47 protein-coding genes and 16 tRNA genes are annotated in these 53,760 nt (G+C 51.3%); 48 read left to right on the top strand and 15 right to left on the bottom strand.

Annotated elements, in window-relative coordinates:
- Position 1: 1 nt before the first annotated feature.
- The 16 genes from BLW29_RS19940 (at position 2) to BLW29_RS19865 (ending at position 1,428) form a co-directional block, all read left to right on the top strand.
- Positions 2-92 (top strand) — tRNA-Ser (locus BLW29_RS19940).
- A gap of 5 nt (positions 93-97) precedes the next feature.
- Positions 98-172 (top strand) — tRNA-Glu (locus BLW29_RS19935).
- Between the two features lie 14 nt (positions 173-186).
- Positions 187-262 (top strand) — tRNA-Val (locus BLW29_RS19930).
- Positions 263-283: 21 nt separating this feature from the next.
- A tRNA-Met gene (locus BLW29_RS19925) sits at positions 284-360 on the top strand.
- A gap of 10 nt (positions 361-370) precedes the next feature.
- A tRNA-Asp gene (locus tag BLW29_RS19920) sits at positions 371-447 on the top strand.
- A gap of 14 nt (positions 448-461) precedes the next feature.
- Positions 462-537, top strand: a tRNA-Phe gene (locus tag BLW29_RS19915).
- 23 nt (positions 538-560) lie between these two features.
- A tRNA-Thr gene (locus tag BLW29_RS19910) sits at positions 561-636 on the top strand.
- Between the two features lie 6 nt (positions 637-642).
- Positions 643-726 (top strand) — tRNA-Tyr (locus BLW29_RS19905).
- Between the two features lie 10 nt (positions 727-736).
- Positions 737-812: transfer RNA gene (locus BLW29_RS19900), tRNA-His, on the top strand.
- Positions 813-841: 29 nt separating this feature from the next.
- Positions 842-916: transfer RNA gene (locus tag BLW29_RS19895), tRNA-Gln, on the top strand.
- Positions 917-920: 4 nt separating this feature from the next.
- A tRNA-Lys gene (locus BLW29_RS19890) sits at positions 921-993 on the top strand.
- Between the two features lie 14 nt (positions 994-1,007).
- Positions 1,008-1,094 (top strand) — tRNA-Leu (locus tag BLW29_RS19885).
- Positions 1,095-1,101: 7 nt separating this feature from the next.
- Positions 1,102-1,176, top strand: a tRNA-Gly gene (locus BLW29_RS19880).
- A 4-nt stretch (positions 1,177-1,180) separates the two neighbouring features.
- Positions 1,181-1,251: transfer RNA gene (locus BLW29_RS19875), tRNA-Cys, on the top strand.
- Positions 1,252-1,273: 22 nt separating this feature from the next.
- Positions 1,274-1,350: transfer RNA gene (locus BLW29_RS19870), tRNA-Pro, on the top strand.
- A gap of 7 nt (positions 1,351-1,357) precedes the next feature.
- Positions 1,358-1,428 (top strand) — tRNA-Gly (locus tag BLW29_RS19865).
- Positions 1,429-1,501: 73 nt separating this feature from the next.
- Here BLW29_RS19865 and BLW29_RS19860 read toward each other — a convergent pair.
- A complete protein-coding gene (locus BLW29_RS19860; RefSeq protein ID WP_090982832.1) occupies positions 1,502-1,897 on the bottom strand; it encodes a VOC family protein in 396 nt (131 codons plus the stop codon).
- Positions 1,898-2,019: 122 nt separating this feature from the next.
- The gene (locus BLW29_RS19855; protein WP_090982784.1) at positions 2,020-2,208 is read right to left on the bottom strand and encodes a hypothetical protein; all 189 of its coding nucleotides are present in this window, start codon (positions 2,206-2,208) and stop codon (positions 2,020-2,022) included.
- 165 nt (positions 2,209-2,373) lie between these two features.
- Here BLW29_RS19855 and BLW29_RS19850 point away from each other — a divergent pair, with 165 nt between their 5' ends.
- From BLW29_RS19850 to BLW29_RS19840, 3 genes are all read left to right on the top strand, one after another.
- Positions 2,374-3,216: a serine/threonine protein kinase gene (locus tag BLW29_RS19850; protein WP_090982782.1), complete on the top strand. Its 843-nt coding sequence runs from the start codon at positions 2,374-2,376 to the stop codon at positions 3,214-3,216.
- Between the two features lie 99 nt (positions 3,217-3,315).
- Positions 3,316-4,449 (top strand): YecA family protein, encoded by a 1,134-nt coding sequence (locus BLW29_RS19845; protein ID WP_090982780.1) that lies wholly within the window; start codon positions 3,316-3,318, stop codon positions 4,447-4,449.
- Positions 4,450-4,452: 3 nt separating this feature from the next.
- Positions 4,453-5,106: a M48 family metallopeptidase gene (locus tag BLW29_RS19840; RefSeq protein ID WP_090982778.1), complete on the top strand. Its 654-nt coding sequence runs from the start codon at positions 4,453-4,455 to the stop codon at positions 5,104-5,106.
- 113 nt (positions 5,107-5,219) lie between these two features.
- Here BLW29_RS19840 and BLW29_RS19835 read toward each other — a convergent pair whose 3' ends face one another.
- Positions 5,220-9,140, bottom strand: coding sequence for an endo-1,4-beta-xylanase (locus BLW29_RS19835; RefSeq protein ID WP_090982776.1), 3,921 nt, complete (start codon positions 9,138-9,140; stop codon positions 5,220-5,222).
- A gap of 219 nt (positions 9,141-9,359) precedes the next feature.
- On the opposite strand from BLW29_RS19835, the gene BLW29_RS19830 reads away from it, so the two are divergent.
- The 16 genes from BLW29_RS19830 (at position 9,360) to BLW29_RS19755 (ending at position 25,988) form a co-directional block, all read left to right on the top strand.
- Positions 9,360-10,058 carry a PspA/IM30 family protein gene (locus tag BLW29_RS19830; RefSeq protein WP_177186718.1) on the top strand — a complete coding sequence of 233 codons (699 nt, stop codon included), beginning with the start codon at positions 9,360-9,362 and terminating at the stop codon, positions 10,056-10,058.
- A 5-nt stretch (positions 10,059-10,063) separates the two neighbouring features.
- Positions 10,064-11,101 carry a TFIIB-type zinc ribbon-containing protein gene (locus BLW29_RS19825; RefSeq protein WP_256208736.1) on the top strand — a complete coding sequence of 346 codons (1,038 nt, stop codon included), beginning with the start codon at positions 10,064-10,066 and terminating at the stop codon, positions 11,099-11,101.
- Positions 11,098-11,910: a TPM domain-containing protein gene (locus BLW29_RS19820; RefSeq protein WP_090982772.1), complete on the top strand. Its 813-nt coding sequence runs from the start codon at positions 11,098-11,100 to the stop codon at positions 11,908-11,910. The genes BLW29_RS19825 and BLW29_RS19820 overlap by 4 nt, the downstream gene beginning before the upstream one ends.
- 39 nt (positions 11,911-11,949) lie before the next feature.
- The gene (locus BLW29_RS19815) at positions 11,950-12,951 is read left to right on the top strand and encodes an SPFH domain-containing protein (protein ID WP_090982771.1); all 1,002 of its coding nucleotides are present in this window, start codon (positions 11,950-11,952) and stop codon (positions 12,949-12,951) included.
- A gap of 277 nt (positions 12,952-13,228) precedes the next feature.
- Positions 13,229-14,536, top strand: a complete 1,308-nt coding sequence (locus tag BLW29_RS19810) for an ABC transporter substrate-binding protein (protein ID WP_090982769.1) — start codon at positions 13,229-13,231, stop codon at positions 14,534-14,536.
- A gap of 97 nt (positions 14,537-14,633) precedes the next feature.
- Positions 14,634-15,563, top strand: coding sequence for a carbohydrate ABC transporter permease (locus BLW29_RS19805; RefSeq protein ID WP_090982768.1), 930 nt, complete (start codon positions 14,634-14,636; stop codon positions 15,561-15,563).
- Between the two features lies 1 nt (position 15,564).
- The gene (locus BLW29_RS19800; RefSeq protein WP_090982766.1) at positions 15,565-16,392 is read left to right on the top strand and encodes a carbohydrate ABC transporter permease; all 828 of its coding nucleotides are present in this window, start codon (positions 15,565-15,567) and stop codon (positions 16,390-16,392) included.
- Positions 16,393-16,429: 37 nt separating this feature from the next.
- A complete protein-coding gene (locus BLW29_RS19795; protein WP_090982764.1) occupies positions 16,430-17,605 on the top strand; it encodes a trans-sulfuration enzyme family protein in 1,176 nt (391 codons plus the stop codon).
- Positions 17,606-17,656: 51 nt separating this feature from the next.
- Entirely contained in the window at positions 17,657-18,334 is a 678-nt protein-coding gene (locus tag BLW29_RS19790) for a FadR/GntR family transcriptional regulator (protein ID WP_256208735.1), read from the top strand.
- 166 nt (positions 18,335-18,500) lie between these two features.
- Entirely contained in the window at positions 18,501-19,610 is a 1,110-nt protein-coding gene (locus BLW29_RS19785) for a glycosyltransferase family 2 protein (protein ID WP_090982763.1), read from the top strand.
- Entirely contained in the window at positions 19,607-20,215 is a 609-nt protein-coding gene (locus BLW29_RS19780) for a glycerol-3-phosphate acyltransferase (RefSeq protein ID WP_256208734.1), read from the top strand. Before BLW29_RS19785 ends, BLW29_RS19780 begins: the two co-directional genes overlap by 4 nt.
- Positions 20,216-20,323: 108 nt before the next feature.
- Entirely contained in the window at positions 20,324-20,551 is a 228-nt protein-coding gene (locus tag BLW29_RS19775; protein ID WP_090982761.1) for a helix-turn-helix domain-containing protein, read from the top strand.
- A 182-nt stretch (positions 20,552-20,733) separates the two neighbouring features.
- Positions 20,734-20,970, top strand: coding sequence for a cold-shock protein (locus BLW29_RS19770; protein ID WP_090982759.1), 237 nt, complete (start codon positions 20,734-20,736; stop codon positions 20,968-20,970).
- 154 nt (positions 20,971-21,124) lie between these two features.
- Positions 21,125-23,128, top strand: a complete 2,004-nt coding sequence (locus BLW29_RS19765; RefSeq protein ID WP_090982757.1) for a glutaminase family protein — start codon at positions 21,125-21,127, stop codon at positions 23,126-23,128.
- 109 nt (positions 23,129-23,237) lie between these two features.
- Positions 23,238-24,083 carry an SDR family oxidoreductase gene (locus tag BLW29_RS19760; protein ID WP_090982755.1) on the top strand — a complete coding sequence of 282 codons (846 nt, stop codon included), beginning with the start codon at positions 23,238-23,240 and terminating at the stop codon, positions 24,081-24,083.
- 147 nt (positions 24,084-24,230) lie between these two features.
- Complete coding sequence (locus tag BLW29_RS19755) at positions 24,231-25,988, top strand: methyl-accepting chemotaxis protein (RefSeq protein WP_090982753.1); 1,758 nt, start codon at positions 24,231-24,233, stop codon at positions 25,986-25,988.
- 372 nt (positions 25,989-26,360) lie between these two features.
- Here BLW29_RS19755 and BLW29_RS19750 read toward each other — a convergent pair whose 3' ends face one another.
- The gene (locus BLW29_RS19750) at positions 26,361-26,975 is read right to left on the bottom strand and encodes a TetR/AcrR family transcriptional regulator (RefSeq protein ID WP_090982751.1); all 615 of its coding nucleotides are present in this window, start codon (positions 26,973-26,975) and stop codon (positions 26,361-26,363) included.
- Between the two features lie 180 nt (positions 26,976-27,155).
- Between BLW29_RS19750 and kynU the strand changes: the two genes are divergently transcribed.
- From kynU to kynB, 3 genes are read left to right on the top strand one after another with little or no spacing between them, the layout of a single operon-like run.
- The gene (kynU, locus tag BLW29_RS19745; RefSeq protein WP_090982749.1) at positions 27,156-28,442 is read left to right on the top strand and encodes a kynureninase; all 1,287 of its coding nucleotides are present in this window, start codon (positions 27,156-27,158) and stop codon (positions 28,440-28,442) included.
- 25 nt (positions 28,443-28,467) lie between these two features.
- Positions 28,468-29,319 carry a tryptophan 2,3-dioxygenase gene (kynA, locus tag BLW29_RS19740; RefSeq protein ID WP_090982747.1) on the top strand — a complete coding sequence of 284 codons (852 nt, stop codon included), beginning with the start codon at positions 28,468-28,470 and terminating at the stop codon, positions 29,317-29,319.
- A gap of 50 nt (positions 29,320-29,369) precedes the next feature.
- Complete coding sequence (gene kynB / locus BLW29_RS19735; protein WP_090982745.1) at positions 29,370-29,990, top strand: arylformamidase; 621 nt, start codon at positions 29,370-29,372, stop codon at positions 29,988-29,990.
- Between the two features lie 96 nt (positions 29,991-30,086).
- Here the strand turns inward: kynB and BLW29_RS19730 are convergent, their stop codons facing one another.
- From BLW29_RS19730 to BLW29_RS19720, 3 genes are all read right to left on the bottom strand, one after another.
- A complete protein-coding gene (locus BLW29_RS19730) occupies positions 30,087-31,124 on the bottom strand; it encodes a CapA family protein (protein ID WP_090982744.1) in 1,038 nt (345 codons plus the stop codon).
- 185 nt (positions 31,125-31,309) lie between these two features.
- Complete coding sequence (locus BLW29_RS19725; RefSeq protein WP_090982742.1) at positions 31,310-32,302, bottom strand: Gfo/Idh/MocA family protein; 993 nt, start codon at positions 32,300-32,302, stop codon at positions 31,310-31,312.
- Position 32,303: 1 nt separating this feature from the next.
- The gene (locus tag BLW29_RS19720; protein ID WP_090982740.1) at positions 32,304-33,305 is read right to left on the bottom strand and encodes a Gfo/Idh/MocA family protein; all 1,002 of its coding nucleotides are present in this window, start codon (positions 33,303-33,305) and stop codon (positions 32,304-32,306) included.
- Between the two features lie 179 nt (positions 33,306-33,484).
- Between BLW29_RS19720 and BLW29_RS19715 the strand changes: the two genes are divergently transcribed.
- Entirely contained in the window at positions 33,485-33,880 is a 396-nt protein-coding gene (locus tag BLW29_RS19715; protein ID WP_090982738.1) for a hypothetical protein, read from the top strand.
- A 61-nt stretch (positions 33,881-33,941) separates the two neighbouring features.
- Here BLW29_RS19715 and BLW29_RS19710 read toward each other — a convergent pair whose 3' ends face one another.
- Positions 33,942-34,388, bottom strand: coding sequence for a DUF4395 domain-containing protein (locus BLW29_RS19710; protein ID WP_090982736.1), 447 nt, complete (start codon positions 34,386-34,388; stop codon positions 33,942-33,944).
- A 156-nt stretch (positions 34,389-34,544) separates the two neighbouring features.
- On the opposite strand from BLW29_RS19710, the gene BLW29_RS19705 reads away from it, so the two are divergent.
- The 3 genes from BLW29_RS19705 (at position 34,545) to BLW29_RS19695 (ending at position 37,567) form a co-directional block, all read left to right on the top strand.
- Positions 34,545-35,036 (top strand): HPP family protein, encoded by a 492-nt coding sequence (locus BLW29_RS19705; RefSeq protein ID WP_177186717.1) that lies wholly within the window; start codon positions 34,545-34,547, stop codon positions 35,034-35,036.
- A gap of 130 nt (positions 35,037-35,166) precedes the next feature.
- Positions 35,167-36,021 (top strand): patatin-like phospholipase family protein, encoded by an 855-nt coding sequence (locus BLW29_RS19700; RefSeq protein ID WP_090982732.1) that lies wholly within the window; start codon positions 35,167-35,169, stop codon positions 36,019-36,021.
- Positions 36,022-36,172: 151 nt separating this feature from the next.
- Entirely contained in the window at positions 36,173-37,567 is a 1,395-nt protein-coding gene (locus BLW29_RS19695) for an MATE family efflux transporter (RefSeq protein ID WP_371264754.1), read from the top strand.
- A gap of 91 nt (positions 37,568-37,658) precedes the next feature.
- Here BLW29_RS19695 and BLW29_RS19690 read toward each other — a convergent pair whose 3' ends face one another.
- A complete protein-coding gene (locus BLW29_RS19690; RefSeq protein ID WP_090982730.1) occupies positions 37,659-38,576 on the bottom strand; it encodes an aldo/keto reductase in 918 nt (305 codons plus the stop codon).
- An 83-nt stretch (positions 38,577-38,659) separates the two neighbouring features.
- Positions 38,660-39,499 (bottom strand): AraC family transcriptional regulator, encoded by an 840-nt coding sequence (locus tag BLW29_RS19685; protein ID WP_090982728.1) that lies wholly within the window; start codon positions 39,497-39,499, stop codon positions 38,660-38,662.
- A 114-nt stretch (positions 39,500-39,613) separates the two neighbouring features.
- On the opposite strand from BLW29_RS19685, the gene BLW29_RS19680 reads away from it, so the two are divergent.
- Entirely contained in the window at positions 39,614-40,432 is an 819-nt protein-coding gene (locus tag BLW29_RS19680; RefSeq protein ID WP_090982727.1) for a phytanoyl-CoA dioxygenase family protein, read from the top strand.
- Positions 40,433-40,500: 68 nt separating this feature from the next.
- On the opposite strand, the gene BLW29_RS32150 is transcribed toward BLW29_RS19680, so the two are convergent.
- From BLW29_RS32150 to BLW29_RS19660, 4 genes are all read right to left on the bottom strand, one after another.
- Positions 40,501-40,767, bottom strand: a complete 267-nt coding sequence (locus BLW29_RS32150; RefSeq protein ID WP_218147116.1) for an ArsR/SmtB family transcription factor — start codon at positions 40,765-40,767, stop codon at positions 40,501-40,503.
- 429 nt (positions 40,768-41,196) lie between these two features.
- On the bottom strand, positions 41,197-41,730 hold the full coding sequence (locus BLW29_RS19670; protein WP_090982725.1) for a hypothetical protein: 534 nt from the start codon (positions 41,728-41,730) through the stop codon (positions 41,197-41,199).
- Positions 41,731-41,751: 21 nt separating this feature from the next.
- Positions 41,752-42,456 carry a response regulator transcription factor gene (locus BLW29_RS19665; RefSeq protein ID WP_090982723.1) on the bottom strand — a complete coding sequence of 235 codons (705 nt, stop codon included), beginning with the start codon at positions 42,454-42,456 and terminating at the stop codon, positions 41,752-41,754.
- A complete protein-coding gene (locus tag BLW29_RS19660; protein ID WP_256208733.1) occupies positions 42,453-43,991 on the bottom strand; it encodes a sensor histidine kinase in 1,539 nt (512 codons plus the stop codon). The genes BLW29_RS19665 and BLW29_RS19660 overlap by 4 nt, the downstream gene beginning before the upstream one ends.
- A 184-nt stretch (positions 43,992-44,175) precedes the next feature.
- Between BLW29_RS19660 and BLW29_RS19655 the strand changes: the two genes are divergently transcribed.
- The 5 genes from BLW29_RS19655 to BLW29_RS19635 all read left to right on the top strand — a co-directional run bounded on the left by BLW29_RS19655 (position 44,176) and on the right by BLW29_RS19635 (position 53,188).
- Positions 44,176-45,156, top strand: coding sequence for an ornithine cyclodeaminase family protein (locus BLW29_RS19655; protein WP_090982721.1), 981 nt, complete (start codon positions 44,176-44,178; stop codon positions 45,154-45,156).
- A gap of 15 nt (positions 45,157-45,171) precedes the next feature.
- Entirely contained in the window at positions 45,172-46,335 is a 1,164-nt protein-coding gene (locus tag BLW29_RS19650) for a dipeptidase (protein ID WP_090982719.1), read from the top strand.
- A gap of 17 nt (positions 46,336-46,352) precedes the next feature.
- Positions 46,353-48,476, top strand: a complete 2,124-nt coding sequence (locus BLW29_RS19645) for a CocE/NonD family hydrolase (protein WP_177186716.1) — start codon at positions 46,353-46,355, stop codon at positions 48,474-48,476.
- Positions 48,477-48,743: 267 nt separating this feature from the next.
- Positions 48,744-51,518 carry a bifunctional diguanylate cyclase/phosphodiesterase gene (locus BLW29_RS19640; RefSeq protein WP_090982715.1) on the top strand — a complete coding sequence of 925 codons (2,775 nt, stop codon included), beginning with the start codon at positions 48,744-48,746 and terminating at the stop codon, positions 51,516-51,518.
- A 20-nt stretch (positions 51,519-51,538) separates the two neighbouring features.
- On the top strand, positions 51,539-53,188 hold the full coding sequence (locus tag BLW29_RS19635; protein ID WP_090982713.1) for a thiamine pyrophosphate-binding protein: 1,650 nt from the start codon (positions 51,539-51,541) through the stop codon (positions 53,186-53,188).
- A gap of 8 nt (positions 53,189-53,196) precedes the next feature.
- Here the strand turns inward: BLW29_RS19635 and BLW29_RS19630 are convergent, their stop codons facing one another.
- On the bottom strand, positions 53,197-53,760 hold the full coding sequence (locus BLW29_RS19630; protein ID WP_090982711.1) for a hypothetical protein: 564 nt from the start codon (positions 53,758-53,760) through the stop codon (positions 53,197-53,199).

The raw sequence follows: 53,760 nt of genomic DNA, 5'->3' as shown, positions 1-53,760 counted from the left end.
TGGAGAGCTGTCCGAGTGGTCGAAGGAGCACGATTGGAAATCGTGTAGGCGCTAACCGCGTCTCGAGAGTTCGAATCTCTCGCTCTCCGCCAGATAGGGCCCGTTGGTCAAGTGGTTAAGACACCTCCCTTTCACGGAGGTAACAGGGGTTCGAGTCCCCTACGGGTCACCATTATTCATTTCCCTGGAGGCTTAGCTCAGCTGGGAGAGCATCTGCCTTACAAGCAGAGGGTCGGCGGTTCGATCCCGTCAGCCTCCACCATATATGTTTTACTTGTACTATCGCGGGGTGGAGCAGCTCGGTAGCTCGTCGGGCTCATAACCCGAAGGCCGCAGGTTCAAATCCTGCCCCCGCAACCAATTTTACTGCGGAGCCGTGGTGTAGTGGCCCAACATGCCTGCCTGTCACGCAGGAGACCGCGGGTTCGAATCCCGTCGGCTCCGCCATTTCTTCAAAGTTCGGCTCGGTAGCTCAGTCGGTAGAGCAGAGGACTGAAAATCCTCGTGTCGGCGGTTCGATTCCGTCCCGAGCCACCATTTTCAAAATTGTAAGTTCTTATGCCGGTGTAGCTCAGTTGGTAGAGCAACTGACTTGTAATCAGTAGGTCGTGGGTTCGACTCCTATCGCCGGCACCATTTTTTGGAGGATTAGCGAAGTGGCCAAACGCGGGAGACTGTAAATCTCTTCCTCACGGTTCGGTGGTTCGAATCCATCATCCTCCACCATATTTTTACGGCGGTCGTGGCGAAGTGGTTAACGCACCGGTTTGTGGATCCGGCATTCGTGGGTTCAATTCCCATCGGTCGCCCCATTTTATTAACCAAATGAAATGCTTCATGTTGGGGATTAGCCAAGCGGTAAGGCAACGGACTTTGACTCCGTCATCCCTAGGTTCGAATCCTAGATCCCCAGCCATTACGAGTCATTAGCTCAGTTGGTAGAGCACCTGACTTTTAATCAGGGTGTCGTAGGTTCGAATCCTACATGACTCACTTTATCTTGTTACGCGGTCATGGCGGAATTGGCAGACGCGCTAGATTCAGGTTCTAGTGTCAGCAATGACGTGGAGGTTCGAGTCCTCTTGACCGCACCAACCATCTGCGGAAGTGGCTCAGCGGTAGAGCATCGCCTTGCCAAGGCGAGGGTCGCGGGTTCGATTCCCGTCTTCCGCTCCATCATGGCGCCATAGCCAAGTGGTAAGGCAGAGCTCTGCAAAAGCTTCACCCCCAGTTCGAATCTGGGTGGCGCCTTGAAAGTTTGTTTCATGAATCACGGGATGTAGCTCAGCTTGGTAGAGCACCTGGTTTGGGACCAGGGGGTCGCATGTTCAAATCGTGTCATCCCGACCATTTTTCTGCGGGTGTAGTTCAATGGTAGAACTTTAGCCTTCCAAGCTAATAGCGTGGGTTCGATTCCCATCACCCGCTTTCCTTCATCTAAAAAAGCCTTATATCCGTTGGGATATAAGGCTTTTTTGTCTTTTTCGATCAAATGTAAGTACTATTTGGCATTTACGTCCGGTTGATGGAGCCCAATAATATTGCCTTCGGTATCGATGTAATATCCCTGCCACGCCATGCCGGGCAGCGCGTATTTCGGTAACGCGACCGTGCCGCCGTTCGCTAGGATTTTGGCTTCCGTCGCGTCGTAGTCTCCGGTTCCCATTGTGCAGGCAAAACCATTCACAGGCTGCCCCGGTTGCGGAGCAGCGCCATGGCGCTGCATCAAAGCACCGTTAATTCCCATTGCATCCGCATCACCTGTCACAGCTCCAAAGTAGGGCATGCCGGCGTAGCTGCTGTAATCCTCAAATGTCCAGCCGAATACTTCTCCATAAAACTTCTTAGCGCGGTCCATGTCATCGACATGAATTTCGAAATGTATGACTCTTCCCATGATAACCTCCATTGTTTTGGCTTCCTTACATGATTCTTGTAATAGGGTTTCCTTTCCTACCTGATCCATAACAAATAACAAAATAAAAATAAACCCGACCAAGGATGATCGGGTTCCGGTAGTTAGCTGCTATAGCTGCCATGTTTCTTCTTATAATGCCCATGGCCATAATTGGAGTGATGCGACGAGTAATGGTTGCCTTTCTTATAATCGCTGCTGCTGTGATTCTGGTGACCGTAGTATCCGTGTGAACCGTGATGCTTGCGGCCGAGCAAGGAGTTGAAGAGGCGGTTCAATAGATGTCTTAACATACGCGTTGGACCTCCTATATCAAAATCGAGTGGAAGCGCTTTAGACTTGTAGAATAATACGCAGCTTGATGAATCAGGTTTCGTTATAAATCGCCCAATTACAATTCGATTATAAGAAACCGAGCACCTTGTACAGCCGTAAGTGAAAGCAGGGGAGTGATACGGATGTTAGGTGCATGGTGGCGGGAAAGGCGGCTCAATTGGCTGGATTATCCGCTCCGGGAAGGCGCGGTATGGGCGGGCAGGTATCGCATCGAACAGTTGCTAGGTATGGGGAGCTACGGTCAAGCTTATCGCTGCACGGATCTGAGAAGCGGAGCTAGTGTCCTAATGAAGCGAGGTAAGCCGAGCAAGCGAAGCTTGGCCCGGAAGATGCTTAAGCGTGAGAGCGAGACTCTTCGTGAACTCCATCATCCGCAAATTCCACAGTGGCTGGATTATGCCGCCCACGGCAGAGAAATGGTGCTCGTGATGGAGCTGATTGTAGGGTATAGCTTGGAGCATGCTGTACTGGGGACGGAGAGAAGATACAGCCAGCAGGAAGCATTGCGCCTCATTCGTCTATTGCTGCGGCCGCTGCGGTATATGCATGAAGCCGGCTATATTCACCGGGATGTGCGTATCCCTAATGTTCTGGTTAGCGGTGATAAGCTGGTTATCATCGACGTTGGGTTAGCTTGCCGAATAGGCGAAGAGTCTGCCTACGATAAGGATGAGCCAATCGGATTCGCGGACAGCTGGGGAGCCGTGAAGCACCGGATGCGCGTTCCTGAACCGGCAAGCGACTTGTATGGTCTAGGACATCTCTTCTTGTTTCTCATGTACGCAGGTTACTTGCCGCATGAAGGACAGGAGGAGCTGGGCTGGGAGGAAGAATTGGAGCTTGATCCAGTCGTACAAGACTTTGTGCGAGGGTTGCTGGAGAACAGATGGCAGACGGCGGAAGGATGCGAGCTGGAGCTTGAGCGGACATTCAAGGTGTTGGAAGGGCTAGAATGCAAGGAATAAATAGTTGAAGAAATTGCTTAATCCTACCATTCGCTTCAATTGAGAGCCCGGTTAGGGTACAATCTATATATATTGGTTGAAATGTAAAGGGGTTTAGGTATGGATTTACAAAAAGAAATGCTGCAGTTGAATGTGAATAATGCGATTAAAGGTACGGTTAAGACCAGCTTGCAGGACATCCTTGGACAGCTGACCAAGGATCGGTTGAATTTCATCGCTGCCAACTGCGCGCTAGCGGGGCGCTCCAAACTGAAGAAGCAGGAGCTCGTAGACGCGCTTTGCGATCGGATTACGAATATGGCACAAGTACGGTCAGCCTTCCTTACGGCTGAGCCGCAGGAGTGGGAGCTTGTGAGCCGCCTTCTTAAAGTACCGCATATTCAGGATAATACGATTTACGCTGATGCTTACTTGTTTTTGATGGATAAAGGGTTGGTGTTCAGCTTCCTGGAAGGGGACGAGCTGTTCTTTGTGATGCCGGAGGAAGTCAAAGCCGCATATAAGAAGCTGGACAAGAAGTCTTTCCAAGAGGAACGTCATGTTAACCAACTGGTGCTTCGATATATGGAAGCTGCGGCTAACTTGTATGGCATCTGTCCTCTGGATAAGCTGATTGCGATTATTAACGAACAGAACGATGTTGGCTTGACGGAGGAGAAGCTCCATGCCATTCGTTTATCTGTTTCCGATAAGGTACTGACTTGGGATATTCAGCGCGGTTTTCTGTTTAGCGATAGTCTCGATGGCGAAGACTTGGACGATTATGAAGCGTTCTTGGAGAGCGTGAAGGATAAGCCGTACTACATTCCTCCCCAAGAAGAGCTGCTGCTTTATTCGAATATCGATTATTTCGAGAAGACGCCTGAGCTGGAGGCTTTGAAGAGCTACATCATGCAGGCTCTAGGCAAAACAGAGAAGCAGGCGGAGGCGCTAGTGGATGATATCCAGCTCGCTTGTGCGATGGAAGAGCCGCTCAGCGTCATTATGGAAGAGTTTGATCAGCGCAAGATCCGTTTGAACAAGAATCAGCTCAAGGATGTTGCGCCGTTAATTATTAATGTGCATAACAATACGAGAATGTGGTCGAATCGCGGTTTTACGCCTAATGAGCTGAGACCGAAGACAGTGGAGAACGCGAACGTGATCCAGTTTCCGGCGGCATCTTCGAAAATCGGAAGAAATGAACCATGTCCATGCGGCAGCGGGAAAAAACATAAAAAGTGCTGTCTGTAGGTTATGGAGATTCAACTCGAACAGCGAACCATTGATGTGCATGTCGCCTATGGGGCTGGGAAGAAGCTATCGATCCAGATCGAGCCTTCGGGTTTTATTACGGTGAAGGCGCCTAACGGCACCAGCGACGAGATGATCATACGTGCAGTGAAACAGCATGAGAAGGGGATTGCTGCACAGCTCGATCGGATCGAGAAGTCCCGTGAAGCGCTGACGTTGAAAGAATATCAAGAACAGGGCAAGTTCCTCCACCTGGGGAAGTACTGCTTGTTGAGCGACTTAATTGATACAACGGCGCAGAATGAAGAAGAGCTTCGGCAGCGGTTGAAGAAGTTTTATTTTGCCAGCTGCAAGAAGATTGTTCTGGAACGCATTGCGGCCTATCAGAAACAACTGAAGGTCGCGCCAAAGTCGATCGAGATCGTAGAGTCCAGCACCAAATGGGGAAGCTGCAGCTCGAAGAAACAGCTTACGTTTAACTATCGTCTGGCCATGGCCCCGATCGAGGTCATTGACTATGTCATTATTCATGAGCTGTGCCACCTGTCGCATATGAATCATGACCGGTCGTTCTGGAGACTTGTAGGAAGTGTCATGCCGGACTACAAGGAGAAGGAAGCGTATCTGGCGCGGTATGGACAGGCGATGACGCTTTAGGATTTCACTTGCCGTGATTGGAGGCTAGAAACCGAAGCTGTAGCTAAGGCAAGTTTCTCGACATTGAAAACCCACATCCTAATGGATGTGGGTTTTACTTTTGGCGGGGGTTCTTACAGCTTCCAAATACGGTACAGAATAACCGCCGCTTCGGCGCGGGTGAGGGAGTCGTGCGGAGCGATGCTGCCGTTCTTACCGTTTACGATTCCGGATTTCACCAGTGCTGCAGCGCTGTCTTGCGCATAGCCGGAAATCGTAGAGGCATCTGCGTAAGCATCTAGTGCTCCGGAAGTTACGATTGGCTTACCAGCGGCAGCCAGAGCACGTGTTGTCAGCACCATCATATCTTGACGGGAGATTGTGCGGCCTGGCTGGAAGGTATTATTATCGAGGCCTGTTGCGATGCCCAGCTCCTTGGCGATAACCAGCTCGTTGTAATAATAAGCGGATTGCTCGACATCGCTGAACATCGCGCCTCCTTTGCCTGAGTCGTGCAGTTCTAGTGCTCTTACTAGAAGAGCAATAAAGTCTGCCCGTTTAATGGAGGCGGCTGGAGAGAAGCTGTTCTCAGCTGTTCCCTTGATAATAGCATGCGAGGCCATAGCCTCTACGGCTTGTTTGGACCAAGGCACATGCTGAAGGTCACCGAATGTCTTGAATACGGAGCCTACCGCATAGGTGCTGAAGTGGGTCGTTTGGAAAACAACCGATTGGCTTGCTGCATCATAGCGAGCGTTCGGGATCTGTGTCGCTTTGCCCTGACCATCGATGTACCAAATCACGATATGATCCGGATTACGGAGTTCTTCCGCTGACGGCGTGTAAGGGATCGCGACCGATACAGGCGCAGCCGGATTGTTCCATGCAAGGATGGTGGTGCCTGCTGCGACTACGTTCAGATCGATAACCGGACGGTTTCCAATCAGCTCGCGGGTAGCGGCATCCAAGCTGTCTGTTGAAGCTTTGCCCACACGGATGGATACTTGCTCTGCTTTGTCTGTCACGCTGGAGAGCATGTTGCTTGGAATTTGGATCGTTGCGTTCTCGGTCTTCACCGAAAGGACGAAGGATTCTTGCCCTTTCAGACTTTGCGCCGGTAATTGTACTTCGTACGATGTCGCGTTCGCCTGCTTCGGCAGCTCAATGACGACTTGTTTCTTGCCGTTAGCTGCAAGAGCGGCTTGCTCCAGCGCCTTCTTCAAATTGTCGCCGGAAATCATGCCGATGGCACGTCCGTTGTCCGTCTTCATTTCCGGATGAATCGTAACGACGCCGTTCTGATTCTGGATACTGCCGGTTGGCAGGCTGACAATGCTGCTGCCACCACCTTGATAGGTCGGAGTATTGGTAAGCGTTAGAACACCGTAAACGGATGTGTCCATATAGCCGTTACCCGTCGTATCGTTCCACGCGGTTACGCTTTGGCGGGAGCCGTCCTTCGCGTCATTGATCTGTACGTCGAAACCGAGCTTCTTGCCGTCAGCAGGTGAGATCGCTGTCAATGGGATTTTCACTTCAACCGTGTAGTTGGTTCCGGACACCTTAGTTGCGGATTCGAAACCGGCTGCAAGACTTGACGGATTGAAGGAGGTTTCATTGTCGAAGTTTACTCTGTACTGACCGTCATCCTCTTGATAGAACGATGTTTTTGCATTGTTTGGATCTACGAAGATTTCCACGGAATCTTGTTCATATTTGTTTACATTTGCTTTGTCGAGCTGTGCGTCGCTCACCTGAATCAGAACATACAGATTGTGCTCATCCCAGAGTGCTTTGGCGACTCCGCTCGCCCCTTGCCATGCTGTCTGATACCGGTTAATCGGTATTTCCGATGTCTGGCTCCAAATCGCGTCAACGGTACCATCGACTATCGGCGTAGCAAGGTACGCGGTTGCTTGATTGGCTTCTGCTAATACGGGCTGATGCTCCTCCATGAATGCAGCTGGGTCAATCACACCGTAATAAGCCGGTTTGGCCTGTAGGTTCTTATCAAACAACAAAGGGTTGGAAGCGGCTCTCCAGCTCGTATTGTCATCCATCCCCCAGAAAGTAACGCGCTTGATATGGGCAGCATGTGCTTGAAAAATGTCAAACAGCTGCGCATACAGGTAACCTTGAGCATCGGCAAGCGGCTCGGACAGCTGATAGTTGCTTCCTGCCTGAATGTCGAGCTCCGTAATGCTGATTTCTACGCCCAATGAAATAAACTTCTCCAAGGATAGTTGTACATTGTCCGGGTTCGTGTTCACACTGTAGTGGGCCTGCATGCCGATACCATCAATGAGAAGCTTGCCAGGGTGTGTTTCCGCATATCTGTCGTTGATCGCTTTGACCATATTGGTGATTGCTTGTGCTTTATTCTGATTATCCTCGTTGTAATCATTGTAGTAGAGCTTGATGTCCCAATCCGGATGCGCATCCAGCACTTCTCTCGCTGCCAAGAATGACTGCTCTACATAGTCTGTTCCGATCGCATTGTTCCAAGGCGTTTGGCGCAAGGAGGCTTCCCAATCTGCAGGATCGGAGGGGTTATCGTTCATCGCTTCGTTAACGACATCCCATGAAATGACCTTGCTTCCGAAATGCTCCATGACCGTTTGGATATGGGTCTTCAAATTCGTGAGCGCTTCTTCTCGGCTCAGTGGAATCGTGTTGTCATTGGCATCCTTTGTCGTGTTCATCCAAGCAGGCGATTGTTGATGCCATACCAGTACATGCCCGTGCATCTGAAGACCTTCAGCCTGCACTTTATCGACAAGTGCATCGGCTGCCGTAAAGGTGAAGTTACCCTTCGTAGGCTGAAGCCCATCCGGTTTCATTGCGTTGCCAGCCGTTACGACGTTGAAATGCTGCTTCAGAAGCTCGAGTCTCACGCCTTCCAGATCCTCGGAGGAAATTGCGTTACCGATGAGGAAATCATCCTGGTACGTGTCTTTGATCGGAGCCAGATCCTTCTGAATGGATATCGGTCCGGTTCCTGTGCTTTCAAAGCTGATATCGTCGATGTAGTAGGAAGCGGTTTTGTTAGTGGAGCTCTCTACATAGATCGATAAGAACTCACTGCTTACATTGTTGTATCGGTAGGTGCCTTCAAACTTCACCCAGCCGTCGCTTGCACTGATTGTTTTGCCTGAAAGCTGCACATAGTTGGCACTGCCACCTTGACCAACCTGCGTAGAGAGCTGAAGCTGCGAGCTTGCAGGAGAGATCAACTTGACCCAGGCCGTGATTTTGTATTCGGAGCCCTTGTCTACATAGTTCTCCACGCGTAATGTCGGTCCATGCCATGCATCCGTACGGCCTTCTACTTTCAAAGCGTAGGAGCCTGCTTCGGAATGATTGGCTTCATTGGTTACAGTCAGGGTTTCCGTACCTGCCCGGCCTACAAAGCCGCCCGCTGTTTGATCCTCAAACGTTACGGTGTTGAAATCCAAGGCCGGAGGCCGCGGCTCTTCTACCTCAGGCTCTTCCGGGGTCGCAGTCACTTTCTCGGTGATGAGGACATCCCCGATGTAGAAAGGCACGGTTTTGCCGGATTCGCTGGACTGCACGCGCAGGCTCGAATCTTTGCTCGTATCCACCGTAAACTCTTTCGTCAGCGTGAAGGCTGCGCCGGCAGCGAAATTAGCGCCAGCCAAGAAGCCGTAGCTGTTGACCGTTTGCAGATAGGCTTGTGAACCGTCTGGTATGACCGTGCCGGAGTCAACATAGCCTTGAACAGTCACGGTATAGGTTTTACCGTTCGTAAGTCCGATGTCGCTGAATTTGAAGTCGGCTGCGTCCCAGGTATTCGCTCTGTTGGTTATGGACAAAGCAGCTCCGTCAGCATTGCCGTCAAACACCTTGTCGGAGACCTTCGATAAGCTGGCACCGCCCGATTGAATGGCTTTGCCAATGCCGCCGCTAAAATCCTCATGATAAACAACGTTCGTGCCTGCAGTCGCGGCTTGCGCAGCCGGAGCGAGCAGGCTGGAAGGAATAAGTAAAGCTGCTGCCAGCAAGACCGAGAGTACTTGTTTAATGGTTCCAGTCATGTATTGCATCCCCCTGCGAAGTCAATTTGGTAAATTTAAATAAAGCGCTTACAACACCGAACTGATTCAACCTCCTCTTTCGTTCTTAACCTCGATTATAGCCCGTGTTTAAAACTTCTTTTACCAGAAGAAGTAAACAATATAGTGTACAAATTAAATATAAGAGCCGATTTGATGTAGTATAGAAGATAATGTAAGACTTCGAAGGAGGAGCTTGTGATGGGGATCTTATCGAGGTTTAGAGACGTGATGAAAGCCAATATGCATGGTTGGCATAACCATGCGGATAATCCGGAGAAGACTGTAAAGGCGTACATGGAGAGCTTACATAGCGATCTCGGCCAAGTGAAGGCGGAGACGGCGGCGGTGCTGCTCAAGGAGAGCAGAGCGAAGCGGGAGTTGGATGAATGCAGCGCCGAGATCAAGAAGCTGCAGCGATATGCGGAGAAGTCCGCGGAGTCCGGCGAGGATGAGAATGCGCTCAAATTTTTGGATCTCAAATCAAAGCAAGCGGCAAAATGCGCGGAGCTGCAACCAGCTTACGATCAAGCCTCCGCAAAGGCGACGATGATGAAGCATATGCAGGATAAGCTTGAGTCCGACCTGGCACAGCTGGAAGCGCGGTATACGGAGCTGCAAGGAAAGATGGTCGATGCCGCCAATGCACAGCACCAGCAAGTAAACAGTGAAGCGAGCGCCGCCTTCAGCACAATGGAAGAGAAGGCGAACCGGGCGTTGAACGAAGCGACGGCTCTCGCTGAGCTTAGAGCCGAGGCTCAAGAAGAAGATCTGGACGTATTGATCGCTAAGCTTGAGAAGCAGGCAGAAGCGGGTACGACTGCAGCATCTGCGGCCGCCGTACAGACAACACCTGAAGATGAGCTCACAGCAATCAAAGATAAATTAAAGTCGAGGTGAGCCACGTGGCGACGGTTATCGAGTATAAGTGTCCCAATTGCGGCAGCGGTATGCTGTTCGATGCAGGCACAGGGACGCTGTCTTGTCCCAGCTGCGGACGACAGGACCAGATTGATCAAATCCCCGATCCGCTGAAGCATCAGGGGGTTACAGAAGCTGCTGACGTGAAGGAGTATCACTGCAACAGCTGCGGAGCGGTCATCGTAACGGAGCGGGAGACAAGTGCAACGACATGCAGCTTTTGCGGATCTGCCGTGGTGCTGAGCGATCGGTTATCGGGGGATTTTGCTCCGGTGATGGTGATTCCCTTCACGATCTCGAAGGAAGCCGCGATGAAGGCGTTCAAGAAATGGTGCAGAAACGGTTTGCTTACGCCTAAGGGGTTCGTGACAGCGGATCGAATCGCCGGGATTACAGGGATGTACGTTCCCTTCTGGCTCTATGACTTGAACAACGGCATCGAGGTTCACGGCCAGGGCACGAGGGTTAGAATCTATACACAAGGCGATTATAGGTATACAGAGACGCAGCATTTCAATATCTATCGCAAAATCCGGCTGAACTATGTAAGGCTGCCGATCGATGCATCGGAGAAAATGAATGATGAGCTGATGGATAAGCTGGAGCCATTCCCCTATGATCAGCTGAAAGCATTCAAGACCCCTTATCTGGCCGGCTATCTGGCGGAGAAATACAGCTATAATGATGAACAGTTATTTCCGCGGGCGAAGGAGAAAACGAGCTCCTACATCGATGCCTATATATCTTCAACGGTACAAGGGTACTCGAGCGTGATGTACACCGATAAGCTAATCGACACGACCGTGAAACAGGCGGATTATGTGCTGCTCCCCGTATGGATGATCAGGTACAACTATAATCGGCAGGAGTATACGTTTGCGATGAATGGTCAGACAGGGAAGGTAGTAGGCAAACCGCCGATCAGCAAGGCGAAGGTAACCGCATGGTTTGCGGGCGTTTCCGCCGTTTCATTCGTGGGGTTAAAGATCGTTTCCTGGATGATGGGAGGCGGGTTCCTATGAGCAAACAGCCTAAGGTTCTGGCAGCAGCGCTCGTCGTACTCACGATTTGTTTAATGGCCTTCATAATCCCGGTCTCACCTAAAGCCGAAGCAGCAGCAACGTCTGAGAGTAAGAAGCTGATTTATGATCAGGCGCATCTGCTCAGCGAGCAGGAACAAGTTGATTTGAGCGCCTTGGCGATGAAATACGGGACTGATCGAGAGACGGACATCATCATTCTTACATCCGCTAATACGGAGAACCGGGATGTTCAGCTGATGACGGAGGATTTCTATGATAATCAGGCACCGGGGTACGATAAGCCGCACGGTAACGCGGTGATCCTGACCATGGACATGAACAATCGTCAGGTTTACTTGGCCGGCTTTGGCAAAGCGGAAACCGAACTCGACAGCGGCAGGCTGGATAAGATTCGAAATGCCATTTCGCCGGATCTAACGCAAGGCGATTACGCCCAAGCATTCAAGAGGTATATCACACTCTCGCACAAGTATATGGGGTTCAAGCCCGGCGTAAATCCCGATAACATCTTGTTTACCCTTTGGTTTCAGCTGGGAGCAGCTGTAGTCATCGGGGGGATTGTCGTCAGTGTGATGGTGTTTCGTTCAGGCGGCCGCATTACAGTCACTCGGGCGACCTATGAGGATTTAAGCACTTCAGGCGTGTTGGAGCATGCGGATCAGTATATTCGGACGACCGTTACGAAGAGCAGGATTCCGAAGAACAATGGCCGCAGTTCAGGCGGTGGCGGCGGCGGTGGGACTAGCGGCGGCGGTCATTCCCATAGCGGAAGCAGAGGGTCTTTCTAATCGCCAAACAATACGGATTATAGAAGGGATGGGAATGGCATGGGGCTTTTCGGGAATCAGTTCGCAAACGTTGTGGAATGGGAAGAGTTTAGGGATGATATGATTTTCTGGAAGTGGAACAACCGGGAGATCAAGAAGGGAAGCAAGCTTGTAATTCGCGCCGGTCAAGATGCTGTATTTCTGAATAACGGCAAGGTAGAGGGGATTTTCAAGGATGAAGGCTCCTTCCAGATCGATTCGGATATCATTCCCTTCTTGTCGACGCTGAAAGGGTTCAAATTTGGCTTCAACAGCGGCATGAGGGTAGAGGTTCTCTTCGTGAATACGAAGGAGTTTACCGTAAGATGGGGAACGCAGAATCCGGTACTGATTCCAACCCCCCAGCTTCCGGGCGGGATGCCGATCCGTGCGAATGGTACGTTTACGTTCAAAGTGAGCGACTATATGGCGCTGATCGATAAGATTGCCGGAGTCAGACAAGATTATTTGGTCGAGGATGTCAAAATCCGAATCACTGCCGTGCTGGATCAGCTGCTGATGAAGTGGATCAGCCGAGAGGGCAAGGATATGTTCAATCTGCAGGCGAATGCATCCGACATTGCGAAGGGAATTCGCGAGGATCTGGATATGCAGCTGATGGATATCGGTATCGCGATCAACGGTTTCCAGGTCATGAGCTTCAATTACCCGCAAGAGATTCAGGACATGATTACGAAGACGGCTTCGCATGAGATGATCGGCAATTTGCAGAAGTATCAGCAGGTGAGCATGACCGATGGCATCTCATCCGGGAAGGTGCAGGGAGGCGGGGCTGCCGCGGATATGGCCGGTATGATGATGGGCATGAATATCGCTGGCGAAATGCTAAAAAATATGAACCAGCAGAACCAGAATCAGCAAGCTGAGGCAGATAAGAGCTCAGACACAGCAGCGGTTCCTTCGTCCGCGGGAGGCAGCAAGAAGCCGAACTTCTGTCCCAATTGCGGCGCCAAGAATGAAGGAGCCAACTTCTGCCCGAATTGCGGCCAGAAACTGGGCTAGTGTAACTTGGACGATTTGCTGAACGCAGCAGAGGAAGCTTAAAACCACATTCGCTGAGAATGTGGTTTTTGTCTGTTTGGAGAACGTAAACGGCATTAATTAATAACCTTAATTTTCAAAATCAAAATAAAGTTGGAAAAATTGAGAAAATGTATTGTAGGATAAAGCGCTTTCAATTACACTGATGCTATCAGACAGGCAGAGTGTATGCCTGGAAGATATGGAAGAGAATCGCATGCAAGTTGGAGGCTTGTTATACCAAAAGGAGGCTAGTGAAATGGCGGCAGGGAAACAGAAAAAGATGCTATTCGGTGCGGTCGCAGGTGTGTTGCTTGTAGGCGTAATGGCAGGCTGTAACGACAACGGCGGCGGGTCAGGGAAGAAGGTCACGCTGCGCATGATCGAGAGCTTGACGAGTCCAGCCCGAACAACGGTTTTGAATGAGATGATTTCCAAGTTTGAAGCAGCCAATCCGAATATTAAAGTTGAATTGATTTCGCCTCCTTTTGACCAAGCCGACAATAAAATCAAAACCATTCTCGGAGCGAAGCAGGATCTAGACGTGTTGGAAGTGCGCGATTCCACCATTTCCGAGTTTTCCAATAATGGCTACCTTGAGCCGCTTAATGACTACGTGAAAGACTGGTCCGATTATGGAACTGAAGTCGACGTAGCCAAATCGGTGGCAACGCTGAATGACAAGCTGTATTTTATCACGAACGGCATGTATCAGCGTCAGATGTTCTATCGCAAAGACTGGTTCCAAGAGAAGGGCATTCAGCCGCCGACGAATTATGAAGAGATGGTTGCGGCCGCGATTAAGCTGACAGACGCAAGTAAGAACCGTTATGGCTTCTCGTTCCGCGGGGGAGCAGGCGCTAACGGCGTACCGGATACGATTATTATGAACTACAACTTTGATAATATCGATCATGATGATTCGAATTTCCTTAAAGACGGTAAGTCGATGTACTCCACGCCGGAAGCGAAGAAAGCACTTGAACTGTATGTGAAGCTTTACAACGAGGGTTCCCCGAAAGATTCGATTAACTGGGGCTACCAAGAGCAGGTTCAAGCATTCACATCAGGAGTCACCGGTATCCTGCTGCAAGACCCTGACGCTATCCCGGCTTTAATGGAGAAAATGGATGTCAACACCATTGGCACGGCTCCAATGCCAAGAGGGCCAAGCGGTAAGGCGTTCACGGCGACCGGCGGCGCAGGCTGGGGGATCACGAATTACTCGAAGAACAAGGAGGAGGCATTTAAGCTGATCGCCTTCCTATCGAGTCCGGAACAAAATACGTATTTCGCTCAAAAGACGGCCCTTATTCCTATTCATTCCACGGCTAGCGAAGATGCATTCTTCCAAACGGATATGTATAAGTCGCTGCTTGAAATGTCCAGTAAGCCGGATGAGTTCGTGAACCTGAAAGCGAACACGAAATATCCGGGCATCGGCCAATGGGGACAAATTGCGATGGAAAGCGGTCAATCGATGCTGCTGGGCAAAGTATCGGTAGATGATACCTTGAAGCAATGGGATCAGTTCTGGGCGGATCAACGAGCAAATTTGAAAAAATAAATGGATGCACAAGGGATGATGGGTGACCAGCAGTCATGAGCAGTCATGAGCAGTCACCCCTCATTACCACTTAACTCTGAATAAGGTGGTGCGATTCATGAAAGATGATCAGCCTTCCATTATTGGGCGAGTGCAGGCCAGTTACCGGAATTCGCCGCGCGGCTTCATCTTTTTCAGTTTGTTGCCTACTGTGGTCCTGATGCTTGTCTTTACCTACTATCCCTTCTTGCGCGGTATTGTGATGGCGTTTCAGAACTATCAACTCTTCGATCTGACTGACGTTCATTTCATCGGCTTTGACAACTTCACGAATATGTTTGAAGATCTGAAATTCAAACATGCCTCAATTAACAGCATCTACTGGGTATTCATCTCCCTTATCTCACAATTTACGATCGGTATGACAGTCGCATTGCTATTAAACAAACGGTTCCGCGGGCGGGGAATCTTCCAGGGCTTTGTCTTCTATCCTTGGGCGTTGTCCGGATTTCTGATTGGTCTGATATGGAAATGGATGTTCAATTCACAGATCGGAGTCATCAACGACTTGCTGCTTCGAACCGGAATCATTCAGGAGCGAATCGGCTTCTTGTCGGATCCCAATTGGGCGATGGCCTCGGTCATAGTTGCGAATATATGGTATGGGATCGCTTTTTTTGCGATCATGCTGCTGGCGGCGCTGCAGTCGGTGCCATCCGAGCTCTACGAAGCGGGAAGCATGGACGGCGCTAACGGTGCACGCAAGCTGGTGAACATTACATTGCCCTATATTATGCCGACAGTCATTACGACTACGCTGCTGCGCGCAATCTGGATATTCAATGATCCCTCGATTATTTATGGGTTGACGAACGGCGGGCCGGCTGGCTCGACGCATATTTTGTCTTCCCTGATGCTTGACAAAATCATGTACGGCGGCGATTATGGCGCGGCGTCCGCAATCGGTATCCTCATGATCGGCATTCTCATGCTCTATACGATCTTTTATTTAACCGTGACGAGATCTGAGAAAATGGGGGACTTCTAATATGAAGCGGCACTTGTCGAAAGCGATGAAGGTCGTCTTCTTGACGATCTATTTAATGGTGATGGTGTTTCCGCTCTATTGGATCGTAATCACATCCCTGAAGCCGCAGAAAGAAATCTTCTCTTTCCCGCTGAAATACTGGCCTGATCATTTGAGCTTTCAAAATTACATCAACATTATCAAAATTTCAAAATTCCATATCTATATTGCCAACAGTATGCTGATTTCGCTCAGCGCTGCCGCTGTTGTGGTCTGCATTGCGGTACTCAGCGCCTACGTGCTGGCCCGATTTAAATTTCGCGGTCACCGGCAGATCATGCTGGGATTCTTCCTGACGCAGATGCTGCCAGGTTTCGTAGCGCTGGCCCCTCTATATTTGCTCATGTCCCGCTTGGATTTAATTAATACGCGATCCTCGCTCATTCTGATGTACACGGTCGGTTTGATTCCGTTCTCGACCATCTTGTTAAAAGGGTTTTTCGAGCGAATCCCGTCCAGCCTCGAGGAGGCAGCGATGATCGATGGCTGTTCCCGGATGTCGGCGCTGATTCGTGTCATTATGCCAGTCATGCTCAATGGGATTGCAGCCACCTTTATTTTCGCCTTTGTGCAGAACTGGAACGAACTGTTTATGGCGGTCCTATTCATAGATAATGAATCGCTGAAGACGCTGCCTGTGGCCATGAATTCCTTCGTCATGAAGTTTGATGTGGACTGGGGCGCGATGTCGGCCGGAACCGTGTTGTCCGTCATTCCGACGATCGCTTTGTTCGCCCTTGCGCAGCGATTCATCGTCGAAGGGTTGACGCAGGGGGCTGTTAAGGGATAACGGCCGGCATACAGGGATGGAAGGAGGCGTGTAACGGATGACTGAGAAGAATGACCGGGAATGGCAGTACACCGTGACGGCACATGACGCCGTCGATGAACGACATCACGGATCGATTAATATACCGATCTATCAAACAAGCCTATTCGCCTTTGAAACGTACGACAAATTTCAGGAGGCGACGAAGCAATCACAGACCCATCATGTCTATTCGCGGGGAAATAACCCGACCGTTCGGTATTTAGAGGATAAGCTGGCCGAACTGGAACATGCGGAAATGGCGAAGTGCTTCGCTTCGGGGATGGCTGCAATCTCAGCTGCGATCCTCTCGTCGGTGAAGGCCGGTGACCATATTGTTTGCGTGGATCAGGCATACGGGCCGACGCGAACGTTTGTGACCCAGTACTTGAAGCGCTTCGACATTGAATCGACGCTGGTGGACGGAAGCCAGATGGACAACATTCGTTCGGCGCTTCGCCCGGAAACCAAGCTGATCTATCTGGAAAGCCCGACTTCGATGCTGTTCCAATTGCAGGACCTGAAAGCCTGTGCGGAGCTTGCCCGCAGCCGCGGCATCGTCACGATCGCTGATAACTCCTGGGCTACGCCTGTATTCCAGCGTCCATTGGAACTTGGCATCAACCTCGTCGTGCACTCCGTAACCAAGTACATCTCAGGGCAAAGCGACAGCGTTGCCGGTGTTGTGCTCGGATCGGAGCGACTCATAAGTCGAATTGCAGATGAAGAATATATGCTGTTCGGCGGCATCATGACGGCGCACACTGCTGCCTTGGTTACTCGCTGCCTGCGTACGCTGCCCCTTCGCATGGAGCGGCATGAGCGCAGTGCGCTGAAGGTCGCGACACATATGGCCGGCCATCCTTATGTTGTGCGAGTCAATTACCCTGCGCTCCCTTCGCATCCGCAGTACGAGCTTGGCCTAAAGCAAATGAACGGCTCGAGCGGGTTGTTTTCGTTCGAATCTGCCGAGTCGCCGGAGAAGATGCGGGAATGGGCGGGCAAGCTGAAGCTGTTCAAGATCGGGGTCAGCTGGGGCGGCTTCGAGTCACTCGTCATCGTTAATCCGGCTTTTGCGGCTTGTGCGGCAGAAGCGCACAGCCTGATTCGACTGCATATCGGATTGGAGAGCGTCGACGATTTGATCCGTGACTTGGATCAGGCTTGGGCGCAAGTCAGTGATTTACAGATGTAGGGACAGAGCCTTCTACTAACTTGGATTCGTAAATGCGGGGAGTGATTCGATGTGGCTAAGATCCAACGGCAATTGATGCCTGAGCTGGTATCGCAGGAAATTCAAAATTATATTGAAGAGAAAGGCCTTCAGGAGGGAGATAAGCTTCCATCGGCCGAGGTGATGACGCAGATGTTCGGCGTTGGTCGTTCTTCACTCCGAGAAGCGCTGCGCTACCTGGAGGCGATTGATGTTCTCACCGTCGCTAACGGAAAGGGGATCTTCGTCCGTGATGTAGGCACGTATCGGTTTGCCGGTAAAATCAAAATAGAAAACGAGAAGCGATTTCTGCTTTCGATATTAGATGTGCGCCGGGCGCTGGAGGGAAAGGCAGTCGAATTAGCAGCCCAGCGGATTACGCAGGTTCAAATTGATGAGCTGACGGCCTGTTTGGAGGAATACAGCCGATTGAAAGAATTAGGGAAACCTACTTCGCAAATCGACTTGGCGTTCCACCGTGGCGTTATGAGTGCGGCGTCCAATCCCATTCTCGCCAGCGTGCTGGAGTCTATATCTGCGCTGTACGAGAAGTTTTTCAATGAACCGCTCGGCGAACAGAAGCTGTTCGACGAAACGTATGAGTTCCACCACACCATGTTCGCCGCGATCGCGGTTCATGACGCGGAGCAGGCACTGGCTGAGTTTAACAAGCTTATGGATTGCATCGAGAATATCATCAAGGCCTACTGACTGCTGCTGTAAACCCGCATCTGTATACGGATGTGGGTTTTGTTTTGTAAGGATGCGCAATAAAAAAGGGGATTAATTGGTGTTAACCGAAATAAGTTCATAGATCCATACAAGGATGCCATATATTCTACTTATAGCCATAAAACAAGTCCTAGGGGGTAATGGAATGGGGATGTTGATTATTGCTGTGCTGATGGGAGCGTGTGCTGCGGGATTGATTTTGTTCCGTAGAAATACAATCCCTGTCGATCTACAAGATCATCCCCCTCAGCAGCGAAAGCAGCAGAAGCTGTCCGTCATTATCCCGGCTAGGAATGAAGAAGGCAACTTGCCGCATTTGCTGCGTTCACTCCGAGCCCAGACTATAGAAGAGATCGAAATTATCGTCGTGGACGATCATTCCGAGGATCAGACAAGAGCGATTGCAGAGAGCTATGGCGTCAAAGTGATTGCCAGTCCCGAGCTGCCCTTGGGATGGACAGGTAAGAACTGGGCGGTCTGGAACGGCTACTTGCAGAGCACGGGAGAGCTGATCGCATTTCTGGATGCCGATGTCCGGCTCGCGCCGGATGCGCTTCAGGCACTCATTGCGGCGAGAGAACAGGTCGGCGGGACGATCTCGGTCGTACCGTATCATCAGGCAGAGAAGCTCTATGAGAAATTGGCGCTAATCCCCAACCTCCTGGGCTTGTTCGCGTTCACATCACCCATGGAACGGACGAATGCGACGAAAGGGCTGTACGGGTCATGTATTCTCACGACCAGAATGCTCTATGACAAGGTGCAAGGTCATGAAGGCATTAAGGGCGAGCTGCTGGACGACTTGAATCTAGGCGCTAAATTTATGGAAGCGGGCATCCCGGTCGTGAATTACATTGGGTACGATAAGGTATCCTTTCGCATGTACCCCGGCGGCATTCGCAGCGAAATCGAAGGCTTCAGCAAAGGGGCCGTGCTTAGTACAAGCAAGCTCAGTTTGCGGACAACACTGCTCGTGGCGGTGTGGTTAATCGGATTAATTGTGGTGGAGGCGACTCCGTTCTTCCTGGGAACCTCATGGGGAATGCCGCTCACGATTGGGTACGTTCTCTACACCGTGCAAATTTATTATTTGGTTCATTATACAGGTCGATTCGGCAAATGGCTGCCTGCCGTTCATTTCTTGAGCACGGTATTCTTTCTGATGATCATGCTGTATTCCCTTTACCAGGTTGTTTTCTTTGGACGAGTGGCTTGGAAAGGTCGAAGTATTGATGTCGGAGCTCGGAGAAAATGATGATAATCCTATGGACGATCCTATCCTACCTATCGGGATCGCTGATGTTCTCTTATTGGCTTGGCTTGATGGCGAAGCATAATTTAAAGGAGCATGGCGATGGCAATCCCGGAGCGCTGAACTTGTGGAGAGCGGCCGGTTATACGTACGGGTTGACCGGTGTTGCGCTCGATTTTCTGAAGGGTTATGTCCCGATATTCTGGCTTGTGCATACGAATGCGGCGACAGGATCGGGTATCGTCCTTCCGGCTGTCGCGGCCATTCTCGGCCACATCTTCTCGCCCTTCTTGCGCTGGAAGGGAGGCAAAGCGATCGCAGTTTCATTCGGTGTATGGAGCGGTTTGACGGGCTTCGCGGCATCGCTCGCCTATGCCATTATTCTGGCCGTACTCCTATTGTCGGGCCGATTGCTCAGCAGAGGAAAGGCATCCTCTTCGGAAGCGGATGCCTTTCAAGTTGTGCTCGGCATGCTGCTGCTGGTGATCTTCTTGTTCTTTGCGAAGTATTCCGGCGCGTTCCTTCTCTTCGGAATGATCAATTTGCTGTTGCTCGTCTATTCCCATCGAAGAGAGCTGCGCGTTGTTGTGCTCAAACGAATGGAGTGATGAATTAGCTAAGTATTGCCTTACATTTCCTGTTTTTGCTTTAGGATTGGTTCCGATTTCATGGTATAATGAAATATTGGATGAAACAGAAACGTGAGGTTACTTACTATGCAGGAGTTTAACGACTGGAATTTGAAAGTGAAGGAAACGTTCAACGCAACTAGCAACGAAGTTGTGTTAACCGTGACGGAAGCCGGCAGTTTGCTGGGCCTCTCTAAGGATCATATGAAGGTGTACGTAGAGAAACATAAACTAACCAAGGTTCCGATCATGCGAAGCGTCCATCGCTACTTGCTCCTCAAGAGCGAAATCGATGAAATTCTTGCGCAGAAGTAAGATCGAACTGGTAGCACTATATAGGCTCTGGGACAAGGTTTCTTTCGCTAATTAAGCGATAGTGTGGTATAGTTTGATCACGTATTAGATATGAGACTTTATGTCACATACCGAAAAGGTGCGGTGTTGCCTGATTCGGTATGTGACTTTTTTTATGAGGTTACGAAGGGGAGGATTTGCTCATGTATTTTTCACGGAAGAGACCCGTTGAGGATTTACCGTATGAAATGACAGCCATTTGGTCATGCACGAAGGAAGGCTGCAATGGTTGGATGAGGAATAATTACTCGTTTGAGGAAGTTCCGACATGCGCGCAATGTAAATCTCCAATGACTAACAGTATGAAAGATCTCCCCATTCTGCATAACTCCAGCTCCGAACTGAAGACAGCGTTAAAGAACGTAACGCCGAAGCCGTAATGAACAAAGCCGACCGCTGCATGGTCGGCTTTTTTGTTGCGATTTTTCTTTTGCCCAGTTCTCATTTACCTATATACAAAATTACGTATATATATTATGTTTTATATATACATTATAGTTTTCATATACATATCCATGAGAGGATGTTCCAATTATGAATCCGATTCGTCCAGCTGCAGTACCTTTAGTAACGGTAGATCCTTATTTCAGCGTATGGTCAACTGCTGACCGTTTAACCGATGATTTCACCCGCCATTGGACAGGACAACGACATGCCATGACAGGGCTTATTCGTATTGATGGAGTGCCATATCGCTTTGCAGGTCTAGTTGAACCGAGAGCGGAGCGTTATTATAGCGAGCCGCAGGCACTTACGCAAACCAGCCTGAAGGTCACGCCGCTCAGCACGATCTATACGTTTGAAGCTGCCGGCATCGAATTGACTGTTCGGTTCACGACGCCTTTGCTTTTGGAGGATTTGGATGTGCTGTCGAGACCGGCGTCCTATGTGGCCTTCGAGGTGAAATCCCTGGATGGACAAGGGCATGACGTAAGTGTCTATTTCGACGTAACCGGCGAGTGGTGCGTGGATCAGACTTCGCAGGCCGTCGTCTCGGGGCTTAACGAGAACAATGAGCTGCTGGTGATGAAAATAAGTCATGAGAAACAAGACTATATGAATCGGTCCGGCGATGATCATCGCATCGATTGGGGTCACTTCTATTTAACCACGCAGAAGTCGGAGCAAACGCATGCTTATTTGCATTCGGCTAATTTGCGTAAACTCTTCGTACGTAACGAGAAGCTAACGAACGAACCAGCTGCTTCACCTCAAGTGGTAGCAGAAGGGAATCCGGTCATGGCACTCGTCTATGATCTAGGTGAGGTTGGCGCGTCGCCGGTATCTCAGCTGGCCGTATTGGCTTATGATGATGTGTACGCCGTGACTTATTTCGGCGATCAGCTGCAGGCTTACTGGAAGAGAAATGGCCTAAGCACAGACGATATGATTTCGGCTGCCTTCGCTGAATACGACGAGTTAATGGAGCGCTGCGCTGCATTTGATCAGGTGATTTTGACGGATGGCGTACAATCGAGCGGAGAGAAATACGCGGATCTTCTGGCGCTTTCTTATCGCCAGGCGATTGCGGCGCACAAGCTGGTCACCGATACAGATGGAGAGCTGCTGTTCCTGTCCAAAGAATGCTATAGCAACGGCTGTATGGCAACCGTAGACGTCAGCTACCCTTCGATGCCACTATTCCTGCTCTACAATCCAGCGCTGGTTGAGGGAATGATCCGTCCGATTATGAAGTACACCAGAAGCGATAAGTGGCCGTTCGAATTTGCGCCGCATGATATCGGGCAGTATCCAATCGGCAATGGTCAGGTGTACAGCGAGAATTCCAGAGATGGTCAAATGCCTGTTGAGGAATGCGGCAACATGCTGGTTATGGCTGCAGCGGTTTGTTTGGCAGGCGGGAATCGCGCGTATATTTTCGACCAAATGGATGTTTTCACAGAGTGGGCGGAGTACTTGCTTGAGCATGGATTGGATCCGGAGAATCAGCTGTGTACGGATGATTTTGCCGGCCATCTGGCCCGCAATGCGAACCTGTCTGTCAAAGCGATCATGGGCGTTGCGAGCTTCTCGATTCTGAAGAAGCTGCAGGGCGAGGCTGATGAGGCCGCTCGCTACCGCAATGCGGCGAAGGAAATGGCGGATCAGTGGGGAGCGCTTGCTGATGATGGCGATCACACGAAGCTGGCGTTCGGGCAAGAGGGCAGCTGGAGCTTGAAATATAATTTGATCTGGGATCAATTGTTCGGCACGGAGCTGTTCGATAAAGCCATGATCCGGAAGGAAGTGGCTTGGTACTCGAAACAGAGCAACAAGTACGGTACACCGCTGGATAGCCGAGCTACCTATACGAAGTCGGATTGGCTGGTATGGTCAGCAGCATTGGCTGACGAACAAGAAACATTCACTGCGTTAATCGAACCGATCTGGCAGATGCTGAACGATACGCCGGACCGCGTCATGTTCTCTGACTGGACCGATACGTTGACGGCAAGACCGCTTAACTTCCAGCATCGCAGCGTAGTAGGAGGCATCTCGATGAAGGTGCTGAAAGACAAAGGAATCATGAAAGCATAGTACGGCTGAATAGATAACGATAAGGGAATATTGGATGAGGGGGCCGAGGTGGCTCCCTCTATCTATTTCCTAAACAGCAATCGAATAACATAGGGGTGAAACCAAAGCGATGAGCAAAACCATACTTATAACTGGCGGTTCTGCAGGCATTGGACTCGCAACTGCGCTTAAGTTTGCGCAAAACGGCTGGCAGGTATATGCCGGTACGAGGCAGTTGGAGCGGGATCAAGAGCAGTATGCACGGTATGACAATCTCCATTTTCGCGAAATGGAGGTTACGGATCCGGATGCGATTCGTGCTGTAATCGATGAGATCAAACGGGAGCAGAAGCAGCTCGATGTGTTGTTCTGCAATGCGGGCATCGGCTATCTCCGCGCGCTGGGGCAAGCGCCCATGCAGGAAATCGAGCATATCTTCGGCACGAACGTGTATGGCGTTATGCATACGATTCAAGCTGCACTGCCTATGATGCAGAAGGCCGGTCATGGCCATATTATTGCAACGTCCAGTGTCGGCGGCTTGGTGGGTCAGCCGATGAATGAAATCTACTGCGCGAGCAAGTTTGCGGTAGAGGGCTTGCTGGAGAGCTTGGCCACCTATTATAAGCCTTTCTTCAATATAGATGTGACGCTGCTTGAGCCAGGTGCGATCGCAACGAATTTCACCCAATCTGTTCTGGGGCATGTTGCAAGCACAGGCGGCATTCTGGAGGATGAGTATAAGCCAATCATCGATCAATATACGAAGATGTTCTTAAGCCGCAACGCCGAGCCTCAGTCCGCAGACGCGGTTGCAGAAGTGATGTGGGAACTGGTAGCGATGGAAGAGAAGCCGCTGCGCATCCGCACCTCCGAGCGGGCGGAGAAGTTTGCTCACCACAAGACGCAGAATGATCCTACCGGACTGGACGGCGTGCGCGGAATACGCAAGCTGCAGCTCGGGATCGAAGATTAAGGCGGGAAGCCTAATTGTGAGGACGAAACGACCCTTTAGGGTCGTTTTTTGTCGTTTTATGGGATTTTTTGGGGAGTTTTGGCCGGGAAATTGTGGTAGACTAATAGGTAAACAATTACATAGGTCTGCAGGAGGAGTATACGTATCATGTTCTTAAGCATTAGAAGCCGGCTGGCAGTGAAGTTATCTGTTCTTATTTTGGCTACTCTCGTCATCCTGTCTACCACTTTGATTTACTTGCAAGTGCAGAACACGAGGAAAGCAAGCGAAGAAGCGATCGGCAGCTTTGGCATGCATACAGCTGAGGCCTATGCGGGACAATTCGATGTGAAGCAATACGAGACGTATGCGCAGGATGCTAAGGAGAATGATCTCTATTGGCAAATTCGCGCTGACATGAATGACTATCGACAGCGAATCGGCGCTTTGTACGTATATACGATTCAAATTAATGAGCAAGGGGAACCGATTATTCTAATCGATGGTCAGCCTAAAGCGGATGAGGATGCTTCACCGATCGGTGAAGTGACTGATATGCCGAAGGATGCCATAGCGTTAGTATTAGCAGGGAAATCAGCCAAATCCGGCATTATTCATAATCCCGAATATGGGACTTATATTTCAGCTTATGCGCCGCTTCGCAATGAATCAGGTACAATCATTGGCGCAATTGGCATTGATACGGATATTTCGGTATCGACGACCATCTATAAGGAAGTTTTGACATCCAGTACGCCGTTATTTGTCGTCATGGGTATTGTGATTTTGCTTGTTTTTATCTTCATTACCGTGTTCCTCTCCCGTGCATTAAGGCCTTTAAGGATTGTCGTAAAAGGGGCAGAAGCGATGGCCGGAGGAGACTTCTCTGCTGCCAAAGGACATCTTGGCGCCATGCGAGTAAGCTCGCCCGATGAGATCGGACAAGCTTTCACGGCGATGAACAAAATGAGCGACAGACTTGGCGTGACCTTAGGCAATGTAGTTCGGGATATGCAGGTAACGACGCAGGATCTCATTCATTCCACCGATCAGTTCGGCTCGGAGGCGGGACAGTTGGTCGACTTGAACGAGAAGCTCGAGCTATCCATCTCGCAATTGGCGGATGGCGCGCAGCATCAGCGTATCGGAGCGGAAGAAAGCGCCAAATCCATGGAGGAAATTACATACGCAATTCAGCGCGTATCCGAGGCTTCATCTCAAGTATCGAGTGCCTCTATAGAAGCGCTTGATTCCGCGGAGCAGGGCCGTAATTCCATTCACCAGCTAAGGTCGCAAGTGGTTTCCATCTCCGATGTAGCAAGGCAGACGAATGAATCCGTCTTAGCTCTAAATGCATTCATGCATGAGATGGAGCCGGTACTGGCTTCCATCTCGAGTGTTGCGGATCAAACCAAGCTATTGGCACTGAATGCTTCCATTGAGGCGGCAAGAGCGGGAGAGCATGGCTCGGGTTTTGCCATTGTAGCCGGTGAGGTGCGTAAGCTGGCTGAAGCTTCTTCTGTGTCTGCTGCTCACATCACTTCGCTTCTTGGGCAGATTGCGCAGGAGTCGGCTCATATCGGCAAGCAAATGATGGAAGGCAGCGCAGAGATGAACCGGAGCACGGAGCTGTCCGGTTATGTGGAGATGATGTTTGATCAGACGGTGGATCGATTCCATCTGGTGAACAGTCAGATCCAGGAGATCTCCGCGGCGGCGGAGGAAGTGCTGGCAGGTTCAGAAGAGGTTGCGGCATCGGTAGAGCAAATTTCGCAAATCTCAAGTACAGCTGCGGACAACACCGCGTTGATTCAGAGAATGTCGGCCGATCAACTGGCAGCGACCAAGCGAATTGCCGTTACAACGGAGCAGCTGAAGCTGCGAAGCTCTGGTCTGGAAGAAGCGATTGAGAAGTTTAAACTATAAGAAGTGATTGCCACATCCGGTTGTCGGATGCAACAGATGATGATATCGAACATAAACAGAAACCGGCCTCTGCATTCGCTGCAGAGGCCGGTTTTATTTGAAGAGGAGCTTCGCAGAGGGATGTCGTGCCAGAATGTTGCATTAACTGCAGCATTACTCCGTCCCCAGCCTCCAAAAACCACTTTTATTGCACGAAGTACAACATTTCCACTGAGGATGGGCATTCCAGGGCAGAATCGAGGCCAAATGTTGCATATTGCGCAACATTCCAATCTACATGACCACTAAACACTACTTTTGTTGCATATTAGGCAACATTTTCTTTGAGACAACGTATGCCCTGGAGCAATGGGGGTATATGCGGTCTCGATATCAGAGATACAGTCCCGCCGTATAAAGATCGGTAATGTTGGCGGCGATTTCCTCGACCGAGCTTTGGTGCTCGCCTCGAACGATTTCCCACAGGTACATTTCATTCGTATAGAACCAGCCGCGTGCGATCAGCAGGTGGTTGAGGTCGGTTCGTGCCAGTCCATGCGACTGCGAATAGGCAATGTCGCTGGATATCCGCTGAATAAACTTCTCGCGGATGCCCTTCCACTTGTCGGAGATGACAGCTGAGATGCCGATTGCCTGCTCGAAAACCTGCATCATATGACGCTCTGCCTCGGCCATTAAGAGAAAAGCTAAGGTTTGTTTGCGTATGGTGTGAACCGCTTCCTCTCGCGTAGCCGGAACGAAGGAAATAGCGGCAATTTCATAAAACTGCTCCATGACATTTTCCATTAATACGCTTAACAAATCTTCTTTTCCTTGGAAATGAACATAAGCTGTTCCATATCCGATTGAGGCGGCATGAATCATCTGAGAGATGGTCGCTTTATGGAACCCTTCCTCCAGAAACACCTGCTTGGCCGCAACCAATAGCTTCTGGCGAGTCAGCGCGGAGCGCAAGTGTCGTTTATCTATCGTTTTCTCTGTGGCCATCTCGTGTTCCCCCTCCGTCCATACCCTTCTAGAATATAAGAAACGGATAGAAAATGAAAGGTTCGTCCATACGTCGGAGAAGCGTGCCGTTTGCCCAGTTTGAACATATTGACACGATGTCATATTGGTTGATATGATCACCTCAGCAAGCGATTATTCTGTGAAAATGAGGGAGCAGCTATGGAAACCAATTCGTTTCAACCCACGCTAGATTACGCTAAACAATTAGATGCTGATGATAACCTTGCGAGGTTTCGCGAAGAGTTCTACGTGAAGCCTGATTCGATTTATATGGATGGAAACTCCTTAGGGCTCCTGTCGAAGAGAGCAGAGCGTACGCTGCTGGAATCGCTCGCGGACTGGAGGGAGCACGGGATTGACGGCTGGATGCAAGGCAATCACCCTTGGTTCACTTTATCGGAGAAGCTCGGTGAGATGAGCGCGGGACTCGTCGGCGCTTCCCCGGAGGAAGTGATCGTTACCGGTTCTACGACGGTAAATCTGCATCAGCTGGTCGCTACGTTCTATGAGCCGCAAGGAGAGCGCAGTAAGATTTTGGCGGATGAATTGACATTCCCCTCTGATATTTACGCGCTTCAGAGCCAGCTTCGTATTCGTGGTTATGATCCCGATACGCATCTTGTGCGAGTGAAGAGCCGTGACGGCCGCTTCTTGGAAGAGGACGATATTATCGCGGCGATGACGGGTGATATTGCGTTGATCGTCCTGCCGACGGTGCTCTACCGCAGCGGGCAGATCCTGGATATGAAGCGTTTGACGGAGGAGGCCCATAAGCGCGGCATTCTTATTGGCTTCGATGGTTGTCATTCTGTCGGAGCGATTCCACATTCGTTCAGCGAGTGGGAGGTTGATTTTGCTTATTGGTGCAATTATAAGCATCTTGGCGGCGGGCCGGGCAGCGTCGGCGGGCTCTATGTCAACCGGAAGCATTTTGGCAAGAACCCCGGCTTAGCCGGCTGGTTCGGCTCGCGCAAAGATAAACAATTCGATATGGAGCATACGCTGACACCTGCGGAAACAGCGGGGGCGTATCAGATCGGAACGCCTCATGTGCTAAGCTTAGCGCCGTTACTTGGTGCGCTGGAGATATTCGCGGAAGCGGGCATTGCGAATATTCGGCAGAAGTCGCTTCATATTAATCAATATTTAATTGACTTAATTGAACATGAGCTAGGCGCATTTGGATTTGAGATCGGCAGCCCGCGTGACGATGCAAGGCGTGGCGGTCACGTCAGCTTGGAGCATCCGGAAGCGGCAAGGGTATGCAAGTCCTTGAAACATAACGGTATCATTCCGGACTTCCGGGCACCTAATATTATTCGGCTGGCGCCGGTCGCTCTTTACAACTCCTATACCGAGGTATGGGAAGTCGTTCAGAAGCTGAAGCGAATCATGGTCGACAAGGAATATGAACAGTTTAGGAATGAACGCGAAGTCGTTGCCTAACGAACATTGAGAGGGGCCATACACCATGAACAACCATGAAGATCAGCACGGCAGCGGGAAGCTTGAGAAGGATATTCAAACCGATTTCTCCAAATCGATGTCCTACGGGGACTATCTTCATCTGGATAAAATATTGGAAAGTCAGCATAGATGCTCCGACCATCACGATGAAATGCTGTTTATTATCATTCATCAGGCAAGCGAGCTGTGGATGAAGCTTATCCTGCATGAGGTTCAGGCGGCTACGGTGTCCATTCGCAATAATGATCTGGAGCCGTCCTTCAAAATGCTGGCGCGCGTGTCCCGGATTCAGCAGCAATTGATCCAGTCCTGGAGCGTACTCTCGACGCTGACACCGGCTGAATATATGGGCTTCCGTGATGCGCTTGGCTCATCCTCAGGTTTTCAGTCGCATCAGAATCGGTTGATCGAGTTCGCGATGGGCAACAAGAATGTGCATACCTTGTCCGTGTTTAAGCATCAAACCGAGCTGTATGCGCAGATGCAGCAGGCACTGCATGAGCCAGGCCTCTACGATGCAGCTATTGGAGCGCTCGCAGCGCGCGGCTTACCTATTGATCAAGAGGCACTGGACCGGGATTGGTCGCAAAACTACCAGCCGAATGCCAGTGTGGAAGAAGCATGGCTCACCGTTTACCGCGATGTCGATCAATATTGGGATCTCTATGAGCTGGCAGAGAAGCTAGTGGATATCGGCAGCCAGCAGCAGTTCTGGCGCTTTAACCATATGACGACTGTGGAACGGATTATCGGCAATAAGATGGGAACCGGCGGTTCGTCGGGGGTTAACTACTTGAAGAGAGCGCTGGATCAGCAGTTCTTTCCTGAACTGTGGAGCATGCGCACCAAGCTGTAATCACCGAGCGCGGCAGGGATGGGATACGCAGGAAGGGGAATATAGGCGATATGAGCAACTGGATCGATATTTCGCAGCCGCTGGATGAGAAGGTCGCCACTTGGCCGGGGGACACTCCCTTCTCCTATAAGGTGAGTTGGAGCAAAGAAGAGAGCGGGTCCGTGAATGTGGGTCAGATCGTGATGAGCATTCATACGGGGACGCATATTGATGCGCCGTTTCATTTTGACAATGAGGGCAAGAGGGTCAGCGAACTAGACCTTGATCTATATATTGGGCAGGCGAGAGTCATTCATCTGCCGAACCCTGCATCGATTGGCGTGCGTGATCTGGCCGGCGTTGAACTCGGTGGGGTTGCCAGGCTGCTGATTCGTACGGATGCGTGGCAGGATAGGCATGTGTTTCCTGGGTGGATACCGCCAATCGAACCAGAGCTGGCCGCGTATCTTGCAGGCTATGGCGTGCGGCTGATCGGTCTGGATTTGCCCTCAGTCGATCCGCTGGACAGCAAAGAACTACCCGCTCATCATGAGCTCGCCGGGCATGGCATTCACATTCTGGAAGGGCTTGTCCTAGACCATGTTGAACCGGGGGATTATGAGCTGATTGCACTCCCGCTGCCGCTAACCGAGGCGGATGGAAGTCCGGTTCGCGCGGTGCTAAGGAAATGATTGATATAGACATAGAAGCCGCATCCCGTTTGGGGATACGGCTTTTTTGTTGTTCTCCGAGGGAGGGTCACGGTAGGGGGCGCATGGAATTCATGTTCAGGTGAGGGTGCGCTTCTCAACCAGTAGAGGGGACATCTTCTTCCACACCTGGCGCATTAGTTGCCGGTCCGCTGCGGATTGACCGGGTTCTGGCTTCTTCAAGGTTTGAGGGATCGGGAGAACCCTGTAGCTTATGCCGCTTGATGTTGTCAGTCTCGTTGTCCACGTGGGCACGTAGCTGACCTCTTTCACGCGCACCTTGCCGCTGTCGTCTTGTACAACGGTTAGTTGGGCAATCGCGCCGCAATTGGTGGCAGCATTCTTGTAGAGCCTGGTGGAGGCAAAATTGCCAAGCGAGTAGATGGCGAAGCGGTCGTCTTTGGTATGAAAGGCCGGCTGAAGGACATGCGGGTGGTGGCCGAGTATAATGTGTGCGCCGCTCGCAAGCAGCAGATTCACGAGCTCACGCGATTGCTGGAGCGGAACATGGCGGCATTCTTTGCCGATATGCAGGCAAACGATGACGACATCGACCTGTCCCGCGAGTCTGCGGATGTGGGCAGCTGTTTTGGCGTAGGTGCTGGGCGTAACGGTGTTTACTCGCCATGACTCTCCGGCAGGCAGGGGGATATTGTTGGTTCCTTTGGAATAGTTGGCGATGCCGACTTTGAGGCCTTTCACTTCGACAATGATATGATTATCGGCTCCGGGGTCGGAAGCATAGGTGCCCGTGTGAGCCAGACCGTTATCGTTAAGCACATTAAGGGTGCGAATCAGCCCCTTCTTGCCGCGGTCCATGCAGTGGTTGTTGGCGGTCGTTAAGACGCCGAAGCCAGCGGACTTCAGGGCTGGTGCGAGCTCATCCGGGCAGTTAAACATGGAGAAACCTGTGGTGTTGTTCGCTCGCGTATAGGCAGTCTCTCTGCCGGCTAGCGGCGTTTCCAGATTGCCAATGACCAGATCCGCTTGTTTGAGGTAAGGAGCAACCTTCTGGAATAGGGGTTCGAACGCGTAATGGTCCCCTTGTTGCTTGGCAGACCGCAGAATCGGCCCAATCATCAAAATATCCCCGACAGCAGCGAGCTTAAATTCCATAGAAGACTTCGCATCCTTTCCTCATTAACGGCGGCGTAGCGTAGGTGGTTCCCCTAGACATGGTATGTAGCTTTCCGCTCTAACGAACCACACAGGTCTTATTTGGGCGTTTTAAAAATCAGCACGCGCGACAATTCAAAAACCCACAGCATCCTCGCGGAGACTGTGGGTTCCTTCATTCAATACTATAGCTTAACCGGCGCTTCCAATCTCGCTGATTCCAGTGCAGCAAGCGCAACTCGAGCCGACTTCAAGCCGTCTTCGCCGGTGATCGGCACGGCAGAGCCGCTGCGAATCGCGTCGATGAAGGCGTCCACAAGACCAGCGTCCATGCCGTCGCCCCAGTATAGCCATTGCGCCTTCGACTCGTTATTGCTGTACAGGTCATTCTTCTGCGCAAAGGAATTGATGCTGATGACGCCATTCGTACCGATGATCTCCATCGTAACGTCGCCCCATGTCGGGAATGAACGGGAGCGGGACCAGCTTGGATCCAGGGAGGCAATTACGCCATTGCCGAAACGGACATGCACCATACCGGCATCTTCGACCTCGAGCTCCGGATGGAACAGGGTAGCTGCTTCTGCATACACATCGACTACGTCGGATGGAACGAACCAGTTCATCAGGTCCATGACATGGACGGTATGGTCGAGTACGGCGCCGCCGCCGGATGCGGAAGGCACAACGAACCAATCCCCCGGCATCGAGCCGCGGTTCGTCCCTTTAATGGCAACGATCTCGCCAATATCGCCGCGATCGATCGATTTCTTCGCTTCAACGACAGCTGGGATGTATCGGCAAGGGAAAGCGGTCATTAGCTGAACGCCGTTCACTGCGCAAGCTTGAATCATCAGCTCCATCTCTTCCACGGAGATGCCGAGCGGTTTCTCGCACATGACATGTTTCTTAGCTGCAGCCGCGGCAAGCGTCAGATCAGCATGCTTCGCGTTCTCCGAGCAGATAATGACGGCATCGATGCCCGCACCAAGCAGCTCCTGCAAGGATTCGTAGTGGCGGAAGCCATATTGCGCGGCAACGGAATTTGCACGGTCTTGATTATCGTCCCAGAAACCGGCGATAGTCACATCGGAACGACGGAGCAGCTCTCCGGTGTAGCTGTGGGCATGACCATGGGCGAAACTAAGCAGGCCAACCGAGATAGATGTAGTCGTCATATTAGCGTGCCTCCCCGGTAGTCGATTGTAATCGGATTAATTGGCCGGTAGCAGCCGATTCCATAGCAGCTCTTGCAACCTCGACCGCTTTCTTCGCATCTTCTGCCGTCACGATCGGTTCTACCCCGCTGCGGATACAGTCGATAAAATGAGCCAGCTCGATGAAATACGGATCGCGATAGGATGGACTTTGCGGCACCTGAACCGATTTCTCGGCAGCAGCAGCTTCCGTGCGGCGAACTTGCAGCGACTTGGCCTTGCTACTGTCGTATTGAAGAACACCGGAAGTGCCGGCGAAATCCACGGCTGTCGTGAATGCGCCCGGATATCCCCAGTGCGATTCAAGATGAACAATGGCGGAATGATTGTGGAAACGCAGCGTTACGAGCGCATAATCAAGGGAAGGCTCCGTCCGGTTAAGCGCATAAACCGATTTCACGTCTCCGAAGAGGGAGCGCATGTAGTCGATATCGTGAATCATCAGATCCATGATTACGCCGCCGCTGGCTTCTTTATCCGCATACCAAGACGAGTGGTCGCCTGGATGGGAGCCGATACGCTTCGCATTGGCGACGCCGACAGTCCCGATGGCACCTGATTCAATTCGTTTGCTTAGATCCACGTATTCAGGGAAGAAACGAACAACATGACCGACAAACAGACGCACGCCTTGCGCGCGGCAAGCTGCGATCATTTCTTTCGCATCTTCGGCCGTCGGTGCGATCGGTTTCTCGCAGATGACATGTTTGCCTAATGCGGCGACCTTCAGCACATATTCCTTGTGGAAGGGAGTAGGCAAAGCCACCGAGACGACGTCAGCATCGACGGCATCCATCATTTCCTCGAACGAGGTATAGGAGGTCGTTCCAAGTGAAGAAGCGACGCGTTCTGCGCGCTCTTCGTCAATATCACACACAGCGGCGAGCGTGACGCCGGGCATCTTGCTGAATGCGGCGGCGTGTACGTATCCCATTGTGCCGCAACCCAATACTACGACTTTCATGAACATGCGCTCCTTTGCAAAATAATGGTAGTCCGAGTTGGTTCACTGTCATTTTAGACGAAGTTCAGGCCATTGGATAGGGGGAAAAGTGCAACATACCCAGTTAGGAATTCTAGTGAATTTTTCCATGCTCCATGCTATCATTAGGGCATAAGAACCAATACTAGTGAGGTTATGATATGGCTATAGAACTAAACGTGGCGCATTGCCCCAACTGTGGAAGAGTATTTCAGAAGAATCTGCGTAATTTATGTGCAGCATGCACGGCCGAGGAAGATGGACAAATTACATCGATTGAGCAGGTTTTAAGGCGGAACCGCCAGCTTACCAACGAGCAATTGGCTGAACAGACTTCTGTTCCCGTGCAGCAGATTCGCTCGTATATCCGCAAGGGCAAGCTTAAATTATTTGATTACCCGAATTTATCCGATGCCTGTGACCTTTGTTCGGAGCCTACCCGCCACGGGAAGCTCTGTGTCAAATGTGTCTCGAAACTGAAAGATGACATTATGCAAGATCGCGAGAAAGTCGTTCAGAAGAAAGAGCATGTCTTCTTATCGAAATATAGAAGATGATTTTCATCCAACGACCAAACAGCCCGCCCCATTCACTGGGGCGGGCTGTTTGACTTATTTATTAGGATATTTTTCGTCTCAAGCGATATTGTTTCCAGTGAAAGTACATGAAGCAGCCGAAGCAAAACCCGCTAAGGGCGAGCACTACGGCTACGGTGAGCATGCCCAGCACAACATAGGCTGCCGTCAGCATCCCGAGCGCATAGGCGGCCAATGTGATAACGAGGAATAGGATAGCCAGCAAATTGTTGAACCGGAGCAGCTCGCGGCTCTCCGTTCGAGCACTGACAGGGAATAGCGGTGCGAATAGACGAACGAATAAATTATAGTTCACGCCATAGGTGCGGCTGATCAGCTGGACGATTAGAGGAAGTGCCAGTATCCACAACTGTCCCGTACTTACACTAATGATAATGCTAAGCAAGATACCAAGCTGGTTGCCGCGAACGCGGTGCAAAGGAACATCGTCTACGCATTCATAAGTAAGGGAAATCGGTTGTTTGCTCATCTTAAGGCCCTCCTTGTAGGTTGAATCAGTATCCTCAGTATACACTAAAACCTAGTTAACTGGTAGGTTTAAATGGCTATTTTTCAGGTGATTTTTACGGGAGAGGTCGTTATAATAATAAAGGTTGTAAAACGATTAGGAGGCCTTAACGACCTAATGAATGTGAAGTCTTTAGCTATTTGTTTGTACGTCGTGCTGCTCTACTGGCTCTCGCTGCATGTTTCGTTCCTGGATACGCTGTTTTTCCCGACGATCGGTGCATTTAGTTTTCTGTTTCTCTCTCGCACGTATCTGATGTCGGAGCTGGGTAAGATTACCTTTGGCGCTGTAGTATCAGCTTTAATAGGCACGGTTCTGTTCTATCTCTATCCGAGCTCGATCACCTTGTTTGTGAATGCTGTCATTATCATTTGGTTAATCCGCAGATTTAATTGGAATGCACCGCCGATTGCTGCAGTTGCCCTAATTCCTTTCTTCTCGCATTCCCCGCATCTATGGGCGATTCCGCTATCGGTATGCGCTGCGCTGCTTGGTTTAATGGGCTCTCTTGTCTTGGCGGAGGTGCTGGAGCGTAAGTTCGGTCATCCGTTATCATTGGTGTTCAGAAACAAACCTGCAGCAGTCGATTCCAGAGACATTGCAAGTTGAACTGCATAGATAAGCAAGAAAGCCGGCCGCGTCAGGTCGGCTCTTGTTTGTCGTAAAATTGACTCTGCCGTTAAGCGATAGGTACAATGAATGTAGCGAACACGGAAGCTCAGGGTAAAGGAGTTAGGTCATGGATTCATCCATCGGTTTAGTACTGGAAGGCGGAGGCATGCGGGGCATCTATACGGCCGGCGTGCTGGACTATTTTACGGAACAGAACATGTACTTTCCCTATACAATAGGCGTATCGGCCGGAGCCTGCATGGCAGCAAGTTACTTATCGAGGCAGCTTGGTCGCAATCGAGAAGTTAATGTAGGCTGGGTCACGGACCCGCGCTATATCTCGTGGAAGAATTATTTCAGCAAGGGCGAGCTGTTCGGCATGGATTTTATTTTTGATGAGCTCCCGAATGTCATTGTTCCGTTCGATTATCAAGCTTTCGAAGCGAGCCAAGAGCAGTTTGTCATCGGCACGACCGATTGCGATACCGGGGAGACGATTTTCTACAACCGGGATGAACCGGGCTTTGACCTGTTGAGAATCATTCGAGCTTCGAGCTCGCTTCCTTTTATCGCGCCGATCGTGGAATATAAGGGCCGCAACCTGCTGGATGGCGGGATCTCGGACCCGATTCCGCTTCGCAAAGCGGAGAGCGACGGCTTTAAGCGCAATGTCATTGTTCTGACCCGGGACACGGGTTACCGCAAATCACGCAATCGTTTCGGCTGGCTCGTACGACGTGCCTATAGGAAATACCCCGAGTTTGTCAAAATCATGCTTCGCCGGCATGAGATCTACAACGACACGTTGGCTTACATTGAAGAGCAGGAGCGTAAAGGCAATCTCTTCGTCATTCGGCCGCAGCAGAAGCTGACGGTAGGGCGGATGGAGCGCGACCCGGCAAAGCTGGATGCTCTCTATAAGGAAGGCTATGAAGACGCCAAGCGTTTAATGCCGGTTATGGAAGCATGGATGCAGGCATAAGCTGAACGGTGCTGATGTGGATATAGCTTGAAGGACCTCCATCTCGATACGGGATTGGAGGTCTTTTGACATAGACAGGGTCATGTGGAGGTGGGATAATAACGATTGGTGTAGAGAGATGAAATGGAATAAGTGATAGGAGATAGTCCCTTTGATAAAGAATGATACTGTACCATCTTGGAAGAAGCTGAGTCTCTTTGCCTTGTCGTGGCCGATTCTGGTGGACTCGGTTCTGCGTATGATGCTCGGAACGGCCGATGTTTTCATGCTCAGCCGAATTTCGGATAAAGTAGCGGGAGCTGTCGGGTTTGCCAATGAAATAATAATGTTCTGTATTATGATGTTCGGCTTCGTCGCCATTGGAACGAGTGTCGCGGTTACGCAATACTTGGGAGCGGGACAGAAAGCAACGGCCAGCCGCATCTCCGCGCTTGCCATCATGATGAATCTGATATTCGGTGTTATTGTCAGCATCGTCATTGTCTTGTTCAGCGAACCGGGCATGCGACTGCTTCATCTCGACGATTCGCAAATTGCGATAGCGAGCACCTATTTGAAACTGATTGGCGGATTTATATGGATCGAAGCTATGTCGTACGCGGTTTCGTCCATTATTCGATCGAATGGCAATACTCGGGACGTTATGTATGTAACACTCGGTGTGAATTTGATCCATGTCGCAGGCAACTACCTGTTGATCTTCGGGAACTTAGGATTCCCGGAATGGGGCGTGACCGGCGCTGCCGTGTCGACGATCGGAAGCCGGATTCTCGGCCTTATCGTACTGTTCATCCTCTTGTATCGCAAGACGCCGAGCCCCATCAGGCTCCGAGATTATGTTTCCTTCGATAAGCAGTATATGAGGAAAATACTCGGTATCGGCCTGCCGTCTGCAGGTGAGCATCTGGCTTGGCAGTCGCAGATGATGATGATTATGGGCTTTATCAATCTCATTGGCCAACAGGCGCTCAGCGCCCATGTGTATGTCTACAATATCAGCGCGTATTTCATGGCGTTGTCCATGGCGATTGGCATGGGGACGGAAATCATAGTCGGGCATATGGTCGGGGCCGGTGAGAAGAAGGCCGCGTACTTCCGGCTGCTGCGAAGCTTGCGGATCAGCATTCTGCTGACAGCTGTATTAGTCGGCATTGCGGCGCTGTTCCGCTATCAGCTGGTCGGGTTGTTCACCGATGATCCCAAGGTTATCGCGGTCGGGGCGAGTATCCTGCTCTTATCGATTATTTTGGAACCGGGGCGGGTATTCAACATTGTTGTCATCAACTCGCTTCGCGCAGCCGGGGATGCGAAGTTCCCGGTCTTAATGGGCGTCTGCTCCATGTGGGGCATTTGCGTTCCGTTGTCCTACTACCTCGGCATTCATTTGGAGATGGGCTTAATCGGCGTATGGATTTCGTTCACAGTAGACGAATGGGTGCGCGGACTGCTGATGCTGGCCAGATGGAAGAGCGGGGTTTGGACGAAGAAGGCGATTGTGAGCCGTGAGCATGCACCACATACCAATTCGCATTCGCTTGAAGCTTAAGCAGGTTGCAAGACATACAGCAGGAGTACATGTAATAAAAGAAGGAGCCGGGAAGTCCGATTAACGGACCTCTCAGCTCCTTTGTTCTGTCTTATGGCAAAATATTGCCTGCCGCGCGGTAGATGGCGTACCATTCTTCGCGTGTCAGGTGAATCTCGCTTGCTTTGATGCAATCGAGAATCCGCTCGACGCTTGTAGTGCCCGTTACCGGCTGCATTTGTGCCGGATGGCGAAGCAGCCATGCGATCGCGATCGTCGTGTTGCTCACTTCGTATTTAGCGGCGACTTCATCAATTACTTTATTCAGCTCCGGGAATTTCTCGCTGCCCAGGAATACGCCTTCGAAGAAGCCGTATTGGAATGGCGACCATGGCTGAATCGTAATGTCGTTCAGGCGGCAGTAATCCAGAATGCTGCCGTCGCGGCTGATGGACGAATCGACCGTCATATTGACGTTGATGCCGTTCGAGATCATATTGGCATTCGTGATGCTCAGCTGCAGCTGGTTCGCTACAAGCGGCTGCTTCACGACTTTCTTAAGCAGTTGAATTTGCATCGGGTTCTGGTTGGATACGCCGAAATGGCGAACCTTACCGGAGCTCTCCAGTTTATCGAAAGCTTCCGCTACTTCATGCGGCTCAACAAGGGCATCCGGACGGTGCAGCAGCAGAATATCGAGGTAGTCTGTTCTGAGACGCTTCAAGATGGCATCTACAGAGTCAAGGATATGTTCTTTCGAGAAATCGAACATGCCACTACGAATACCGCATTTGGATTGCAGGATGATTTTCTCCCGCACGTCGTCGTTCATATGTATAGCGTCCGCGAAGATTTCCTCGCATTTGCCGCCGCCATAAATATCAGCATGGTCAAAGAAATTCGCCCCAGCTTCCAGCGAAGTGTGGACGAATCGTTCCGCTTCGGCTTTCTCCAGCCCATTAATACGCATACACCCTACAGCAAGAACCGGCACCTCAAGGGAGCTGCTTCCGAGCTTCATCGTTCTCATTCGTTTCATCCTCCTAATTTGCGAAAAGGTATAGTCCTACAGAAGATTGTGACATACAAGCATGCGAGATTCAAGCGCACTGCTTATTCCATGCGTGCTTTGTACTCGGCAGGCGTGTATTCGGTATGTTTCTTGAACGATTTGCAGAAATGCGCGGCGTCGAAAAAACCCGTATCCATCGCAATATCGGTAATCTGCAGATGGGTGGTGCGGAGCAGCCGTTTGGCCTGCTCAATGCGAATTTTCATCAGATAACGCCCAAGCGGAATGCCGGTTGCCCCTTTAAAAATATGATTCAAGTACCGTTCGTTCAGCGAATAGGTTGCGGCAATATCAGAGAGCGAAATGTCGGAGCCGTAATTCTCATTCAGCTCGTTGATGATCTCTCCGATCATCTGCTCATGCTTGTTATGCTTCGGTCTACTGCCATGATAGATATGAACAGCCCTGTAAATTTTCACGAGAATATGGATGAACAGATGCTTCAGCAGATGCGGAAAACGCAAGCCTGAGCGCAGTTCCGTAGTGAGCGCGACAAAATCATCCTCAAGTCCGGGCACCGCAAGCGGCTGGGAGTCACGGGCGATGGTCTTATAAATCTGGCGCAGCCTTGTGTTTAACGCATCGTCCTTAAACCAGAACGATAAGAAAATCACCTTGAAGCTGCCGTCGTCACAGCTGCTCTTGCGTATCGTATCCGGTAGAAAAAGCAGATCGCCCTGCTTCACTTCTACCCTGGCTTGGTCCTGGCGAATCACATTGCTGCCTTGTATATAGTAGTTCAGCTCGAAGCTGTGGCCGACGCCATCCCAGCCTTGGTTCCGCCACAAGCCATAGGAATGCAGGTCAAGGGAGGACCACTCTGAATCGATAAGGGCGATGAGTTCTTCGAGTCCTGACAGGAGGTTATCGGTTGCTGGCAAATTTATCACTCGCTTTTTTCTGACTTTTTTACAATTTCGATTCCATTATACAATACGTCCTCGAATCTGCAACGTATAATCAGGACATAAATCGCAAACAAGGAGTGATTAACGATGTTATTGAAATTGACTGAGCAAGAGAAATTGACTGGTGTACCGGAGCAAGAAACAATCGAGGTAGCTATTGAGCAAATTCGCAAGAACGGATATATCGGATTTGAAAGCGTTTTGTCCAAGGAACAAGTACAAGAAATTAAGGATGCATTCCTTCCGATCTTCAATGAATATATCGACAGATTTGGGTATAATACAGGTACGAACCGCGCACAGATGCACCTACCTTTTTTACAACCATTCGTCAATGACTATATGGTGGCAAACGCATTTGCAATGCCTGTAATTAACGCTGTGCTTGGCGAAGGCGTTCGTTGTACGTACCTCGCTTCGGATACAGCTTGCCCAGGTTCCGATTATCAAAACGTACACTCCGACGTTCCGCCGCTGTTCCCGACACTGGGCGTAGCGCTGCCGGCATACAGTTTGGTTATGAATATCCCGCTTGTGGATGTTCATGAAGAGAACGGACCGCTTGAAGTATGGCCGGGCGGTACGCATCTGGACCCTGAGAGCACGAAGCATACGTCCATCGACGGTGAAATGCTGCGTGCTGCGAAATCGATGTACTCGGAGAAAGTCTACATGCCTGCGGGCTCGGTTGTTATCCGTGACATTCGCATGTGGCACCGTGGTACGCCAAACCGTACGCAAGAGAACCGCACGAACATCGCATTGATCTACAACAACGACTGGTACGGTGCTGGCGGATCGATTCACGTTCCGCAAGAAGCGTATGACCAAGCATCACCAGCTGTGAAAAGCCTGTTCAGACACGAAAGAGTCGGCGCTTCTGTCAAAATGCCTTGGCAGTGGTAATCCCTTTATAAATAACACAAGAGACACCGAGAAATTCGGTGTCTCTTGTTGTTGTATAAGCGGGCAACCTACCGGCTGTCCCCCCAGAAGTACTCGAAATACTGTTTCAATTCGTAAAACCCTTCCATCCTGATGGCGTAGATTCGTTGGGTGTCGGCGCGCCTTACAGCGACAAGGCCAGCTTCCTCTAATACTTTAAGATGCTGTGAAATAGCCGATGGCGATACGGAAAAATGGGATGCGATGGCGCTCGAGGCGAGCTCCTTATCACGGATGAAATCTAAAATATCTCTGCGCCTGGGGTCCGCTAAGGCTTGAATGATTGTATGGATCATGTCATTAATTTAGCATGCGTTTGATTAAGAGTACACTTAATTAATGAGGTTTTTGAAAAAGCCATTTAGTACTCTACTCCAAGAGTCGCGCTAAGGCTGTATGGTTTATCGATCACGTTATTAATTAAGCATTAGCTTAATTAAGTGTCGACTTAAATAAAGAGCGTCTTCTGGAAAGGAAAGTATGGGATGGCGCCCAATATGAGTTCCTTATCACGGATGAAATGTAAAATATCTTTGCGCTGGGTTCCTCCATGGGAGATATGTTTGTATTGTCATACTATTAATTAAGTGCTCACTTAATTAAGCAATCACTTAATTAATAAAAGTCAAAAGGAAAGGTAGTTGGCCCACAACCGTCCTGGAAAAAGAGGGACTATCTGCTAACCGGCCAGGCTAATACATAATAAATGATGTTGGATAGACGGATCATGTCTGTTTAACCTCCTTGATTGGTTTGCGATAAGAGCGGCGCTCGCCCCCGGGCTTCCATATCGATAGGATGTACATGACGACGAGCGACACGGTTTGCAGCACAATTCCGATCCAGAGCAGCGTATGATTGACGGTAAAGCCTGCTGTTTGCCATGCGCCAATACCGGCCTGTACAGTCGGTTCGATCCCTTTCAACGTCCATTCGTACAACCCGATGATGCCGACTCCAATGCACAGTAAGGTTAGCGCTTGTTTAGCTATGATCCAGTTGTAGCGGAACAGCTTCCACGAAGTCATCACGGACAGCATGATGCCGGTGACGGTCACCCCAATGGTTGAGGCACGAACGCTGCTTGAAGCAAGCAGATTCATGACGGAGTAGCAAGCGCGCAGTACCGTACTATCGCTGGTCACAGAAGCGGTCAGCGCCAGAATGATAAACACCGCCTGTACGCCAAGCATAATTGCGGCAAATATGATATGCAGCAGCAGAAGGATTCTGCGTCCCTGCAAGGATAGTTTTTTCACGTAACGCAGCTCCTCTAATGGTTATAGGTTAAATCTGTAGCCGACGCCCCAAACCGTCTCGACATACCGCGGCTTGGACGGATCGCGTTCGAGCTTCTCCCGCAGCTTGCTGATGTGAACGGTCACTGTTGCATGATCGCCCAGTGCGTCCAGCCCCCAAATGCGTTCGAACAACTCCTCCTTGCGGAAGACCCGGTTCGGATTCATGACGAGGAAGAGCAGCAGATCGTACTCTTTGGCAGTGAAGAGTACTTCCTCATCGTTGACATACACGCGGCGAGATTGGCGATCGATGCGAATGTTATGCAGCTCCAGCTCATCTCTGCGCCATTCGCCGCTGCCGACAAGTCGGTCGTACCGTGCCAGATGCGCTTTGACACGTGCAACAAGCTCGCCGAGCCCGAATGGCTTCAGAATATAATCGTCTGCTCCCAGTCCGAAGCCGCGGATCTTGTCCACTTCCTCTTTCTTCGCGGAGACGATCAGGATGGGGATGTTACTCGCTTCTCGAACACGTCGGCATATGTCATAGCCATCCATCCGAGGCAGCATCAGATCGAGCAGGAGGAGGTCATAGCCGTCCCCTCGCAGCGCCATTTCGAGCCCAAGGTCGCCGCGATCCGCAATGTCTGCGGAGAAGCCGCTTGCTTCCAGATAGTCCTTCTGCACCTCGGCAATGACAGGGTCATCCTCGATAATCAAGATTCGTTTGCGAGCTCGATTCATTGCGGCTCCTCCCCTTCTTCAGATGACAAGCGTACTCGCTGCACGGCAGGGAGACGAAGTGTGATTGCTGTCCCTTCGCCCTCGCGGCTTCTGGCTTCTACCGTACCTCCATGCTCCTCTATAATTTGTTTCACGATAGCAAGCCCAAGACCGCTGCTGCCCGCATCCGGACGGCGCGATGACTCTGCCCGATAGAACTGGTCGAACACCTGGGGCAGCGCTTCGGCCGAAATGCCAGTGCCATTATCTGAGATGGTGATAGCTGCGGTGGAGGAATGACGCTCTTCGCCACTCAGCTCAATCATCAGTACGCGCGGTGTTTTGTCCATATATTTAATGCTGTTATTGACGATGTTAAAGATTGCCCGATGCAGCTTCTCGCGGTCCGCTCGAACGAGCAGTGGTTGGCCTGCACTCGTTGCTGCCGCGTTGTTGCGGAACTGGATCTCGGCTCCGCTCAGCCGAGGGTCCAGCTTCAGCTCATCGACGGTAAGGCGGAGATACTCCGCGACGTCCAGCGTCTCAAACCGGAATGGCAGCTTGCCGATATCCAGCGTGGAGTACAGCAGCAGCTCTTCAATCATCCGATTCATATCGGTCGTTTTTCCGCCGATCATATCGATGTATTTGCTGCGTTTCTCCTCCGTATCGGCAACGCCTTCGCGCAGGCAATCGACGCAGCCTTGGATAGCGGTGATCGGCGTCTTCAAGTCGTGAGAGATGTTCGCAAGAAGCTCCTTACGGCTTTGTTCCAGCTGCAGCTGCGCGTTAATCGATCCTTTCAGTCGGATACGCATCTCCTCGAAGGCCGATCCAAGCTGTCCGATTTCATCCTTGCGCTGCAGATGAATCGCGTGGTCCAGCCGGCCTTCGCGGATTTGTCCCGCGGCATCCCGCAGGGCGTGCAGCGGCTTAATGATGCTGCGGGAGACGAAGAACGTGAGGACGCCGTTCGTCAGCACGAGTGCAAGAAGCAATGCCAGAAGCACGGTCGGGATGAACCTCTTGAAGAAATGCGCGACCGCTTCCATATCGGATACGATGATAATCGAGCCGGGCTTGCCGTCCGGACGCGTATAGGTGATTTGATCAAGGCTATTGCCGCTCGGCGGTCCCGGACGATCGATATGACGATGGCCGTTTTCCTCACTGCTGCCGCCTTGTATTTGGGCAATAACTTCCTCGGCTGACAGTCCCGGAGACGTATAGAAGGGAGCTGCGGCCTTATCGCCCATAATAACCATGCCAGCGTCTACCTTAGCCAGCTCGGACTCCGTCGAAGCAAGGAATGCGGGGTCGCTGAGCAGCTTCGGATCATGCTGGGCAACGAACCGAAGGCCGGAGGCGAGCTCGCTGCGTCCGCTGAACAAGTCGCGGATTTCGGCAAACGGCACATGGCTTTGCGCATCTTCGCTTTGGGAAGTCATATCCTGTTTGAAGACATTTGCCGCTAAGGTGACCGTAATACCAAGAAGCAGGACCGGAATCACAATCATCGCAATATAAGAGAATAATAATTTCGTTCGGATGGACATGGCGTAGAAGCCTCCTTCCATTTCATTGTAGTATCTACCCGTAAATATTCCATAAACCAGTTCTAAAAAAAGTATAAACAATGCCCAGCGGCGAGCCATAACGTTTCATGGTGCTTGAGTTCGAGTAAAGGTAACCTAGATTCTGCTATACTGGAACGAGCAAATAAAGAAACAGGTGAATCGCATGTTGGTTATTACACAGAGAGAAGTCAAAGAACTGCTGACCATGCAGGGATGTATCGGCATTATGGAAGAGGTGCTGGCTGACCTGACTACGGGAGAAGCGGTGCAATCCCTGCGAAGCGTTGTTCCGGTACACGGGGGCAATTTAATGGGACTCATGCCTGCGTACTTGAAGCGGGAGGAGAAGGTCGGCGCCAAAATCATTACCGTCTTCCCGGACAATCATGCGAAGCGATTACCGTCGCATCAAGGGTTTGTATCGCTGTTCAATGCGGTTACGGGAGAGCTCGAAGCCATCGTGGATGGCAGGCAGATTACGGCCATCCGTACTGCGGCAGTCAGCGCAGCTGCGACGAAGCTGCTCGCACGCGAAGACGCAGCAGTGCTTGCGGTCATTGGGACCGGCGAGCAAGCGCGCAGTCATATTGAAGCGATGCTGCTTGTGCGGCCGATTAAGCGCATTGCAATTTGGGGGCCGAATCCGGCCCATGCGGCGCAGCTTAAGCTGGAGACCGAGCAGCGCTTCGGCGCGCAAGTCATCGTAGAAACGATGCCGACTGCGGAGCAAGCCGTGGCAGAGGCCGATATTATTTGCACCGTTACGGCATCAGCGACCCCTGTTATCCAAGGCGAATGGGTCAAGGAGGGCGCGCATGTCAACGCGGTAGGGGCATGCCGAGCGAAGGACAGGGAGCTGGACTCCGAGCTCGTGCGGCGTTCGGAGCTGTATGTGGATCGCAGGGAATCGGCCGTCAACGAAGCAGGCGATTACCTTATTCCGCTTGCGGAAGGCGTGATTACGGAGGCGCATATTCGAGGCGAGCTTGGCGAACTGCTGATAGGCAGCGAGCAAGGTCGAAGCTCGGCACAGGCGATTACGTTGTTCAAGGCGCTTGGACTGGCGAGTGAGGATTTGGCGGCGGCCGGATTTATCTTGAAAGAAGCGATTCGTTTACATAAAGGCACACCAATTGACTTGTAGGAGAGGGCATTCAACATGAAGCACCAACCAGAGGGACTGTACCCTTTCCCGTTATCGGCGGAAGAAGAAGAGCGAGCAAGACAGCTGCATGAGCAGATGATCATCATTGATCTGCTGTTCCAAGGACCGCTGTCACCGCAGGCGATACCTGCGGAAGTATCCGAACAATTGCGTGAGCAATGCGAGCCCTATCGGGATCAACCGATGGAATACAGCATGATGCCAGCCAAACTCATCAAAGGCATGATTGCCCGCGGGGAGCTTGCGGAGTTCCAAGAAGAATGGTACCGCTCAGGCATTACAGCTGGTAATCGGGAGCTCGATCTATCGAGCCCGGAGAGCGTCGTCACGAGCATGGGCGACGTGCAGCGCCAGTTCGATGCCGTGGAATGGCTGGATAAAGCGCTGACGGCTGAGGATATTCGAGAGGCGAAGCGCAGTGGACGGAAAGCCGGTATCGTAACGGCGCAGGAGAACGATGGCCTGGGCAAAAACTTGGATTTGCTCGATACGCTTCATCACTTCGGACTCCGAATACTACAACTGACGTACAACAACCAGAACTATGTGGCTTCCGGCTGCATGGAACCGAAGGACGGCGGCGTGAGCAAATTCGGCGCGCGCTTCATCGGTCGTATGAACGAGCTCGGCATTATCGTCGATACAAGTCACTGCGGCAAACAAACGACGCTTGATGCGTGCAGCCTATCCGCTCAGCCTGTTATTGCTTCGCATACCGGAGCTGAAGCCATATACGGGCATGCTCGCTGCAAAAGCGATGAGGAAATCAAGGCGATTGCCGCAACGGGCGGCGTGATCGGCGTGTTCGCCATGCCATGGTTCGTACACGGCGATCCCAATGATACGACGATGGAGCATGTGCTGAATCATATCGACTACATCGTGCAGCTCGTTGGCGCCGATCATGTCGGGATCGGCACCGATTGGCCGATGAGCGATGTGGAGTGGGCGCTTGTCCATTTCAAGGAGCATGTGGCGCCGATGCTCGGTTTTGCCAAAGGGGACGGACCTTCCACGGAGACGGTGAAGGGGCTGGAGAAGTACAGTCATTTTATCAACTTTACGCGGGGCTTGGTTGCAAGAGGGTATCGGGACGAAGAAATCGCGAAGATTATGGGCGGCAATTGGCTGCGCGTGTTCGAGCAGGTATGGGGATAGGGGGCAGCGAGACGAATATGAGTAAACTACTGCAAGAGACAACGTTTAAGCTTTATTGTGCAGGTGTGTATGAAGGACGGATTCGATTTACGGCCGATAAGATTATGCACGCCAAGGTAGATGCAAGGCGCCGGACGCAAATGCAGGAAAATGTCCTGTCGGAGCAGGCTCCCTACATGCTGCCCCTGCAGCGAATCAAGCAGTTCCTTGATCAGTACGAGGGAGCGGCTTGGAGCGGGGAAGAGGTTAAGCTTGCGAACGGAGATGTGTATCGTCAGCATATCCGCTATACCGCTGACATAGATGGCCGTGAAGTAACTTCGCAAGTATGGGCGCGGCGGATGGATACGGCGCTGGATGTGGTGACCGTGGATGGATGCGTCATCGGTTTCGTGGCACCGAACCGCTACGGGATGGAAATTCTCGTCGCGGAAGGGTACGAGGCGCTGACTCCGCTGGTGGTCTACGATTCGCCGCAATTGTCACAGGCGCAGTATGGCATTCAGGAGCTGGGAACGGACTTAATTCCGATGCGGGATGGCGTTCGCCTTGCGACGGATGTATATCTGCCAGAAGGCATCGAGCCCGGCGCGAAGCTGCCGACCATTCTGATTCGTACCTGCTACGACCGCCATATGAAGAAGGATCAGCTGAAACGTTGGGCGAACAAAGGCTACGCTGTCGTCAATCAGGATGTCCGCGGACGGGCAGATTCGGAAGGGGAGCTTGTGCCGTTCTATTACGAGCGGGATGACAGCTCCGACACGATCGATTGGATTATTGCGCAAGACTGGTCGGACGGCAACGTTGGCATGTGGGGCGCGTCGTACCTCGGTTATGTCGTTACGGCTGCAGCGACCAGCGGACATCCGAATTTAAAGGCTATCGTTAACGAGGTTAACGTAGGCTCACCGTTCGTGGACACGGTTCGTAAGGGCGGCACCGTATGCTCGTGGCCATTGCTGTGCTGGACGCTGGCGCAGTCGGTGGGGACGCGGACGGACTTTAATATCTTCGCGGGGATTACGGTGAATCCGGAGAAGGCTGTCGATGCGAGGCCGATCCGCGACATTCCTCAGCAAATGATCGGACGAGCATCCGGGCCTTGGGACTTGTGGAGCGAGCATCCGGAGTACGATGATTTCTGGCGGAATTGTACATACTCCGAGCGAGGCGATCAGGTGAAGGCGCCGATGTTCGTCATCTCCGGTTGGTACGATGGCGACAGTGCGGGTGTCTCGGAAACGTGGCGCATGCTGACCGAGCATGATGTGCCGAACCGCAAGCTGTGGCTTGGACCCTGGGAGCATGGCCCGAACCGGGCACGTGATCTCATGGGCGTAAGCTTCAGCAACGATGCGGTCGTTTACGATTATGATGTGAACGTGCTGCGCTGGTTCGATCGTTTCCTTAAAGGCGTGGACAACGGCATCGACCGGGAGCCGAGAGCCGCTTATTATGTGGTCGGAACCAATGAATGGCGGACCTCTGAAGATTGGACGCCTGTTGAAGCGGAGGTGCGCAGCTTCTACCTAGGCAGCGGCGGCCGAGCGAATTCGAGTCTCGGCGATGGGGTGCTGGGAGCCGCGCCTGCGACGGCAGCTCAGTCGGAGCCGGATTCGTATCTGTACAATCCGGATGAGCCTGTGGCAGACAGCGGGGAACGAGAGCCGGAGAATATGCGCAAGCATGAGCTGCGCAGCGATATCCTTGTCTATACAGGTGAGGCGTTGAGGGAAGAGCTGACCGTTGCCGGCGAATTGTCTTGCGAGCTGTATGCGGCGAGCACGGGCGTCGATACGGATTGGGTCGTGACGCTGAGCGACGTAGATGAGAAGGGGAACTCCATTCGACTGTCCAACTATATCGTGAGAGCCAAGTATCGCAATGGCTTCGATACACCTGAGCTGCTAACGCCGGGTAAGGTGGAGAAGTATACGATCTTCCTGCAAAATATCGCGCATACGTTCCAAGCGGGTCATCGCATTCGATTCACGGTCACGTCCTCGAGTAAGCTCGTTGCCTTCCCGAACACGAATACCGGCCTGAATCCATACGACGATCCGCAGCCGGTGATCGTGAAGCAGACGATCCATCACTCGGCTGAATATCCGAGCCGAGTGCTGCTGCCTGTCCTGTAGACCTGCCCAAAGACCGAATCTGCCAGCCGGCGGATCCGGTCTTTTCTCATGCCGCGACCGACTGTCGTCCCGAGCTGTTGACCACATTGACGCGCAACATGACAGATTAGGCCATTTTTCCTAAAATAATTAAAATAATTTCGCATTTTGAAGGCGTTTTCATATTTTTGTGTAGAAATTTGTAAGGCTTCCATAGTATTTTTATACTAGTAGATAAATTTGCATACCGTCGGATGTTCTAGAAACTAGGGGAATGGGGATCCATTTATGTTAAAAGAACAAATGAGATATTCACGTCTCGCGAACTTAACGAAGCTAATCAATACGAAGCTTGAGCTGCGTGAAGTGTTGGAGCATGTGACAACGGCGATATCCGAGGAAATTGTACGCTGCAATTCGGTAGGTATCTATTTGCCTCAGGAGGACGGCACGTTCCGCGGTTATGTCGGCAAGCCGAGCGTCATCAACGGCTGGACCATCGATATGCATGTCATCGATACCGAGATGGATTTGCTGGCCAAAGAAGTCATTGAAACGAAAAAAACGATCTATATCCCCGACACCTCCAGAGATACGCGTCCTGACCCGCGAGCTGTGCAAGGTTTTCAAATAAAATCACTGCTGGTACTCCCCATTTCGTTCGAGCAAGAGCTGTTTGGCCTTGTATTTTTATTCGACTATGGGATTCCGATGAACCTGACTCACTCCGAGATTCAAACGGTTGAAGCTTATGTGAACATGGCGGCTGTTGCGATTCAGAATGCCAAGAACTTAACGCATAAAGAAAATCTGATTTCCGAGAAGCAGCTGCTCCTTGATGTGACGCGCGATCTGGCGATGTGCTCCACGATGCAGGAGAGCTTGGACAGCTGTTTCTTCTATCTGGGCAAGGTGCTCGACAATTACAACATCGGTGTCCATCTCTTGGACCCGATTACGGAGGGTCATATTCGACCGGCGAAGCTGAGCAAGAACAGCGACTGGACGGAAGAAGACTGGATCGAAGCCCATAGCAAAATCCGCATTGACGAGAGCAACGACCCGGTGATCCAAGAGGTCATTCGGACGAAGAAGGCTGTACTGATTCCGGATGTCTTCGCAGATGAACGACCTAACCATGAAGTGTGCCGCAATTTTGGCATGAAGGGGATGCTCGTGCTGCCGATCGTCTCGATGGGCGAGGTGCTCGGCGTTATTCCGGTCGTGAATTTGGAGGAAGGCTGCTTTGTCTTCTCGGAAGCGACCATCCAGCTGGCGCAGTCGATTGTCGATGCGACTGCTTCTACGTTATCGAACCTGCTCTACATGGAGAAGCAAGAAATCATTATCAAAGAGAGAACCTCAGAAGTTACGGTGAAGAACAAGGAGCTCGAACGTGTCGTGACGGAGCTGCGGCAGCTCAGCCGAGAGAAGGAACTGATCCTCAACTCGGCCGGCGAGGGCATCTTCGGCTTGGATCTGGATCGTAAGATTACCTTCTGTAATCCAGCGGGCATTGCCATGTTAGGCTATGATTCGAGCCAAGAGATCATCGGACAGGACTCCTGCACCATTGTGACAGGCCAGGATCCGCCGACCGGAAGCGATGGCAATTGGAATCGGCATTATCAGGATGAGAAGTTCTGCAGAAAAGATAAAACCGTCTTCCCGGTTGAATATGTGATCTCCTCCATCCGAGAAGGTAACGAAATTGTAGGGGAAGTTGTAACCTTCAAGGATATTACGCAGCGGAAGCAGATGGAAGAAGAGATCAAATATCGCGCGTATTTCGACAGCTTGACTGATTTGCCCAATCGCCTTCTGTTGAAGGACAGGCTGAATCAAGGGCTGACACAAGCTCAGATCAACAACGAGAAGCTGGCTGTGCTGTACCTGGATTTGGATCGCTTCAAGTTTATTAACGATTCAATGGGACACAGTTACGGCGACCTCTTGCTGCGAGATGTGGCCAAACGGCTCAGTGACTGCGTGCCGCTGGGAGCGACGGTTTCGCGGCAGGGCGGCGACGAGTTCACCATCTTCTTGCCTAATATTAAGAACGAGAACGAAGTGCTGAAGGTTGTCCAGCTGGTAGTCGACTCCTTCACGGATCCGTTCCAGCTGCTGGACAATGAGATCTACATGAAGGCAAGCATCGGTATCAGCCTCTATCCGGACAACGGGGATACGAGCGAAACCTTAATCAAGAATGCGGATACGGCCATGTACAAATCCAAGGAAATTTCGGGCAACAGCTATCATTTCTTCAGCGAGGGCATGGACACCAGAACGTTCGAACGCGTGAAGCTGGAGAACGATCTCTATAAGGCGCTTGACCAGAATGAGCTTGAGATTTATTACCAACCGCAAATCAACTACAAAACGAAGCGGATTGTCGGTGTTGAAGCGCTGCTCAGATGGAATCATCCGAAGAGAGGCCTTATAGCGCCCGATCAGTTCATTCCGATTGCAGAAGAGACGGCATTAATCGTACCGATTGGCGAATGGGTGCTTAGAGAGTCATGCAGGCAGTTAAAGGAATGGCAGGACCTTGGCTATCCGCTGTTCCGGATGTCGGTCAACTTGTCTGTTCGTCAGTTTGAACAGAACAATTTGTTCTCGATGGTCAATAACGTACTCAGGGAAGTAGGATTGTCTCCCGAGCATTTGGAGCTGGAGCTCACGGAGAACTTGATCATCAAGAACCGGGAATTGACGCTGAAAACCATGAAGGAGCTCAAGGGGCTCGGGATCAAGATCGCCATCGACGACTTCGGAACGGGGTATTCGTCACTTGGCTACTTGAAGAGCTTGCCGATCGATACGCTCAAGATCGACAAATCGTTCATGCAGGATATAACCAATGACGATGATAATGCAGCCATTACGAACATTATTATTACGCTGGCACAGAACTTGAACTTAAGCGTTATCGCTGAAGGGGTTGAAACCCAGGAGCATGTTCAATTTCTATTTGCCCGTGATTGTTACTTAATGCAAGGCTATTACTTCAGTCGCCCAATGAAGGCGGAGGATATTGCAGAACAATTTCTTCATATCTAATGGGATTGGGAGCTGGAGACATGAGAGCAGCAGGAGCGGTATTGGAGTTTTTAAGGGAAAATGGGGTGAAGCATCTATTCGGAATTCCGGCAGGCTCCGTTAATGCATTCTTCGACGAGTTATATGACATGCCGGAAATCGAACCCATTGTTACAAAGCATGAAGGCGCAGCTTCGTACATGGCTGCGGCCTACGCCAAATACACCGGCCAGTTGAGCGTAGCTATCGGCTGCAGCGGGCCAGGCGCAACGAATTTGGTGACAGGCGCTGCTAATGCGATGCGGGAGCATCTGCCGGTGTTGTTTATAACCGGTGCTGTTCCCGTCAGCACAATGGGATTGAATGCCTCTCAGGAGCTTGATGTCGCTCCTGTGTTTCGTCCCGTGACCAAGTATAGCGTTTTGGTCACGGAAGCGAAGGATCTGCTTCGTGAAGTAGCCAGAGCCTGCCAAATCGCCATCTCCGGCGTGCCGGGACCTGTTCACGTGGCGATTCCGATAGACGTTCAGCATGCGGATATCGGCAACCCGATCCTACCGCCCTTACTCCCGCGCAAACCGATGATTCCTCAGCTTACTACGATAGAGACAGCGGCGAAAGCGCTGCGGAAGAGGCAGAAAGGCTGCATCTTTGTCGGACAAGGGGTTAGGGGCTCGGTGGATTCCTTGATTGAGCTGGCGGAGCTGCTGGCATGGCCGATCGTCACAACGCCGCAGGCCAAAGGCTATATTCCGGAAAGCCATCCTTTGTATGTCGGCGTGTTTGGCTTTGCCGGCCATGAAGCGGCTTCGGCCCTGATTGCCGAGGATGACGGCGGCGCCTTGTTAATTGTGGGCTCCAGCTTAGGCGAGACGGCTACGAACAATTATAACGCGAATCTGACTAAGGGCCGCTATACGGTGCAGCTGGATTTTGACGAGACGGTATTTAACCGCAAATATAAGATTGATTTGCCTATTCTTGGTGACATCCATTTGAGCTTGCTGATGTTGACCGAAGAGCTTAGAGGGCTTGGGGCTTCGAGCCAGAAGAGGGAAGTTGACGTCGTTAAAGAGCGGCCGCGGCCGCTTCATGATGCAGCCGAAGACTATAACACAAGAAATGTGCTGCTGAACATTCAAGAGTGCCTCCCTGCGGATATGCGGTACACGGTAGATATCGGAGAGTTCATGTCCTATGTCATTCATTATATGAAGGTGCGGGATTGGGATACATATAATATCAATGTCCACTTCGGGGCGATGGGAACGGGGATTGCTTCGGCGATCGGCTCCAAATTGGCGGAACCGGATCGTCCGGTGGCATGCATTACAGGAGACGGCTGTTTCTTCATGCACGGGATGGAAATCCTGACAGCCAAGGAATTGGGATTGCCGATCTTGTTTATTGTGGTTAACAATGCCCGACTGGGCATGGTGTATCACGGACATTCGCTGCAATTTAAGCGGACCCATCCGTCCTTCGAGCAAGAAGCCGTCAGTATCGCGGGAATGGCTGCTGCGATGGGGATACCGAGCTACCGCATTAATGGGATGGACGATATCCGTTCCGAGCTTATTGAGCCGTTAACGGCATTGAAAGGACCGGCGATTCTAGAGGTGGCCTTGAAGGACAATAGCACCCCCCCGATGGGGGATCGCGTTAAGTTTCTCTCCTCCTTCGGCAAGTAGAAGCGGCGTTACAGGTGACCACTGACAGTTCGAATGGCTGCCATTACCGCCTTCATCGTTTGACCCTTGAAGGCGTCCGGAACCGGTTCGCCGTGGGGGCTCGTGTACGAACAAGTGCGAGCTTCCGCATCGCAGGCGAACCCCAAGCTGATCAAGGCATCCAGCAGCTCCTGCGGCAGCTGCGCGGTGCCGGCGTGTTCCGTGTAATAGGCAGTGGGGTAAATGCTCACGCCTACGTCATCGGTCCCTGTGTGGACGACGAACAAGTCCTGTTCATGCTGAAGCATCCACTGCCCTTTGGAATAGAGCGAGATTCGAGCCTGCTCCAGTGCGGATAAGGCATCCAGATTAATCGCAAACGTTTCATTGATCATCCTGCGCACCTCTGTGCCGGTCACTGAACCAGCGGCCTGCTGGAGGAACGCATCCAATACGTCTCGCGGCAAAGGCGATACCTGCAGGGTTTCGAGATCGAAGTTGAAAATGCGCCGGATGATTGCGATCAGATCGGAGCTGTTGATTCCTGCATGATGTGCGTCGAGGAGCTTGTCCATTTGTGCGGCCTTCGTCAT

Source organism: Paenibacillus sp. CF384 (assembly GCF_900106745.1).
Taxonomy (GTDB): Bacteria; Bacillota; Bacilli; order Paenibacillales; family Paenibacillaceae; genus Paenibacillus_Z.
The sequence above is the reverse complement of the archived record's forward strand: the minus strand, read 5'-3'. Positions and strand labels throughout refer to the sequence as shown.

Coding starts and splice junctions, on each gene's coding strand:
- BLW29_RS19720 (WP_090982740.1), bottom strand. CDS start 33,305: ATGAAAGTCGTAGTATTGGGTTGCGGCACAATGGGATACGTACACGCC.
- BLW29_RS19840 (WP_090982778.1), top strand. CDS start 4,453: ATGGAGATTCAACTCGAACAGCGAACCATTGATGTGCATGTCGCCTAT.
- BLW29_RS19640 (WP_090982715.1), top strand. CDS start 48,744: ATGTTAAAAGAACAAATGAGATATTCACGTCTCGCGAACTTAACGAAG.
- BLW29_RS19800 (WP_090982766.1), top strand. CDS start 15,565: ATGAAGCGGCACTTGTCGAAAGCGATGAAGGTCGTCTTCTTGACGATC.
- BLW29_RS19760 (WP_090982755.1), top strand. CDS start 23,238: ATGAGCAAAACCATACTTATAACTGGCGGTTCTGCAGGCATTGGACTC.
- BLW29_RS19665 (WP_090982723.1), bottom strand. CDS start 42,456: ATGAATCGAGCTCGCAAACGAATCTTGATTATCGAGGATGACCCTGTC.
- BLW29_RS19700 (WP_090982732.1), top strand. CDS start 35,167: ATGGATTCATCCATCGGTTTAGTACTGGAAGGCGGAGGCATGCGGGGC.
- BLW29_RS19715 (WP_090982738.1), top strand. CDS start 33,485: ATGGCTATAGAACTAAACGTGGCGCATTGCCCCAACTGTGGAAGAGTA.
- BLW29_RS19635 (WP_090982713.1), top strand. CDS start 51,539: ATGAGAGCAGCAGGAGCGGTATTGGAGTTTTTAAGGGAAAATGGGGTG.
- BLW29_RS19815 (WP_090982771.1), top strand. CDS start 11,950: ATGGGGCTTTTCGGGAATCAGTTCGCAAACGTTGTGGAATGGGAAGAG.
- kynU (WP_090982749.1), top strand. CDS start 27,156: ATGGAAACCAATTCGTTTCAACCCACGCTAGATTACGCTAAACAATTA.
- BLW29_RS19755 (WP_090982753.1), top strand. CDS start 24,231: ATGTTCTTAAGCATTAGAAGCCGGCTGGCAGTGAAGTTATCTGTTCTT.
- BLW29_RS19785 (WP_090982763.1), top strand. CDS start 18,501: ATGGGGATGTTGATTATTGCTGTGCTGATGGGAGCGTGTGCTGCGGGA.
- BLW29_RS19750 (WP_090982751.1), bottom strand. CDS start 26,975: ATGGCCACAGAGAAAACGATAGATAAACGACACTTGCGCTCCGCGCTG.
- BLW29_RS19680 (WP_090982727.1), top strand. CDS start 39,614: ATGTTATTGAAATTGACTGAGCAAGAGAAATTGACTGGTGTACCGGAG.
- BLW29_RS19770 (WP_090982759.1), top strand. CDS start 20,734: ATGTATTTTTCACGGAAGAGACCCGTTGAGGATTTACCGTATGAAATG.
- BLW29_RS19820 (WP_090982772.1), top strand. CDS start 11,098: ATGAGCAAACAGCCTAAGGTTCTGGCAGCAGCGCTCGTCGTACTCACG.
- BLW29_RS19860 (WP_090982832.1), bottom strand. CDS start 1,897: ATGGGAAGAGTCATACATTTCGAAATTCATGTCGATGACATGGACCGC.
- BLW29_RS19775 (WP_090982761.1), top strand. CDS start 20,324: ATGCAGGAGTTTAACGACTGGAATTTGAAAGTGAAGGAAACGTTCAAC.
- BLW29_RS19845 (WP_090982780.1), top strand. CDS start 3,316: ATGGATTTACAAAAAGAAATGCTGCAGTTGAATGTGAATAATGCGATT.
- kynA (WP_090982747.1), top strand. CDS start 28,468: ATGAACAACCATGAAGATCAGCACGGCAGCGGGAAGCTTGAGAAGGAT.
- BLW29_RS19810 (WP_090982769.1), top strand. CDS start 13,229: ATGGCGGCAGGGAAACAGAAAAAGATGCTATTCGGTGCGGTCGCAGGT.
- BLW29_RS19795 (WP_090982764.1), top strand. CDS start 16,430: ATGACTGAGAAGAATGACCGGGAATGGCAGTACACCGTGACGGCACAT.
- BLW29_RS19855 (WP_090982784.1), bottom strand. CDS start 2,208: ATGTTAAGACATCTATTGAACCGCCTCTTCAACTCCTTGCTCGGCCGC.
- BLW29_RS19835 (WP_090982776.1), bottom strand. CDS start 9,140: ATGACTGGAACCATTAAACAAGTACTCTCGGTCTTGCTGGCAGCAGCT.
- BLW29_RS19725 (WP_090982742.1), bottom strand. CDS start 32,302: ATGACGACTACATCTATCTCGGTTGGCCTGCTTAGTTTCGCCCATGGT.
- BLW29_RS19710 (WP_090982736.1), bottom strand. CDS start 34,388: ATGAGCAAACAACCGATTTCCCTTACTTATGAATGCGTAGACGATGTT.
- BLW29_RS32150 (WP_218147116.1), bottom strand. CDS start 40,767: ATGATCCATACAATCATTCAAGCCTTAGCGGACCCCAGGCGCAGAGAT.
- BLW29_RS19705 (WP_177186717.1), top strand. CDS start 34,545: ATGAATGTGAAGTCTTTAGCTATTTGTTTGTACGTCGTGCTGCTCTAC.
- BLW29_RS19630 (WP_090982711.1), bottom strand. CDS start 53,760: ATGACGAAGGCCGCACAAATGGACAAGCTCCTCGACGCACATCATGCA.
- BLW29_RS19645 (WP_177186716.1), top strand. CDS start 46,353: ATGAGTAAACTACTGCAAGAGACAACGTTTAAGCTTTATTGTGCAGGT.
- BLW29_RS19850 (WP_090982782.1), top strand. CDS start 2,374: ATGTTAGGTGCATGGTGGCGGGAAAGGCGGCTCAATTGGCTGGATTAT.
- BLW29_RS19655 (WP_090982721.1), top strand. CDS start 44,176: ATGTTGGTTATTACACAGAGAGAAGTCAAAGAACTGCTGACCATGCAG.
- BLW29_RS19690 (WP_090982730.1), bottom strand. CDS start 38,576: ATGAGAACGATGAAGCTCGGAAGCAGCTCCCTTGAGGTGCCGGTTCTT.
- BLW29_RS19765 (WP_090982757.1), top strand. CDS start 21,125: ATGAATCCGATTCGTCCAGCTGCAGTACCTTTAGTAACGGTAGATCCT.
- BLW29_RS19780 (WP_256208734.1), top strand. CDS start 19,607: ATGATGATAATCCTATGGACGATCCTATCCTACCTATCGGGATCGCTG.
- kynB (WP_090982745.1), top strand. CDS start 29,370: ATGAGCAACTGGATCGATATTTCGCAGCCGCTGGATGAGAAGGTCGCC.
- BLW29_RS19660 (WP_256208733.1), bottom strand. CDS start 43,991: ATGTCCATCCGAACGAAATTATTATTCTCTTATATTGCGATGATTGTG.
- BLW29_RS19730 (WP_090982744.1), bottom strand. CDS start 31,124: ATGGAATTTAAGCTCGCTGCTGTCGGGGATATTTTGATGATTGGGCCG.
- BLW29_RS19650 (WP_090982719.1), top strand. CDS start 45,172: ATGAAGCACCAACCAGAGGGACTGTACCCTTTCCCGTTATCGGCGGAA.
- BLW29_RS19805 (WP_090982768.1), top strand. CDS start 14,634: ATGAAAGATGATCAGCCTTCCATTATTGGGCGAGTGCAGGCCAGTTAC.
- BLW29_RS19830 (WP_177186718.1), top strand. CDS start 9,360: ATGGGGATCTTATCGAGGTTTAGAGACGTGATGAAAGCCAATATGCAT.